Annotated in this window: 47 protein-coding genes, 1 pseudogene and 2 riboswitches; of the genes and pseudogenes, 25 read left to right on the top strand and 23 right to left on the bottom strand. The window is 72.9% G+C overall.

What is annotated here, in order from left to right; genetic code table 11:
* Positions 1-278: 278 nt before the first annotated feature.
* Positions 279-1313 (top strand): DUF2510 domain-containing protein, encoded by a 1035-nt coding sequence (locus ABZ495_RS04625; RefSeq protein ID WP_359834375.1) that lies wholly within the window; start codon positions 279-281, stop codon positions 1311-1313.
* Between the two features lie 145 nt (positions 1314-1458).
* Here the strand turns inward: ABZ495_RS04625 and ABZ495_RS04620 are convergent, their stop codons facing one another.
* The 7 genes and pseudogenes from ABZ495_RS04620 to cobU form a co-directional block, all read right to left on the bottom strand.
* Complete coding sequence (locus ABZ495_RS04620) at positions 1459-1974, bottom strand: DUF4240 domain-containing protein (protein ID WP_359834374.1); 516 nt, start codon at positions 1972-1974, stop codon at positions 1459-1461.
* Positions 1975-2157: 183 nt separating this feature from the next.
* Positions 2158-3924: a 2-oxoglutarate dehydrogenase, E2 component, dihydrolipoamide succinyltransferase gene (sucB, locus tag ABZ495_RS04615; RefSeq protein ID WP_359834372.1), complete on the bottom strand. Its 1767-nt coding sequence runs from the start codon at positions 3922-3924 to the stop codon at positions 2158-2160.
* Positions 3925-3980: 56 nt separating this feature from the next.
* Positions 3981-5369, bottom strand: coding sequence for a dihydrolipoyl dehydrogenase (gene lpdA, locus ABZ495_RS04610; RefSeq protein ID WP_329487334.1), 1389 nt, complete (start codon positions 5367-5369; stop codon positions 3981-3983).
* A 438-nt stretch (positions 5370-5807) separates the two neighbouring features.
* The gene (locus ABZ495_RS04605) at positions 5808-7313 is read right to left on the bottom strand and encodes a leucyl aminopeptidase (RefSeq protein WP_359834371.1); all 1506 of its coding nucleotides are present in this window, start codon (positions 7311-7313) and stop codon (positions 5808-5810) included.
* Between the two features lie 301 nt (positions 7314-7614).
* Positions 7615-8412, bottom strand: coding sequence for an adenosylcobinamide-GDP ribazoletransferase (locus tag ABZ495_RS04600; protein WP_359834370.1), 798 nt, complete (start codon positions 8410-8412; stop codon positions 7615-7617).
* A 78-nt stretch (positions 8413-8490) separates the two neighbouring features.
* Complete coding sequence (locus tag ABZ495_RS04595) at positions 8491-9606, bottom strand: nicotinate-nucleotide--dimethylbenzimidazole phosphoribosyltransferase (RefSeq protein WP_359802669.1); 1116 nt, start codon at positions 9604-9606, stop codon at positions 8491-8493.
* Positions 9607-9634: 28 nt separating this feature from the next.
* Positions 9635-10195 (bottom strand): annotated as a pseudogene (gene cobU / locus ABZ495_RS04590) (bifunctional adenosylcobinamide kinase/adenosylcobinamide-phosphate guanylyltransferase); the annotation flags it as partial.
* A 191-nt stretch (positions 10196-10386) separates the two neighbouring features.
* Here cobU and ABZ495_RS04585 point away from each other — a divergent pair.
* The gene (locus tag ABZ495_RS04585) at positions 10387-10590 is read left to right on the top strand and encodes a hypothetical protein (protein ID WP_359802666.1); all 204 of its coding nucleotides are present in this window, start codon (positions 10387-10389) and stop codon (positions 10588-10590) included.
* Positions 10591-10619: 29 nt separating this feature from the next.
* Here ABZ495_RS04585 and ABZ495_RS04580 read toward each other — a convergent pair whose 3' ends face one another.
* Positions 10620-11360: a methyltransferase domain-containing protein gene (locus tag ABZ495_RS04580; protein ID WP_352287237.1), complete on the bottom strand. Its 741-nt coding sequence runs from the start codon at positions 11358-11360 to the stop codon at positions 10620-10622.
* Positions 11361-11518: 158 nt separating this feature from the next.
* Positions 11519-12118: a DUF3043 domain-containing protein gene (locus ABZ495_RS04575; protein ID WP_329487329.1), complete on the bottom strand. Its 600-nt coding sequence runs from the start codon at positions 12116-12118 to the stop codon at positions 11519-11521.
* 301 nt (positions 12119-12419) lie between these two features.
* On the opposite strand from ABZ495_RS04575, the gene ABZ495_RS04570 reads away from it, so the two are divergent.
* Both ABZ495_RS04570 and ABZ495_RS04565 read left to right on the top strand, forming a co-directional pair.
* Positions 12420-13223 (top strand): PspA/IM30 family protein, encoded by an 804-nt coding sequence (locus ABZ495_RS04570; protein WP_352287024.1) that lies wholly within the window; start codon positions 12420-12422, stop codon positions 13221-13223.
* Between the two features lie 36 nt (positions 13224-13259).
* Positions 13260-13553: a hypothetical protein gene (locus tag ABZ495_RS04565; RefSeq protein ID WP_359834368.1), complete on the top strand. Its 294-nt coding sequence runs from the start codon at positions 13260-13262 to the stop codon at positions 13551-13553.
* 71 nt (positions 13554-13624) lie between these two features.
* Here the strand turns inward: ABZ495_RS04565 and nadA are convergent, their stop codons facing one another.
* A complete protein-coding gene (gene nadA / locus ABZ495_RS04560; RefSeq protein ID WP_352287028.1) occupies positions 13625-14809 on the bottom strand; it encodes a quinolinate synthase NadA in 1185 nt (394 codons plus the stop codon).
* Positions 14810-15031: 222 nt separating this feature from the next.
* On the opposite strand from nadA, the gene ABZ495_RS04555 reads away from it, so the two are divergent.
* The 3 genes from ABZ495_RS04555 to ABZ495_RS04545 all read left to right on the top strand — a co-directional run bounded on the left by ABZ495_RS04555 (position 15032) and on the right by ABZ495_RS04545 (position 18153).
* Positions 15032-15955 carry an NADP-dependent oxidoreductase gene (locus ABZ495_RS04555; protein ID WP_329487326.1) on the top strand — a complete coding sequence of 308 codons (924 nt, stop codon included), beginning with the start codon at positions 15032-15034 and terminating at the stop codon, positions 15953-15955.
* Between the two features lie 124 nt (positions 15956-16079).
* Positions 16080-16544: an Lrp/AsnC family transcriptional regulator gene (locus ABZ495_RS04550; protein WP_329487325.1), complete on the top strand. Its 465-nt coding sequence runs from the start codon at positions 16080-16082 to the stop codon at positions 16542-16544.
* A gap of 241 nt (positions 16545-16785) precedes the next feature.
* Entirely contained in the window at positions 16786-18153 is a 1368-nt protein-coding gene (locus tag ABZ495_RS04545) for a pyridoxal-dependent decarboxylase (protein ID WP_329487324.1), read from the top strand.
* A 68-nt stretch (positions 18154-18221) separates the two neighbouring features.
* On the opposite strand, the gene ABZ495_RS04540 is transcribed toward ABZ495_RS04545, so the two are convergent.
* Positions 18222-19091, bottom strand: coding sequence for a GNAT family N-acetyltransferase (locus ABZ495_RS04540; protein WP_359834366.1), 870 nt, complete (start codon positions 19089-19091; stop codon positions 18222-18224).
* Between the two features lie 244 nt (positions 19092-19335).
* Between ABZ495_RS04540 and erpA the strand changes: the two genes are divergently transcribed.
* Positions 19336-19689, top strand: a complete 354-nt coding sequence (erpA, locus tag ABZ495_RS04535) for an iron-sulfur cluster insertion protein ErpA (RefSeq protein WP_329487322.1) — start codon at positions 19336-19338, stop codon at positions 19687-19689.
* 73 nt (positions 19690-19762) lie between these two features.
* Here the strand turns inward: erpA and ABZ495_RS04530 are convergent, their stop codons facing one another.
* Positions 19763-20494 carry a hypothetical protein gene (locus tag ABZ495_RS04530; RefSeq protein WP_359834364.1) on the bottom strand — a complete coding sequence of 244 codons (732 nt, stop codon included), beginning with the start codon at positions 20492-20494 and terminating at the stop codon, positions 19763-19765.
* 103 nt (positions 20495-20597) lie between these two features.
* Entirely contained in the window at positions 20598-20816 is a 219-nt protein-coding gene (locus tag ABZ495_RS04525; protein ID WP_329487320.1) for a hypothetical protein, read from the bottom strand.
* Positions 20817-21067: 251 nt separating this feature from the next.
* Here ABZ495_RS04525 and ABZ495_RS04520 point away from each other — a divergent pair, with 251 nt between their 5' ends.
* On the top strand, positions 21068-22045 hold the full coding sequence (locus tag ABZ495_RS04520) for a carbohydrate kinase family protein (RefSeq protein WP_329487319.1): 978 nt from the start codon (positions 21068-21070) through the stop codon (positions 22043-22045).
* 22 nt (positions 22046-22067) lie between these two features.
* On the opposite strand, the gene ABZ495_RS04515 is transcribed toward ABZ495_RS04520, so the two are convergent.
* Positions 22068-23507, bottom strand: coding sequence for an aminotransferase class V-fold PLP-dependent enzyme (locus tag ABZ495_RS04515; RefSeq protein ID WP_359802650.1), 1440 nt, complete (start codon positions 23505-23507; stop codon positions 22068-22070).
* 367 nt (positions 23508-23874) lie between these two features.
* Here ABZ495_RS04515 and coxB point away from each other — a divergent pair, with 367 nt between their 5' ends.
* From coxB to ABZ495_RS04495, 4 genes are all read left to right on the top strand, one after another.
* The gene (gene coxB, locus ABZ495_RS04510; RefSeq protein WP_329487317.1) at positions 23875-24729 is read left to right on the top strand and encodes a cytochrome c oxidase subunit II; all 855 of its coding nucleotides are present in this window, start codon (positions 23875-23877) and stop codon (positions 24727-24729) included.
* 86 nt (positions 24730-24815) lie between these two features.
* The gene (gene ctaD / locus ABZ495_RS04505) at positions 24816-26501 is read left to right on the top strand and encodes a cytochrome c oxidase subunit I (RefSeq protein ID WP_329492083.1); all 1686 of its coding nucleotides are present in this window, start codon (positions 24816-24818) and stop codon (positions 26499-26501) included.
* Entirely contained in the window at positions 26501-26917 is a 417-nt protein-coding gene (locus ABZ495_RS04500) for a cytochrome c oxidase subunit 4 (protein WP_329487316.1), read from the top strand. Before ctaD ends, ABZ495_RS04500 begins: the two co-directional genes overlap by 1 nt.
* Before the next feature lie 165 nt (positions 26918-27082).
* Positions 27083-28342: an Ig-like domain-containing protein gene (locus ABZ495_RS04495; protein ID WP_359802647.1), complete on the top strand. Its 1260-nt coding sequence runs from the start codon at positions 27083-27085 to the stop codon at positions 28340-28342.
* Positions 28343-28370: 28 nt separating this feature from the next.
* Here ABZ495_RS04495 and ABZ495_RS04490 read toward each other — a convergent pair whose 3' ends face one another.
* From ABZ495_RS04490 to ABZ495_RS04470, 5 genes are all read right to left on the bottom strand, one after another.
* Positions 28371-28754 (bottom strand): GntR family transcriptional regulator, encoded by a 384-nt coding sequence (locus ABZ495_RS04490; RefSeq protein ID WP_329487314.1) that lies wholly within the window; start codon positions 28752-28754, stop codon positions 28371-28373.
* A 103-nt stretch (positions 28755-28857) separates the two neighbouring features.
* Positions 28858-30519: a ubiquinol-cytochrome c reductase cytochrome b subunit gene (locus ABZ495_RS04485; RefSeq protein WP_329487313.1), complete on the bottom strand. Its 1662-nt coding sequence runs from the start codon at positions 30517-30519 to the stop codon at positions 28858-28860.
* The gene (locus ABZ495_RS04480) at positions 30516-31574 is read right to left on the bottom strand and encodes a Rieske 2Fe-2S domain-containing protein (protein WP_329487312.1); all 1059 of its coding nucleotides are present in this window, start codon (positions 31572-31574) and stop codon (positions 30516-30518) included. Before ABZ495_RS04480 ends, ABZ495_RS04485 begins: the two co-directional genes overlap by 4 nt.
* Before the next feature lie 8 nt (positions 31575-31582).
* Positions 31583-32392, bottom strand: coding sequence for a c-type cytochrome (locus tag ABZ495_RS04475; RefSeq protein WP_359802645.1), 810 nt, complete (start codon positions 32390-32392; stop codon positions 31583-31585).
* 187 nt (positions 32393-32579) lie between these two features.
* Positions 32580-33200 (bottom strand): heme-copper oxidase subunit III, encoded by a 621-nt coding sequence (locus tag ABZ495_RS04470; RefSeq protein ID WP_073923280.1) that lies wholly within the window; start codon positions 33198-33200, stop codon positions 32580-32582.
* Between the two features lie 395 nt (positions 33201-33595).
* On the opposite strand from ABZ495_RS04470, the gene ABZ495_RS04465 reads away from it, so the two are divergent.
* From ABZ495_RS04465 to ABZ495_RS04455, 3 genes are all read left to right on the top strand, one after another.
* Positions 33596-34021 (top strand): hypothetical protein, encoded by a 426-nt coding sequence (locus tag ABZ495_RS04465; RefSeq protein WP_329487310.1) that lies wholly within the window; start codon positions 33596-33598, stop codon positions 34019-34021.
* A gap of 122 nt (positions 34022-34143) precedes the next feature.
* On the top strand, positions 34144-35220 hold the full coding sequence (trpD, locus tag ABZ495_RS04460) for an anthranilate phosphoribosyltransferase (protein WP_329487309.1): 1077 nt from the start codon (positions 34144-34146) through the stop codon (positions 35218-35220).
* 146 nt (positions 35221-35366) lie between these two features.
* Positions 35367-35484: riboswitch (SAM riboswitch) on the top strand.
* A gap of 51 nt (positions 35485-35535) precedes the next feature.
* Complete coding sequence (locus ABZ495_RS04455) at positions 35536-36900, top strand: aminotransferase class V-fold PLP-dependent enzyme (RefSeq protein WP_359802640.1); 1365 nt, start codon at positions 35536-35538, stop codon at positions 36898-36900.
* Positions 36901-36910: 10 nt separating this feature from the next.
* Here ABZ495_RS04455 and ABZ495_RS04450 read toward each other — a convergent pair whose 3' ends face one another.
* Positions 36911-37192, bottom strand: coding sequence for an Lrp/AsnC ligand binding domain-containing protein (locus ABZ495_RS04450; RefSeq protein ID WP_329487307.1), 282 nt, complete (start codon positions 37190-37192; stop codon positions 36911-36913).
* 41 nt (positions 37193-37233) lie between these two features.
* Positions 37234-38016 (bottom strand): rhomboid family intramembrane serine protease, encoded by a 783-nt coding sequence (locus ABZ495_RS04445; RefSeq protein ID WP_359834362.1) that lies wholly within the window; start codon positions 38014-38016, stop codon positions 37234-37236.
* A 202-nt stretch (positions 38017-38218) separates the two neighbouring features.
* On the opposite strand from ABZ495_RS04445, the gene ABZ495_RS04440 reads away from it, so the two are divergent.
* The 6 genes from ABZ495_RS04440 (at position 38219) to ABZ495_RS04415 (ending at position 45463) form a co-directional block, all read left to right on the top strand.
* Positions 38219-38470, top strand: a complete 252-nt coding sequence (locus ABZ495_RS04440) for a hypothetical protein (RefSeq protein ID WP_329487305.1) — start codon at positions 38219-38221, stop codon at positions 38468-38470.
* 76 nt (positions 38471-38546) lie between these two features.
* Positions 38547-40091 (top strand): NYN domain-containing protein, encoded by a 1545-nt coding sequence (locus ABZ495_RS04435; protein WP_352287055.1) that lies wholly within the window; start codon positions 38547-38549, stop codon positions 40089-40091.
* A 212-nt stretch (positions 40092-40303) separates the two neighbouring features.
* Complete coding sequence (locus ABZ495_RS04430; RefSeq protein WP_329487301.1) at positions 40304-41347, top strand: NlpC/P60 family protein; 1044 nt, start codon at positions 40304-40306, stop codon at positions 41345-41347.
* Positions 41348-41670: 323 nt separating this feature from the next.
* Positions 41671-41824, top strand: a riboswitch (cyclic di-AMP (ydaO/yuaA leader).
* Between the two features lie 10 nt (positions 41825-41834).
* Entirely contained in the window at positions 41835-42989 is a 1155-nt protein-coding gene (locus tag ABZ495_RS04425) for an NlpC/P60 family protein (protein ID WP_359802633.1), read from the top strand.
* Between the two features lie 225 nt (positions 42990-43214).
* On the top strand, positions 43215-44273 hold the full coding sequence (locus ABZ495_RS04420; RefSeq protein WP_359802630.1) for an NlpC/P60 family protein: 1059 nt from the start codon (positions 43215-43217) through the stop codon (positions 44271-44273).
* A gap of 32 nt (positions 44274-44305) precedes the next feature.
* The gene (locus ABZ495_RS04415; RefSeq protein ID WP_359834360.1) at positions 44306-45463 is read left to right on the top strand and encodes a hypothetical protein; all 1158 of its coding nucleotides are present in this window, start codon (positions 44306-44308) and stop codon (positions 45461-45463) included.
* Here ABZ495_RS04415 and ABZ495_RS04410 read toward each other — a convergent pair.
* Entirely contained in the window at positions 45460-46884 is a 1425-nt protein-coding gene (locus ABZ495_RS04410; RefSeq protein WP_359802625.1) for a glycosyltransferase 87 family protein, read from the bottom strand. The two genes, ABZ495_RS04415 and ABZ495_RS04410, sit on opposite strands and share 4 nt — an antisense overlap.
* A gap of 244 nt (positions 46885-47128) precedes the next feature.
* Between ABZ495_RS04410 and ABZ495_RS04405 the strand changes: the two genes are divergently transcribed.
* Positions 47129-48268 carry a glycosyltransferase family 4 protein gene (locus ABZ495_RS04405; RefSeq protein WP_359834358.1) on the top strand — a complete coding sequence of 380 codons (1140 nt, stop codon included), beginning with the start codon at positions 47129-47131 and terminating at the stop codon, positions 48266-48268.
* Between the two features lie 48 nt (positions 48269-48316).
* On the opposite strand, the gene ABZ495_RS04400 is transcribed toward ABZ495_RS04405, so the two are convergent.
* A complete protein-coding gene (locus tag ABZ495_RS04400) occupies positions 48317-50110 on the bottom strand; it encodes a long-chain fatty acid--CoA ligase (RefSeq protein WP_329487295.1) in 1794 nt (597 codons plus the stop codon).
* A gap of 323 nt (positions 50111-50433) precedes the next feature.
* Between ABZ495_RS04400 and ABZ495_RS04395 the strand changes: the two genes are divergently transcribed.
* Together ABZ495_RS04395 and ABZ495_RS04390 are read left to right on the top strand one after the other, a co-directional pair.
* A complete protein-coding gene (locus ABZ495_RS04395; RefSeq protein ID WP_329487294.1) occupies positions 50434-50868 on the top strand; it encodes an SRPBCC family protein in 435 nt (144 codons plus the stop codon).
* Between the two features lie 25 nt (positions 50869-50893).
* The gene (locus ABZ495_RS04390) at positions 50894-52066 is read left to right on the top strand and encodes an ArsA-related P-loop ATPase (RefSeq protein ID WP_359834356.1); all 1173 of its coding nucleotides are present in this window, start codon (positions 50894-50896) and stop codon (positions 52064-52066) included.
* Positions 52067-52101 lie beyond the last annotated feature (35 nt).

Genomic DNA, 52101 nt, shown 5'->3' with positions numbered 1-52101 from the left:
CCGCGAGGTCTACCGCGCACTGACCAGCACTCCAACCTCACGAATCACCCAACCCGACCTTGCTCCTGCGGCTTGACGTCTATAGGAGCATCCCCGCGCTCCGCCCTCCCGCGCCTGACGGGTCGCCCGTCGCCCCCTCCGGCGCGGCGGGTGGGTCGCGTGCCGCCTCCCGGGGCCCGAGTCGCTGACGGGGCGTCAGATCAGGATCCCCGGGGTGGTGCAGACTCGTGACAAACCCAACCTGTCTGGAGCAGTGCCGCGCCGGGTACCGTACGGCCGTGAGCAACTCGACGCCTCCCGGGTGGTACCCGGTACCGGGTGCGGACGGCACGCCCGGTCATGAGCGCTGGTGGGACGGCAACGCCTGGACCAGCGACGTCCGCCCCCTCCAGGCGGGCGGCGGCGGGCTCGCCGACGCCCCGACCCAGGTCTCCTGGCAGACCCCGCAGCAGCCCGCCCCCGTCTCCCCGCCGCCCGCGTACGGCTACGGCGCGCCTCAGCAGGGCACGCCCGGCTACGGCTACCCGACGCCGGACCAGCAGGCCTACGGCTATCCGCAGGGCGGCTATCCGCCGTCGCCCGGCCGGATGAAGCCGGGCGCGGTCGTGGGGATCGTGGTCGGCGTGCTGGCCGTGGTCGGCGTGGTCGCCGCGATCGCCCTCAACAGCGGCGGCGATCCCAAGGCCGACCCGGAGCCGGTGCCGACGGTCACCGTCACCGACACCCCGAGCCGGACGCCGAGCCCCGGCCCGACCACGCGCACACCCGCGCCCACGCCCACGCCGGCCCCCAGCCTGCCGCCGGTGCCGGTGGTCAAGGACACCGCCGCGGACGCCCAGCACTCCATCACGGTGCCGATCTTCCAGGGCTGGGACTCGCAGACCGACACCACGCACTCGACGGTCTTCCTGGGCAGCGGCCGCTACACCTGCCCGAGCGGCGGCTCCTGCATCAGGGGCCAGTTCTCGGTGGAGAAGGACACCATCGCGGGAGCCTCGGCCCGGGCGGCGGCGGAGGCGGCGATGCCCACCTACGCGGCGGCGATCTTCACCGGGATCACCTCGCACACCGACGCGGGCTCCGCCAACACCACCGTGGCGGGCGTCTCCGGCTACGCGGTGCGGTGGCACATCACCACCTCGGACGGCACCAAGGGCTACATCCTGCTGGCGGCCGTCCCGGCCAAGGGCGGTGGCTTCGTGGCCTTCGAGGGCGGGGTCGACGACGCCGCGGGCGCACCCGATCCCACCGTGCTCGACCAGATCCTCAAGGGCATTAAGCAGGACGGCAGCGGCTCCGGCTCCGGCACCTGAGCCCGGGCGTCCGACGCCACCGGCACCCCGAGCGGGTGTCCGAGCCACCCGCTCGGGCACCCGCTCCGGCGTTCCGGCCGCCACCGGGCCGGACCTCCCGCCGGGCCGGACCCTTCGCCGGGCCGCTCCCGGTACCGCTCCCGGGTCAGTCCCCGTACCGCTCCCAGAGCTTGGGGAACCGTTTCGCCATCGTGTCCGGGTCCTCGAAGTCCAGCGCGGTGCCGGCCGGCCGCGCGGGCTGCCGGTCGCCCACCTCGGGCAGCGGCAGCCCGGTCAACTGCTCGTACGCCTCGTCGGCCGCGTAGCCCAGGTCCTCGGCCTCGCCGTCCTCCTCCTCGTCGAACTCCGGGAGCAGGTCGGCAAGATCGTCCGGCTCGTGCAGGCCGCCCTCGAACACCTCCCGCCCCTGGCCGATCAGCCAGCAGCGGAAGTAGTCGAAGGTGTCCTCGGAGGCGCCGTCCAGCAGCAGGTGGGCCGCGCCCCACAGGTCGGTCCGGTAGGCGCGCTGGAACCGGGCCTCGAAGAGCCGCGCGAAGTCGATGACGTCGTCCGGGGTCAGTTGGACGAGCCGTTCCACCAGCCGTTCCGCCTGCTCGTCGGGGTCGCCGTCGGCGTCCTCCCGGGTGTCGTCGATGATCTGCCAGAAGTCGGTCTCGTCCATCACCGCTCCAGCATCCCTGTTCGCCCGCGCGATCGCATGCGATGGGCCCGGCGAAACGCGGGCCGCGCCGGGGGAGTACGGGTACCGAGGCCGGTGCCGGGCGGCCGGGCGCCAACGCGGAACCCCGCGCCGTCCGGGGACGACGCGGGGTTCCGTACTGCGTGGGCTGCCGTGGCGGCCGGCTCAGAGGCCGAGCTCGACCTCGAACTCGCCGGCCTCCAGGATCTCCTTGACGGCCACCAGGAAGCGGGCGGCGTCGGCGCCGTCCACCAGGCGGTGGTCGTAGGAGAGCGACAGGTAGGTCATGTCACGGATGCCGATGGCGGTGCCGCCGTCGGCCTCGATGACGACCGGGCGCTTGACCGTCGCGCCGATGCCCAGGATGGCGACCTGGTTCGGCGGCACGATGACGGTGTCGAACAGCGCACCGCGCGAACCGGTGTTGCTGATGGTGAAGGTCGCGCCGGACAGCTCGTCCGGAGTGATCTTGTTGCCGCGGACCTTGCCGGCCAGCTCCGCGGTCTTCTTCGAGATGCCGGCGATGTTGAGGTCGCCCGCACCCTTGATGACCGGGGTCATCAGACCCTTCTCGGAGTCCACCGCGATCCCGATGTTCTCGGAGTCGAAGTAGGTGACGGTGCCCTCGGCCTCGTTGATGCGGGCGTTGATCACCGGGTGGCTCTTCAGCGCCTGGGCGGCGGCCTTGACGAAGAACGGCATCGGGGACAGCTTCACGCCCTCGCGGGCGAGGAAGGCGTCCTTGGCCTTGCCGCGCAGCGAGATGACCTTGGTGACGTCCACCTCGACGACGCTGGTCAGCTGGGCCTGCTCGTGCAGGGCCTTCAGCATGTTGTCGCCGATGGCCTTGCGGATGCGGGTCATCTTGACCGTCTGGCCACGCAGCGGGGACGGCGCGGCGGCGGCCTTCGGCGCGGCGGCCGGGGCGGCAGCGGCGGGGGCCGGAACGGCCTTCGCGGCCTCGGCGGCGGCGATGACGTCCTGCTTGCGGATGCGGCCGCCGACACCGGTGCCGGTGACGGAGGCCAGGGCGACGCCCTGCTCGGCGGCGAGCTTGCGCACCAGCGGGGTGACGTAGGCGTCACCGCTGTCGGCGGCCGGCGCGGCGGCCGGAGCCGGGGCGGCGACCGGAGCGGCCGGAGCCGGCGCGACCGGGGCCGGAGCCGGAGCGGCGACGGGGGCCGGGGCCGCGGCGGGGGCCGGGGCCGGCGGGGCCACCGGGGCGGCCGGAGCCGGAGCCGGAGCCGGAGCCGGAGCCGGAGCCGGGGCGGGAGCGGGAGCGGCAGCCGGAGCCGGAGCGGCCGGGGCCGCGCCTGGGGCGCCGATCAGCGCGAGCTGGGCGCCGACCTCGGCGGTCTCGTCCTCGCCGACCAGGATCTTCACCACGACACCGGCGACCGGCGACGGGATCTCGGTGTCGACCTTGTCGGTGGAGACCTCGAGCAGCGGCTCGTCGACCTCGACCGTCTCACCCTCGGCCTTCAGCCAGCGGGTGACGGTGCCCTCGGTGACCGACTCGCCCAGCGCGGGGAGCAGCACCGGGGTGGCGTCGGCGGCCGGCGCGGCGGCCGGGGCGGCCGGAGCCGGAGCCTCGGCGGCCGGGGCGGGGGCGGCGGGCGCCTCTGCGACCGGGGCCGGGGCGGCGGCCGGAGCGGCCTCGGCGGCCGGGGCCGCGGCGGGGACCGGCGCGCCGGAGCCGTCGTCGATGACCGCCAGCTCGGCGCCGACCTCGACGGTCTCGTCCTCGCCGACCTTGATCGAGGCCAGGATGCCCGAGGCCGGGGCCGGGATCTCGGTGTCGACCTTGTCGGTGGAGACCTCGAGCAGCGGCTCGTCGACCTCCACACGCTCACCCTCGGCCTTCAGCCAACGGGTGACGGTGCCCTCGGAAACGCTCTCGCCCAGCGCGGGCAGTGTTACTGAGACCGCCATGGTTTCAGCGACTCCTATCAAGTCTTGCGTACTGGAATGGGGGGAGTGGGGCGTGATCAGTCGTGCGCGTGCAGCGGCTTGCCGGCCAGCGCCAGGTGCGCCTCGCCCAGGGCCTCGGACTGGGTCGGGTGAGCGTGGATGAGCTGCGCGACCTCGGCCGGCAGAGCCTCCCAGTTGTAGATCAGCTGCGCCTCGCCGACCTGCTCGCCCATCCGGGCGCCGACCATGTGGACGCCGACCACGGCGCCGTCCTTGACCTGGACGAGCTTGATCTCGCCGGCGGTCTTCAGGATCTTGCTCTTGCCGTTGCCGGCCAGGTTGTACTTGAGGGTGACGACCTTCTCCTTGCCGTACAGCTCGACGGCCTTGGCCTCGGAGATGCCGACGGAGGCCACCTCGGGGTTGGAGTAGGTCACGCGGGGGACGCCGTCGTAGTCGATCGGCACGGCCTTGAGGCCGGCCACGCGCTCGGCGACCAGGATGCCCTCGGCGAAGCCGACGTGGGCCAGCTGCAGGGTCGGGACGAGGTCGCCGACGGCGGAGATGGTGGGCACGTTGGTGCGCATGTACTCGTCGACGAGCACGTAGCCGCGGTCCATCGCGACGCCGTTCTCCTCGTAGCCGAGGCCGGCCGAGACCGGGCCGCGGCCGATGGCCACGAGCAGCAGGTCGGCGTCGATCTGCTTGCCGTTCTCGGTGGAGACGCGCACGCCGGTCTCGGTGTACTCGACACCGGAGAAGCGGGCCTTCAGCTCGAACTTGATGCCGCGCTTGCGGAACGCGCGCTCCAGCAGCTTGGAGGAGTTCTCGTCCTCCAGCGGGACCAGGTGCGGCAGCGCCTCGACGATGGTGACGTCGACGCCGAAGGACTTCCAGACCGAGGCGAACTCGACGCCGATCACGCCGCCGCCGAGGATCACGGCGGACTTCGGGATGCGGTCGAGCTTGAGCGCGTGGTCCGAGGAGATCACGCGGTCGCCGTCGATGGTCAGGCCCGGCAGCGACTTCGGCACGGAGCCGGTGGCGAGGACGATGTGGCGGCCCTCGACGCGCTGGCCGTTGACGTCCACCGAGGTCTGCGAGGAGAGCTTGCCCTCGCCCTGGATGAAGGTCACCTTGCGGGAGGCGACCAGGCCCTGCAGGCCCTTGTACAGGCCGGCGATGACGTCGTCCTTGTACTTGTGGACGCCGTTGATGTCGATGCCCTGGAAGGTGGCCAGAACGCCGAACTCGGCGGCCTCCTTCGTCTCGTCCGCGATCTCGGCGGCGTGCAGCAGTGCCTTGGTCGGGATGCAGCCGCGGTGCAGGCAGGTGCCGCCCAGCTCACCCTTCTCGACCAGGGCGACGCTCAGACCCAGCTGGGCGGCGCGGAGCGCCGCGGCGTAACCGCCGCTTCCGCCTCCGAGAATGACTACGTCGAAAACGGTGCTGGCGTCGTTCGCCACGTCACGTCCTCCATGCAATGGGGTGGGTCGCCGGGCCGGTCGCGGTCCGGTGGGTCGGAAGCCTTTGTGGGGCGCCCAGTCGTGCCGGAAATACATCTTCGCACTTGTTCACGGCAGCTGATGTCCGGGTCCACCCCAGGGGCGTCCCAAAGGGTGGTCACAGGGGCGGGAACAGCCCCGACCGAAGGGCATCATCGCAGCTCAATGCGGGCTTGACAGCGGCGGGAGCGCCCTTTGGCGCGACCCGGCCCGCCCCCGGTTCCGCACTGTGGAACAAAGTTTCGCCCGCAGCGAACAGAGGTGCGGACGGGCTTCCGCCTTCTACTCGCAGGTAACAGCGCCGCGGGCGGGCGAGCACCCGCCGGGGGCGGGCCGGCCCCGGGAACGCGGACGGGGTCCGGCGCGAGTGCACGGGACCCCGTCCGTCCGAACCCCGGATCAGGCCTTGTCGCCCGCCGCGGTCCGCTCGGCGAAGCGGACCAGGGTGCGCACCGCGCTCGCGGTACCGCCCTTGGGGGTGTAGCCGAACGGCGCGCCCTCGTGGAAGGCGGGGCCGGCGATGTCCAGGTGGGCCCAGTCGATGCCCTCGGCCACGAACTCCTTGAGGAACAGGCCGGCCACCAGGCCGCCGCCCATCCGCTCGCCCATGTTGGCCAGGTCGGCGATGGTCGACTCGGTCATGCCCTTGCGCAGCTCGGCCGGCAGCGGCATCGGCCAGGACTGCTCGCCGGCCTCGCCCGCGACGGTGTGCAGGGTCTCGCGCAGCTCGTCGTTGTTGGCCATCACGCCGAAGGTGCGGCTGCCCAGCGCCAGCATCATCGCGCCGGTCAGCGTCGCCACGTCGACGATCACGTCCGGGTTCTCCTCGCCGGCGCGCACGATGGCGTCGGCCAGCACCAGGCGGCCCTCGGCGTCGGTGTTCAGCACCTCGACGGTCTTGCCGCCGTACATGCGCAGCACGTCACCCGGGCGGGTGGCGGTGCCCGACGGCATGTTCTCGGCCAGCGCCAGCCAGGCGGTGACGTTGACGGCGAGGCCCAGGCGCTTGGCGGAGACGACGGCGGCGAACACCGCGGCCGCGCCGGCCATGTCGCACTTCATGGTCTCGTTGTGGCCGGCCGGCTTCAGCGAGATGCCGCCCGAGTCGTAGGTGATGCCCTTGCCGATGAACGCCAGGCTCGCCTTGGCCTTCGGGTGGGTGTAGGCCACCTTCACCAGCCGCGGCGGGTTGGCCGAGCCGTTGCCGACGCCGAGCAGGCCGCCGAAGCCGCCCTTGAGCAGCGCCTTCTCGTCCAGCACCTCGACCTTGAGGCCGTGCTCCTTGCCGGCCGCCTGGGCGATCGCGGCGAAGCCCTTGGGGTTCAGGTCGTTCGGCGCGGTGTTGACCAGGTCGCGGGCGCGGTTCATCTCCTCGCCGAGGACGACGGCGCGCTCGACGGCGGCCTTGGCGTCCTTGCTGCCCTTGCGGACGGTCAGCAGCACGAGCTCGCCGACCGGCTCCTTGGCGCTGCCGTTGCCCTTGTAGGTGCCGAAGGAGTAGGCGCCGAGCAGGCCGCCCAGCGCGACCGCCTCGACCTCGTCGGCGGACTCGGCCGGCAGGGCCAGCGCGGCCTTCTTGCTGCCGCCCAGGGTGCGGGCGGCGACACCGGCGGCGCGGCGCAGCGTCTCCAGGCCGTAGCCGGCGTCGGCGGCCTCGCCGAGGCCGACCGCGAGCACGAGCGCGGCCTTCAGGCCGGCGGGGGAGGGGACCTTGACGGCCTCGCCCTCGGCGCCGGTCGCGCCCAGGGTGGTGAGGACCTCGGCCAGCTTGCCCTCGAACGCCTCGCTCACGGCCTCGGCGCCCGGCGCCAGCACGATGCCCTTCGGGCCCTTCGCCACACCGATCACCACGGCGTCCGCGCGCAGCGAGGCGGCGGAGGAGGTGCTCACAGACAATGCAGTCACGTAATGCGTCCTGTTCTATCGCGGTCCACGGCACCGGTCACGGCACGGCTGCCGCACCGGCGCAGCCCGGGGCCGCCACTGCGGGCCGTCCCGCCGGAGCGGGCCGGGTCCGGGGCTCCTGGCGCGTGCGTCCACCGGTCACGGCGGCCGCACACACCAGAAGCCCCGGCTCCTCGACGCGCGTCGGCCGGGCCGGACCTGCGACGGTGCAGGGCTGCGGTGCTCCACGCATGGTAGTCCGCATGCTGGGATCACGCGCCGCCGGTGTCCCAACGCCGGGAGCGGGGGCCGGCGGCGGGTCTCAGCCCATCAGCGCGAGGGTGACCAGGGTGCCGGTCGCGGCGGTCTCCGCCATCGCGCCGAGGACGTCCCCGGTGATGCCGTCGAACCGGCGTACGCAGCGCCGCAGCAGCAGCCAGGAGCAGCCGAGGCCGACCGCAACGGCCAGCGGCAGCCGGAGGACTGACGAGCCGTCGAGCAGGCCGAGGGCGGCCAGCAGCAGCGCCGAGCCGGCCGTCGCCGCCACCGCCGCGGCCGGCGGCACGGTGCCGGCCACCATCGCGCCGAGCCCGCCCGGCCGGGCGGCCGGCACCGGGCGCAGGCAGCCCCAGCCGAGTGCGCACCGCGCGGCCGTCGCCGAGGCGAGCACCGCGAGCGCGCCGCCGGCCGGCGACGCGTCGAACCGGCCGGCCAGTGCGGCGATCTGGGCCAGCAGCACCAGCACCAGGGTCAGTACGCCGAACGGCCCGATGTCGGACTGCTTCATGATGCGCAGGGCGTCCTCGGCCGGTCTGCCGCTGCCCAGGCCGTCGGCGACGTCGGCCAGGCCGTCCAGATGCAGGCCCCGGGTCAGCGCGGCCAGCACGCCGACGGCGGTCACCGCGCCGAGCGGCCCGCCCGCGCGCCAGGCCACCAGCGCTCCCGCGCCCGCGGCCAGTGCCCCGAGCGTCAGGCCGACCACCGGCGCCGCCGTCATCGCCCGGCCCGCCGTGGGGCGGTCCCACCGCTCGACCCGCACCCTCAGCACGGAGAGCGTGCCGAACGCGAACCGCAGCCCCTCACCCCACCGGGCCGGCTCCCGTGCCGAAGCGTCCTGCATGGCCCGCCGCTCCTCGCATCCGTACCGTGGTGCGCCGCGCACCGCGACGACCCGCCCCCCGTCCGGGCCCCGGGGCGGTCAGACCCGGCCGAGCAGCTCCGCGGCCGAGGGCAGCTTCGGCTGCTCCTTGGGGGCCGCCGGGGTGCTCGGGGCGGGCGCGTGCTCGGCCAGGGCGTCCGCCGCGGCCTGCAGCAGCGGCAGCGCCATCAGCGCGCCGACGCCCTCGCCCATGGTGATCTCCTGCTCCTGCAGGGGCGTCAGGGTCAGCCGGTCGTAGGCCTTGGCCTGGGCCGGCTCGCCGGTGGACTGCCCGGCCCGCCACCACTCCGGCGCCCGGAACGCGATCCGCTGCGCGACCAGCGCGCAGGCGGCCGAGACCACACCGTCCAGCACCACCGGGAGCTTGCGGACCGCGGCCTGCAGCAGGAAGCCGGTGATCGCCGCGAAGTCGGCACCGCCGGTGGCGCCGAGCAGCGCCAACTGGTCACCCAGCACCGGCCGGGCCCGCCGCAGCGAGTCCCGGACGGTCGCGCACTTGACCATCCACACCCGGTCGTCGATGCCCGAGCCGCGCCCGGTCACCGCGGCCGCGTCGGTGCCGCAGAGCGCGCCGACCAGGACGGCCGCCACGGTGGTCGCGCCGACCCCGAGGTCGCCCAGGACGATCAGGTCGGTCCCGGCGTCGGCCTCCTCGTCGGCGACGGCCATCCCGGCCCGGAAGGCCTTGACCGTCTCCTCGGGGCTCAGCGCGTCCTCGACGTCGACCCGGCCGGAGCCGCGCCGCACCCGGTGGGCGACGACCTCGTCCGGGAAGTCGGAGGGGTCCGCGTCCACCGCGACGTCCACCACCCGCACCTCGGCGCCGAAGCGCCGGGCGAGCAGGGCGACCGGCGCGGTGCCGTCCAGCACCGCCCGTACCCGGGCGGCCGTGCCGCCCTGCGCGGGCAGCCGGGACACCCCGAGGGCCGCCACCCCGTGGTCGGCGGCGAACAGCAGCACCTTGGGCGCCGACAGTGGCCGCACCGGGGAGCGGCCCTGTACGGACGACAGCCAACTGCCCAGCTCCTCCAGCCGGCCGAGGCCGCCGCGCGGGCGGTCCAGCGCCTGCCAGCGCTCTTCGGCGGCCCGCCGGGCGCTCTCGTCGGGGCGCTCGACGAGCGAGGAGAACGTATCGAGATCCACGGTCGTGTCCATCGATCGGAAGGCTACACGCCGCGGGTGTTCAGCCCGCGGCGGGCTTGACCGTCAGAACCTGCCCCGCCACGACGAGCAGCACACGCTCCGAGGCGTCGGCCACCGCCATGTTCAGCCGGCCCAGGGTGTCGCGGAACCGGCGGCCCGAGGCGGTGGCCGGGACGACGCCCATGCCCACCTCGTTGCTCACCGCGACCACCGGGCGCCGGGTCGCCGCCCAGGCCCGGGCGAGCTCCTCGCAGCGCCGCTGGACGGCCGCCTCGCCGCCGTCCGCCCAGACCGCGTCGTCCCAGGCGCCGCACTCGTCCATCACCGCGGTCAGCCAGAGCGCCAGACAGTCGATCAGCACCGGCGCCGGGTCGGCGGGGTCGGCCAGGACCGCCGCCAGGTCGCAGGTCTCGGCGGTGCGCCAGCTCGCCGGCCGCCGGTCGCGGTGCAGCGCCACCCGCCGGGCCCACTCGGTGTCACCGTCGCGGGCGCCGCCGGTGGCCACGTACAGCACGTCCGGGTACCGGGCGAGCAACTGCTCGGCCCTGGTGGACTTTCCGGAGCGGGCGCCGCCGAGGAGCAGGGTGCGGGGGAGTGCGGGGTGGGCTGCCATGCCGTCCATCCTGCCAAGGCGGTGGCGCCCCGCCCCGCGCGGGCCCGGCCCGGCCGGGCGGGGAGCCGCGACCCGGCCGACAACGCGGCCCCGGTCAGGCATACGGAAGATCGGGCCGGGCAGGCTAAGGTGCGCGCAGCAGCAGGCAGCGCACAGGTCGTCAGTGGGAGGAACCGGGCATGGTCTGGACGTGGCGGTACGAGAAGGCGGACGGCACCGTGGTGGCCCCGGGCGGCGGCCAGGAGGAGGAGTTCGCCGGCCAGGGGGACGCCGAGACCTGGATCGGGGAGAGCTGGAAGCAGCTGGCCGAGGACGGCGTGGACACCGCGGTCCTGCTCGACGACGGCCGGGAGATCTACTCGATGAGCCTGCACGAGGCCTGAGCCCGCCCGCACGCCTTCGGGAGCGGCCGCTACTTGGCCCCGAAGACGTGCAGCAGCGCGGCGACCTGCCGGTACGGGTCGGTGCGGCCGGCCCGCTCCTCGGCCTCCAGCAGCTGGGCCAGCTGCCGGCCGTCCACCGGCGGCGCCGCGTCGTCGGGCGCGCTGTCGGTGAAGACCCGCACGCCGTACCAGTGCCGCAGCGGCACGGACACCTCGGAGAGGGTGACGGCGAGGTCGGCGAGCCGGTCGGCCCGGGCGGCCAGCCCGAGCCGGTTGTAGTAGCGGTCGCTCTCGAAGGCGTGCAGGGCGGCCCGCCAGTCCCCGGCGGCGGCGGGCCGCAGGGCCAGCGCGTCACGGTTGCGGACCAGCAGCGAGAGCAGTCCGCCCGGGGCCAGCAGCCGGGCCAGCGAGGCGATCATCGGATCCGGGTCCGGCAGGTACATCAGGACGCCGTGGCAGAGCACCACGTCGAAGCTGCGCGGCCCGAACCAGCGCCCGCACTGGTGGCCGTCGCCGCTGAGCAGCTGCATCCGGCCGCGGACCTCGGGCGGCTCCTCGGCGAGCGCCCCCTGGGCGACGCCGAGCGCGACCGGGTCGGAGTCGATCCCGGTGACGTAGTGGCCGTCCCGCGCCAGCCGCAGGGCCTGGGTGCCCTGGCCGCAGCCGATGTCGAGGACGCGCTGTTCGGCGCGGCCGGTCAGCTGCTCGGCGAGCTGCCGGGCGACCAGCTCCTGCCGGACGAGGTTGCGCAGGCTGCCGAGGCGGTCCAGCCACGGGCCGGTGCCGCCGGCGAAGGAACCGCTGCGCGAGGGCAGCCGGCGCTCCTGGGCGAGCCGGTCGTGGCCGCCGTCACCCTGGCCCGGAAGCGCGTACAGGCCGGGCCCCTCCCAGGAGGGAGGGGCCCAGCCGGAGTCCACCGGTTCGGCGGTCAGGGCTTCTCTCCGCGCCGCACCTGCGGCTTGGGCAGGCGCAGCCGGCGCATCTGCAGGATGCGCATCAGGCCGTAGGCGACCGCGCCGCGGGTGTTCTGGCCCGCGAACCGCTCGGTGAGCGACTTGCGCAGACCGAACCCGAGGCGGACGAAGTCCAGCACCACCAGCACGAAGAAGGCCAGGAAGAGCAGGGTGGAGAGCAGCTGGAGGGCGGGCACCTTGACGATGCTGAGCACCAGGATGACCACGGCGGCGGGCAGGAAGAACTCGGCCAGCGACCAGCGGGCGTCCACGTAGTCGCGGGTGAACTTGCGCACCGGGCCCTTGTCACGGGCCGGCAGGTGCCGCTCGTCGCCCTCCAGCAGCGCGGTGCGCTGCTTCTCGCGCTCGCTGCGCATGCGCTCGCGCGCCTGGCGGGAGGCCTCCTTGCGGTCCTTGGGCACGGTCACCCTGGTCCGCCGGTGGGCCTCGGCCTCACTGCGCTTGGGCGTCGGCCGGCCCTTCTTCGCCTGCGGATCGCGGGTCTGGGTCGTCTCGTCCTGCTTCTCCAGCACGGCGGCGGAGGCAGCGGCATCATCTGAACGGCGTCGGAACACACCCCCAGCGTACGGGGTGCGCGACCGCTTCCACGGGTGTCCTCGGACCCAAACGCATATCGATCGCGCCGGTCCGGGCCCTCGGCCGGGTTTCCGGGGGTCTTCCCGTAGGGGATCACCGCTTCGGACGATGGGTGGGATGAGGGGCGGATCCACCCCGGGGATGAGGCCCGGGAGGGGGACGCTGTAGCAGTCTTGTTGCAGGCAGGTGCACTGCGGCGAAGGGCTCGCTGCACATACACTCGTCGTGTCTGGTAACGAGATAAAGACCGCAGGCCGGAGAAGGGGGCACCCGAGGCCCATGAGCGACGGAATCATGAAGCGTATGGGGTTGATCTTCCGCTCCAAGGCGAACAAGGCCTTGGACCGGGCGGAGGATCCCCGTGAGACGCTCGACTATTCGTACCAGAAGCAGCTTGAGCTGCTGCAGAAGGTGCGTCGCGGTGTCGCGGACGTGGCCACCTCGCGCAAGCGCCTGGAGCTCCAGCTGACCCAGCTGCAGCAGCAGTCCGCCAAGTACGAGGACCAGGGCCGCAAGGCCCTCTCGCTCGGCCGGGAGGACCTCGCGCGCGAGGCCCTGACCCGCAAGTCGAACATGCAGTCCCAGATCACCGACCTGGAGACGCAGTACCAGCAGCTCCAGGCCGAGGAGGAGAAGCTCACGCTCGCCTCCCAGCGGCTGCAGGCCAAGGTCGACGCCTTCCGCACCAAGAAGGAGACGATCAAGGCCACCTACACCGCGGCCCAGGCGCAGACCCGGATCGCCGAGTCCTTCTCCGGCATCTCGGAGGAGATGGGCGACGTCGGTCTGGCGATCCAGCGGGCCGAGGACAAGACCGCCCAGATGCAGGCCCGGGCCGGTGCGATCGACGAGCTGCTGGCCTCCGGCGCGCTCGACGACGCCAGCGGTCTCGGCCGCAAGGACGACATCGAGGCCGAGCTGGAGCGGGTCGCCGGCGGTTCGGACGTCGAGCTGGAGCTGGCCCGGATGAAGGCAGAACTGACGGGCGGCTCGCCGGCCTCCGGTCCGCAGGCCATCGAGCCGGGCAAGGGACAGCCGCAGGACGCCCAGCCGGACTCCCCGCGGATCAACTACAACAAGTGACCTGAGCTTCACCCCACGAACCAGGAGACGCACGGCATGATCATGAGGGTCATGGGGGAGGGCCAGTTCGAGGTGGGCGACGCCCATCTGAACCGGCTGAACGAGCTGGACGACGAGCTCGTCACCGCACTGGACTCGGGGGACGAAGAGCATTTCCGCCGAGCGCTCGGGGAGCTGCTGGGCGCCGTCAAGGAGTTCGGCACCCCGCTGCCGGACGCCTCGCTGGAGCCCTCCGACCTGATCCTCCCGGCTGCTGACTCGACGATCGACCAGGTCAGGGAGCTGCTGCGGGCCGAGGGTGACGGCCTGATCCCCGGATTGCCCGAGTAGCGGCCGTCTCGCGCCAGACGAAAGGGCGGGCTCCTCCAGTGTGGAGGAGCCCGCCCTTCGGCGTGCGGTGGCTACGGCAGGGCGAGCATCCGGTCCAGCGCCGCCTTGGCGTGCTTCTCGGTCTCCGGGTCGACCCGGATCACGTTCGGCACCCGGCCCTCGACCAGCGACTCCAGTGCCCAGACCAGGTGCGGCAGGTCGATCCGGTTCATCGTGGAGCAGAAGCAGACCGCCCGGTCCAGGAAGACGATCTCCTTGTCCGGGTGCGCCTTGGCGAGCCGGCGGACCAGGTTCAGCTCGGTGCCGATGGCCCACTTGGAGCCGGGCTCGGCGGCGTCCAGCGCCTTGATGATGTACTCGGTCGAGCCCACCATGTCGGCGGCCGCGACGACCTCGTGCTTGCACTCGGGGTGCACCAGCACGGTGACGCCGGGGATGCGCTCGCGCACGTCGTTGACCGAGTCCAGCGAGAACCGGCCGTGCACCGAGCAGTGGCCGCGCCAGAGGATCATCTTGGCGTTCCGCAGCTGCTCGGCGGTCAGGCCGCCGTTGGGCTTGTGCGGGTTGTAGAGCACGCAGTCGTCCAGCGAGAAGCCCATCTCGCGCACCGCGGTGTTGCGGCCCAGGTGCTGGTCGGGCAGGAAGAGCACCTTCTGCCCCTGCTCGAAGGCCCACTCCAGGGCCCGCTTCGCGTTGGACGAGGTGCAGATGGTGCCGCCGTGCCTGCCGGTGAAGGCCTTGATGTCGGCGGAGGAGTTCATGTACGAGACCGGGACGGTGACGTCGGCTATGCCGGCGTCGGTCAGGACGTCCCAGCACTCGGCGACCTGCTCGGCGGTGGCCATGTCGGCCATCGAACAGCCGGCCGCGAGGTCCGGCAGGACGACCTGCTGGGCGTCGCCGGTGAGGATGTCCGCGGACTCGGCCATGAAGTGCACGCCGCAGAAGACGATGTACTCGGCCTCCGGGCGGGCGGCCGCGTCGCGCGCGAGCTTGAAGGAGTCGCCGGTGACATCGGCGAACTCGATCACCTCGTCGCGCTGGTAGTGGTGGCCCAGGATGAAGACGCGATCCCCGAGCGCCTCCTTCGCGGCCCGCGCACGGGCGACGAGGTCCGGGTCGGAGGCGGCGGGAAGGTCGCCGGGGCACTCGACGCCGCGCTCGCTGTTCGGGTCGGCCTCACGGCCGAGCAGCAGCAGAGCGAGCGGCGTCGGAGTGGGGTCGACGCCGTAGGTCTCGGTGATGGTGGTGGTCACGGGCGGGTGCCCTTCTGTGCGGCCGATCAGTCGGTGCAGCCTTCTCGTCTATCTGACGCTATCTATGATAACCGCTTAGCGTCAGACTGACGATGGCCATTCTGTCGATGTGACGAGAACCGCTTCCCGCTTCGGGCCCGTTCGGCGGCGCCGGAAGCACGATATGGGGCGGTTCGGCGTGGCCGAACCGGTATCCGGGCCCGGCCGGGTTTGGCTGGGTCCATGAAGGCAATCGCGATCCGCCGCTACGGCGGCCCCGAGGTGGTGGAGTACACCGACCTCCCGGACCCCAAGGTCGGGCCGGACTCGGTACTGGTGGAGGTCAGGGCGGCCGGGGTGAACCCGGTGGACTGGAGGGTCCGGGACGGCGCTCTGGACGGCCTGCTGGACGTCCACTTCCCCCTGGTGATGGGCTGGGACGCGGCCGGGGTGGTCCGGGCGGTCGGCGGCGGGGTGACCGAGTTCGCCCCCGGCGACGAGGTCTACGGCTACGTGCGCAAGGACTCCGTCGAGCACGGGACCTACGCCGAGCTGGTCGCCGCCCCCGTCCGCACGCTGGCCCGCCGGCCCGCGGCCCTGGACTGGGCGCAGAGCGGCGGCCTGCCGCTGGCCGGCCTGACCGCCCTCCAGGGCCTGCGGGCGCTGCGGGTGGCCGCGGGCGACACCGTGCTGGTGCACGCCGCGGCCGGCGGCGTCGGCCACCTGGCCGTGCAGATCGCCAAGGCGTTCGGGGCCCGGGTGATCGGCACCGCGGGCGAGCGCAACCACGACTACCTGCGCGGCCTCGGCGCCGAGCCGGTGGCCCACGGCGAGGGCCTGGCCGAGCGGGTCCGGGCCCTGGCGCCCGGCGGGGTGGACGCCGCCCTCGACCTGGTCGGTGGCGGGGCCGTCGAGGTCTCGGCCGCCCTGGTCGCGGACCCGTCCCGGATCGCCTCGGTGACGGACTACCGGGTGAAGGCGCTCGGCGGCCACTACGTCTGGGTCCGCCCCGACGCCGCCGGGCTGGCGGAGCTGGCCGCGCTCGCCGATGACGGGCGGCTCACCGTCACCGTCGCCTCCACCTTCCCGCTCGCGCAGGCCGGCTCCGCCCAGGCGCTCAGCGCGGAGGGCCGCACCCGGGGGAAGATCGTGCTCCTGGTGGACTGAGAACGGTCCGCGAGCCGTCATCTGCCAGCGGTGGACTCGGTCCTGTCATCCGCCAGAATGGTGCAGAACCGTTTCGGCGCCACCGTCCCGCCGACCCCCGTACGACCCGTGGAGCCCCGCACCGATGACCAGCAGTCGAGCACACGAGACGGTCGGGGCGACCCTCGACGAGACCGACCGTCTCCTGCTCGCCCGGCTGGGCAGCGACGGCCGGGCCTCCTACGCCGAGATCGGCGTGCAGGTGAACCTCTCCGCCACCGCCGTCCGCCGCCGGATCGACCGGCTGCGGGCGCGCGGGGTGGTCCGCGGCTTCACCGTCGTCCTCGACCCCTCGGTGCTCGGCTGGCAGACCGAGGCCTTCGTCGAGGTGTACTGCCGGGAGCGGACCGCCCCGGAGGAGATCCTGGCGAGCCTGCGCCAGTTCCCCGAAGTGGTCGCGGCCTGGACGGTCACCGGCGACCCGGACGCCCTGGTCCACCTGCGGGCCTCCGACACCCGGCACCTGGAGGCCGTGATCGAGCGGATCCGGCGGGAGCCCGGCGTCCAGCGCAGCCGCTCCTCGGTCGTGCTCTCCCAGCTCATCGGCTGAATCCGAACGGCCCAGTCCGCTCCCTCCGGGGGCCGGCGCGACCGCCCCCCGGGGCCGCCCGGCGGCGTGCGCAGGAATCCTGCGCGGGCCCCGGCCAAGACGCTCGAATCCTGCCTGACCAGCCGCGTTCGGACGCGCGGCGGGGGCGCGGTGCTGCCTAGGCTGATCACATCCGGCGGAGCGGTGAGACGTCCCGCGCCGCCGGACCTCCCCCGACACCCCACAGCCGAGAGGGACCCCCGTGTCCGCAGCACCCGACCGCATGCACCGGCCAGACAACGAGCTGGTCGACCTGGTTTTCGACTACATGCGGGAGCGGCTGCAGTACGACCCCGTTCCGCTCGACCACCCCGGTGACGGCGAGCACCTGCGCACCCAGCTGGCCGGTCTGCTCAACGCGGACGGCAACAACCCGGCCGACGTGCTGAAGCTCTACGACCACGAGCTCTCCCGCGCGGTGATCTCCGCCGACAGCCCGCGCTACCTCTCGTTCATCCCGTGCGCGCCGACCAAGGCCGCGCTGCTCTTCGACATGGTCGTCTCCTGCGCCTCGCTGCAGGGCATCTCCTGGCTGGAGGCGGCCGGCGCCATCGCCGCCGAGAACCAGGTGCTGCGCCTGATCGCGGACCGGGCCGGGATGCCCGAGTCGGCCGGCGGCACCTTCGTCTCCGGCGGTTCGGCCGGCAACCTCTCCGCGCTGGTCGTCGCCCGCGACACCGCCCGCCGCCGGCTCGGCGTCGGCCCGGAGGCCCGGCTGCGGATCGCCGTCGCCGACCAGGTGCACTCCTCGGTCAAGAACACCTTCAACATCATCGGCGTGGAGGCCTTCAAGGTCCCCACCGTCGACCGCCGCTTCACCGGCGAGGCGCTGCGCGCCGCCCTGGCCGCCGACCCGAACCCGGAGACGGTGATCGCCGTCGTCGGGACGGCCGGCACCACCAACGAGGGCATCATCGACGACCTCCAGGGCCTCTCCGAGGTGGCCCGCGAGCGCGGCCTCTGGTTCCACGTGGACGGCGCCTACGGCGGCGCGGGCCTCTTCGCCCCCTCCGTCCGGGCCCGCTACGACGGCATCGAGCACGCCGACTCCTTCGTGGTGGACCCGCACAAGTGGCTGTTCGCCCCGTTCGACTGCGCCGCGCTGATCTACCGCAACCCGCAGCTCGCCCGTGCCGTGCACACCCAGGACGCCTCCTACCTGGACGTGCTGCACACCGAGGGCGACGAGTGGAACCCCACCGACTACGCCTACCACCTGACCCGGCGCGCCCGCGGCCTGCCGCTCTGGTTCTCGCTGGCCGTGCACGGCACCCAGGCCTACACCGACGCCATCGAGACCGGCCTCACGCTGGCCCGGGACACCGCGCAGCTGATCCGCGACACCGAGCACCTGGAGCTGCTGTTCGACCCGCAGCTCTCGGCGGTCTGCTTCCGCCGCAAGGGCTGGACCAACGACGACTACTACCGCTGGTCGCAGCAGCTGCTGGCGGACCAGATCGGCTTCGTCACCCCGACCGGCTGGGACGGCGAGACGGTCGCCCGCTTCGCCTTCCTGCACCCGGGCACCACGATGGCGATGGTCCGGGAGATCCTGGACACCATGGTCTGAGCCCCCGCGGCCGACCGCGCGAACGCCCCGACCCCCCCCCGCCGGCCGACCGGCGGGGGGCCGTCGCGTCACAGCAGCGCGCCGTCGGGCAGGTACGGCGCCGGCGGGCGCATCCCGCGCAGGCCCAGGAAGCCCACGGTCCGCGGGCTCAGCCCGACCTCCAGGCCGACGTCCAGCGCCCACTCCTGCTCGGCGGTCAGGTGCCCCACATGGGCGTCCACGCCGTCCGGCACCCGCGCCAGCGCCTCGCGCAGCAGCCGGGCGGCGATCCGCTTCGAGGTCGCGGCCAGCAGCCGCACCTCGCCGCCGTCGCGGTAGCAGTAGCCGCTGCCGGCCAGCGCGTCGGCGATCAGCAGCTCCTCGCAGTGGCCCAGCATCAGCTCGTGGTCCGGCCCGTGCGCCGCGCCGCGCAGCCGGCGGTCCACCGAGTCCAGCAGGTGCCGGTGGCTGGCGTTGCCGGGGTGCACCGGGATGTCACCGGGGTCGAGCAGTCCGGCCCGGTCCACCCGGCCGGTCAGCGCCATCGCCGGGTGCAGGGTGAACCCGGCCAGCCGGTACCGGCGGGCCGCCGCCGGGGACGGCGGGACGCAGAGCATCCCGCGCAGGCAGCCGCGCCCGTACGCGGCGGCCCGCTCCAGCAGCAGCCGGCCGAGGCCGTGCCCCTGTGCCTCGGGCCGCACCACGAGCAGCGCCAGGATCCAGAGGCCCTCGCGGCGCAGCGACAGCACCGCGCCGACCGGTTCGCCGTCGCTCTCCGCCAGCCAGCAGCCCTGCGGGTCGGTCCGGACGAGGTGTCTGGTCCTGGCCAGCCGGCCCACCGGGGGCCCGTCCTGCGGGACCGGGCCGGGGGTGTCGGCGAGCGGCGCGAACGAGGCGCGGGCGATGTGCTGGACGGCCTCCGCGTCGGCGGCGGTGTCCTGGACCAGGCGCAGGATCATGCCCACCATCCTGGCCGTCGCACCGGTCGCCCGGGGCCGGTTCCGCCGGATCCGCAGTCGGGGCGGTGTCCGAGCCGCGCCGGTTGTGCGAGCATGGGGAGCGTAGGGGAGCGGGTGGTAGACCCGGCCCACGAAAATTCCGCCGCCGAAAGCCGCCGAAATTACACCGCCGTCCGGGAAATGAATCCGGACGGCCGTTGGTTGGCACTGGCGGCAGACCGTCGTCAAGACCGGGAGAAAGCAGATGACCGTCCAGGACGAGACCACCGTCGAGAGTGGCATCCTCCTTACCGATGCCGCCGCGGCCAAGGTCAAGGGCCTGCTGGAGCAGGAGGGCCGCGACGACCTTGCGCTTCGCGTCGCCGTCCAGCCCGGTGGTTGCTCCGGCCTGCGTTACCAGCTGTTCTTCGACGAGCGCTCGCTCGACGGCGACGTGCTCAAGGACTTCAACGGTGTCAAGGTCGTCACCGACCGGATGAGTGCCCCGTACCTCGGCGGCGCCACCGTCGACTTCGTGGACACCATCGAGAAGCAGGGCTTCACGATCGACAACCCGAACGCCACGGGCTCCTGCGCCTGCGGCGACTCGTTCAGCTAGTCGGCAGACGGCGAGGGCGGCCCCGGATTCTCCGGGGCCGCCCTCGCCGTTTTCCCGTACCGGGACACGGGCCCTACTTCCCGCCGATCTCCGGGCCGGGGCCGGCCGGGTCCGGGCCGACGTGCGGGTCGCTCTCCAGCGGCACCGGCTGACCGGTCGCGAGGTCCGTCACCGCCCGGCCCATCAGCGGCTGCTTCAGGTCGGCGGTCACCGTCTGCCGCTTGGCCAGCTCGGCGCAGGCCTGCCCGGCCGGCATCGGCGCCGCCACCGTGACGCGGACGTCCACCCGTCCGGGCTTGGACTCGTCCGCCTTCAGCGCGTACTTCTCGCAGATCCCGCCGTAGAACCAGACCGTCAGTTTGGTCCCGTCCACCCGGTAGGTGATCGCGGGGTGGGCCGGCCGGCCGTTCGGGTCGGGCTCACCGACCGCGATGCCCTCCCGCGGGGGAGTGGGCACCGGGGTGGGCGTCTGGCCCGGGCCGGTGCCCGGCGCGGGGCCGGTCGGCCGGGGGTCGGGGGTGCTCGCCGTCGGATCGGTCGGCGGGGTCGCCGCCGGCGGCGAGTCCGGGGCCGACGGCGCGGTGGTGGCGGTCGTCGGGGCGGGGGAGCCGGGCGAGGGCGTCGCGCTCGCCGACGGCGAGGCCGAACCGGTGGCCGAATCCGCGGCCGCCTTGCCGTCACCGTCCCCGCAGCCGGCCAGCGCGGCCGCCGCCAGCAGCAGACCCGCCAGGGCCGCCGCCCGCCGTCGGCCCGGCCGGGCGGGCCGTGCTCCACCGGTACGCCGGGGCATCGTCTCCAGGTCCATCTGACATCCTCCCGAGGGTTTCGGCGGCGCCGCCTCCACGGCCGCACCGCGCGGATGTGACGTGCCTCGGACGAATCCGGTTCCCGCCCGCCCCCGGTGAGGATCACATGCCGTACTCGGCCATCCCCGCGACCAGGCGCTGGGCCCCGGAGGAGACGCTGAATCCGACTGGGGCGGGAGCGCTGGGCTCCGGGCCGGTCGCCAGCAGCGGCCAGAAGCGGCGCAGCTGCCGGGAGGAGTCCACCAGCGCGTCCAGCGTCTCGCCGTCGGCGTCGCCCTTGAGGGCGGGCGGAACACGCAGCGGGTGGTGATTTGGCATCATCGGGCATCGCTCCGATCCACGGTGCCGCGGCCGCACTGCCACGGCTCGGTCAGGGCCGGACCGGCCCCTGCCAGCGACCCTAGGCCGCCCGTCCGGCCCCCACCAGAGCTACCCGGGGGTAGTACACGTTCGACGGCGACCGGTGCCAGGAGGGGCGCTCTTGCTGCCGCCCGCCCCCCGCCCGGTACCGTGGGTGGGTTCCGCCCCCTGCTTTTCCCGTGGCCCATGCCGCCCTCCTGAGGAGACCTCCCGTGCGTATCGCCGTCGCCGGTTCGATCGCGACCGACCACCTGATGACGTTCCCCGGTCGGTTCTCCGACCAGCTCGTGGCCGAGCAGCTGCACACCGTGTCGCTGTCCTTCCTGGTCGACACCCTCGACATCCGTCGCGGCGGTGTCGCGCCGAACATCGCGTTCGGCATGGGTGTCCTCGGGCTGAGCCCGATCCTGGTCGGCGCCGCCGGCGCGGACTTCGGGGAGTACCGCAGCTGGCTGGAGCGCAACAACGTGGACTGCCGCTCGGTCCACATCTCCGAGACCCGCCACACCGCCCGCTTCATGTGCACCACGGACGAGGACCACAACCAGATCGCCTCGTTCTACACCGGTGCCATGGCCGAGGCCCGCAACATCGAGCTCAAGCCGATCGCCGACCGGGTCGGCGGGCTGGACCTCGTGCTGATCGGTGCCGACGACCCGCAGGCCATGGTCCGCCACACCCAGGAGTGCCGGACCCGCGGCTACGCCTTCGCCGCCGACCCGTCGCAGCAGCTGGCCCGCCTGGACGGCGAGGACATCCGCGAGATCGTCGACGGCGCCGCGTACCTGTTCACCAACGAGTACGAGGCCGCGCTGATCGAGACCAAGACCGGCTGGGACGCCGAGGAGATCCTGACCCGGGTGGGCACCCGGATCACCACCCTCGGGAGCAAGGGCGTGCGGATCGACCGCAAGGGCGAGGCCCCGGTGGTCGTCGGCTGCGCGCCCGAGGAGGCCAAGGTCGACCCGACCGGCGTCGGCGACGCCTTCCGGGCCGGCTTCCTGGCCGGTCTCTCCTGGGAGCTGGACCTGGAGCGCTCCGCCCAGCTCGGCTGCATGCTCGCGACCCTGGTGATCGAGACCGTCGGCACCCAGGAGTACGAGCTGCGTCCGCTCGCCTTCCTGCAGCGCTTCGAGGCCGCGTACGGCGCCGCGGCCGCCGCCGAGGTCCGGGCGCACCTGGTCAAGTAGCCGAGCGGTCCGGCGTACCCGCTCAGGCGGTGCGCCGCACCAGGTAGGCCGAGCCCCGGTCGCCGCCGAAGTCGGCGGCCGGGGCCTCGCCCAGGTACTCCTGGCCGCGCATGCCGCACCAGGCCGGGACGTCCAGCCGGGCCGCCTCGTCGTCGGCCAGCACCGCGACCGTCCCGCCCGCCGGCACCTCGCCGATCCGCTTGGCGAGCTCGATCACCGGCAGCGGGCAGCGCTTGCCCAGCGCGTCGATCACCAGCGCGCCGGTCGCCGGCGCGCCGCTCTGCGGCCCGGGGGCGCCCGCCGGCTCCCCGGCCGGCCCGGGCAGCGCCAGGTCCAGCCCGAGCGGGGCGCGGACCCGGGCCACCAGCTCCGGCAGCACCGCGAGGAACCGCTCGACGTCGGCCTCGGCCGCGCCGAACGGCAGCGAGACCCGGACGTTCCCCTCGGTGAGCACGCCCATCGCCGCCAGCACATGGCTCGGCGTCAGGGTGGAGGAGGTGCAGGACGAGCCGGAGGAGACCGCGAAGCCGGCCCGGTCCAGCTCGGTCAGCAGCACCTCGCCGTCGACGTACAGGCAGGAGAAGGTGACGAGGTGCGGCAGCCGTCGCACCGGATCGCCGACCACCTCGACCTCGGGCACCGACCGCGGCACCCGGGCCCGGATCCGCTCGACCAGCGCGTGCAGCCGGGCGTTCTCCCGCTCGGCCTCGGCCCGCACCGCCCGGAGCGAGGCGGCCGCGGCCACGATCGCCGGGACGTTCACGAAGCCCGGCACCCGGCCGCCCTCGCGCTCGTCGGCCGGCAGCGGCGAGGCGTACCGGACCCCCTTGCGCACCGCCAGGACGCCGACCCCGGCCGGGCCGCCCCACTTGTGCGCACTGGCCGTCAGCAGCGACCAGCCGCCCGGGACGTCCACCCGCCCGGCGCTCTGCGCGGCGTCCACCAGCAGCGGGACGTCACCGCAGACCTCGGCCACCTCGGCCACCGGCTGCACCGTGCCCACCTCGTGGTTGGCCGACTGGAGCACGGCCAGCGCGGTGTCCGGCCGCAGCGCCGCCGCGAACCCTTCCGGCGACACCCGCCCGTACCGGTCGACCGGTACCACGCCCACCTCGCCGCCGGCCCCGGGCCGGGAGTGCTCCCAGCGCTCGGCGGTGTGCAGCACGCTGGAGTGCTCCACCGCGGAGTGCACCAGGTGCGCGCCCCGGCGCCGGTGGCCCGCCAGCGCGCCGAGCATGCCCGTCTGGACGGCCTGGGTCCCACTGGTGGTGAAGGAGATCTCGTCGGCCCGGGCGCCGAGCGCCTCGGCGACCGTCTCGCGGGCGGCGTCCAGCAGCATTCGGGCCTGCCGCCCGGAGCGGTAGAGCCGGGCCGGATCGGCCCACCCCTCGTCCAGCGCGGCGGTCAGCGCCTGCCGCGCGACGGGGTGGAGCGGGGCCGTGGACGCCACATCGAAGTACACGGTCACATTTAACGACACTCCCGGTCGCATTCCGGCCGTCGGCCACGCTCACCGACCGTCAGACGATCAACCCGAATGTCCGATTCGTCCTCGTCCGACGGGCCGTCACCCACGTTGTTCGAGGTCATCCCCCGATCGGGCGTACGGACCTCTAATGCCTACGATGACCTGCGGCGCAGCCCTTGCGGGGCCTGATCGGGCGACCGGGCGGCGCGTTACCGGGACCTGCCCGTCAGCAGCGCATAAGGCTGGAGTAGGGTTTGGCCCGCATAAGCATTCAAACCGTGCCCGTGGACGGGTCGCCGGGGAGGCTCACAAACCTCCGCGGGGCGACGCGAAGGCGGGCGAGACTTCGGGAAGGCGCTACGTGAGTCCCAACGGCTCCGACCGCTCGCCGCGGCGCACGATGCGGCGGAAGCTGCCTCAGGCGCTGGCACTGGGCCTCGTCATCGCGACCGCCACCGGCTGCTCGGCCAACGACCTCCCCAGGCTTGGCCTCCCGAGCCCCGTCACCGAGGAAGGGCCGCTGGTCCTCCACATGTGGCAGGGGTCCTGGATCGCGGCGCTGGTGGTCGGCGTACTGATGTGGGGTCTGATCATCTGGAGCGTGATCTTCCACCGGCGCAGCCGCACCGGTGTGCAGGTCCCTCCGCAGACCCGGTACAACGTGCCCATCGAGGCGCTCTACACCGCGGTCCCCATCATCATCGTGTCGGTTCTCTTCTACTTCGTCGCCCGCGACGAGTCGAGGCTGATCTCCGTCTCCGAGAAGCCGCAGCACACGGTCAACGTGGTCGGCTTCCAGTGGAGCTGGGCGTTCAACTACGAGAACACCGAGAACCCCGACCCGGCCAACAAGGACGCCGCGTACGACGTGGGCACCCCCAAGGAGGTGCCGACCCTGTACCTGCCGGTCAACGAGTCGGTCCAGTTCCGGCTGACCTCTCGTGACGTCATCCACGACTTCTGGCCCGTCAACTTCATGATGAAGATGGACGTCGTCCCGGGTGTGGTGAACAAGTTCGAGGTCACCCCGACCGTCAAGGGCACGTACATGGGCAAGTGCGCCGAGCTCTGCGGCGTCGACCACTCGCGCATGCTCTTCAACGTGAAGGTCGTCGACCGCGCGGAGTACGACAAGCACCTGGCGGACCTCCGGGCCAAGGGCCAGACCGGCGCGGTGCCCTCCGGCATCACGACCATGGGAAGTGAAGAGAAGTGACCATCCTCAACGAGCCCGCCGCGGCCGGCGGGGGCGCCGGGGCCGTCACGGTCGGGGCGCAGCGGACCCGGAAGCCGGGTTCGACCATCATCAAGTGGCTGACCACCACTGACCACAAGACGATCGGCACGCTCTACCTGGGCACGTCGTTCGCCTTCTTCCTGATCGGTGGCATCCTCGCCCTGGTCATGCGCGCCGAGCTGGCTCGTCCCGGGACCCAGATCCTGTCGAACGAGCAGTTCAACCAGGCGTTCACGATGCACGGCACGATCATGCTGCTGATGTTCGCGACGCCGCTCTTCGCCGGCTTCGCGAACTGGATCATGCCGCTCCAGATCGGCGCCCCGGACGTGGCGTTCCCGCGTCTGAACATGTTCGCGTACTGGCTGTACCTGTTCGGCTCGACCATCGCGGTGGCCGGCTTCGTCACCCCGCAGGGTGCGGCCGACTTCGGCTGGTTCGCCTACTCCCCGCTGTCGGACGCCGTCCGCTCGCCGGGCATCGGCGCCGACATGTGGATCATGGGCCTGGCCTTCTCCGGCTTCGGCACCATCCTCGGTGCGGTCAACTTCATCACCACGATCATCTGCATGCGCGCGCCCGGCATGACGATGTTCCGGATGTCGATCTTCGTCTGGAACGTCCTGCTGACCGCCGTGCTGGTCCTGCTGGCCTTCCCGGTCCTGGCCGCCGCGCTGTTCGCCCTGGAGGCGGACCGCAAATTCGGGGCACACGTCTTCGACCCGGCCAACGGCGGGGCGCTGCTCTGGCAGCACCTCTTCTGGTTCTTCGGCCACCCCGAGGTGTACATCATCGCGCTGCCGTTCTTCGGCATCGTGTCGGAGATCATCCCGGTCTTCAGCCGCAAGCCGATGTTCGGCTACTCCGGCCTGATCGCGGCCACCATCGCGATCGCCGGTCTGTCCGTGACGGTGTGGGCCCACCACATGTACGTCACCGGCCAAGTGCTGCTGCCGTTCTTCTCCTTCATGACCTTCCTGATCGCGGTCCCGACCGGTGTGAAGTTCTTCAACTGGGTCGGCACCATGTGGAAGGGCTCGCTGAGCTTCGAGACCCCGATGCTCTGGACGGTCGGCTTCCTGGTCACCTTCCTCTTCGGTGGTCTGACGGGTGTCCTGCTCGCCTCCCCGCCGATCGACTTCCACGTCTCGGACTCGTACTTCGTCGTCGCCCACTTCCACTACGTGGTCTTCGGCACCGTCGTCTTCGCGATGTTCGCCGGCTTCCACTTCTGGTGGCCGAAGATGACCGGCAAGATGCTGGACGAGCGCCTCGGCAAGATGACCTTCTGGACGCTCTTCATCGGCTTCCACACCACCTTCCTGGTGCAGCACTGGCTCGGCGCGGAGGGCATGCCCCGCCGCTACGCCGACTACCTGGCCGCGGACGGCTTCACCACGCTGAACACCGTCTCGACCATCGGCTCGTTCCTGCTCGGCCTGTCGATCCTGCCGTTCCTGTACAACGTCTGGAAGACGGCCAAGTACGGCGAGAAGGTCGAGGTGGACGACCCGTGGGGCTACGGCCGCTCGCTGGAGTGGGCGACCTCGTGCCCGCCGCCGCGGCACAACTTCCTCACGCTGCCCCGGATCCGCTCCGAATCGCCGGCCTTCGACCTCCACTACCCGGAGATCGCCGCGCTGGACTACCTGGAGAACCACGGTGAGCCGGCCAAGCACCTCGCCGGTGTGACCCCGGCCAAGTACGACGTCCCGCAGCTGGGCAAGGGCAAGAAGGAAGGCGACGCCTGATGAAGGAACAGGGCAAGATCTTCCTGGGCCTCGCGGTCTTCACGCTCGCGATGGCGATCACCTACGGCGTCTGGACCAACCACTCCGACCTCGGGGTGGAGGCCGCCGGTACCACCGCGCTGTTCCTCGCCTTCGCCCTCTGCGCCTTCATCGGGTACTACCTCGCCTTCACCGCCCGCCGGGTGGACAGCGGCGCCGGTGACAACCCCGAGGCCGAGGTCGCGGACGACGCCGGCGAGCTGGGCTTCTTCGCCCCGCACAGCTGGCAGCCGCTCTCGCTGGCGATCGGTGGCGCGCTCGCGTTCATGGGCGTGATCTTCGGTTGGTGGCTGCTGTACTGGTCGATCCCGATCATCCTGATCGGCCTGTTCGGCTGGGTCTTCGAGTTCTACCGGGGCGAGAACCAGAACCAGTAGGTCTCCCTCGCACAGGGCCGGGCATTCCGCAAAGGATGCCCGGCCCTTTTGCGTCCCCGGAGTGACGGCCTCACCCCCCTGGGCGAACGGGGGGTCGCTCGGATGTCGCTCCGCCGCTTCACGTTCCTACGATCTGATCAATCGTGCGAACCCTCGGAGGCGGTCATGGCCGACAGGCGCGGAACCGCAGGTATCGGCAGCATCTCGCTGGCTCTCGTCGTACTGGCCCCACTGGCCGCCTGCTCGTCCGGTGAGGACGACGCCCCGGGCGCCGTCCACCGGGTCGACGCGGCCCCGCTGGTGCACCTCTCGGCGACCGGGACGGTGGATCCGTCCCAGCCGGTGACGGTGACGGCGGTACCCGGCAGCCGGCTCACCGACGTCACGGTGGTCGGTCCGGACGGCCGGGTGGTGGCCGGACAGCTCTCGGCGGACCAGCTCAGCTGGCAGACCACCGGGCGCCTCAAGGCGGCCACCGCCTACACCGTCAGGATCGCCGCCGACGACGGCAAGGGCGGTCGCGGCGAGACCACCGCCGGCTTCAGCACGGTGGCGGGCCAGCGCCTGCTCACCGCCAAGCTCGGCCCGGACTCCTCCGGCACCGGCCTCTACGGCGTCGGCCAGCCGCTCACCGTCCAGCTCTCGGAGGCGGTGAAGGACCCGCAGGCCCGCCAGGAGGTCGAGCGCGCCCTGACCGTCACCTCGCAGCCCGCCGTCACCGGCGGCTGGTACTGGGTGGACGACAAGAACCTGCACTTCCGGCCGGAGGAGTACTGGCCGACCGGCACCACCGTCAGCCTGGTCTACGACGGCACCGGCAGCCGGATCGCGGACGGCCTCTACGGCGGCGACCGCGCCGCGCTGGCCCTGCGGATCGGCGAGCGGGTGGAGTCGGTGGTGGACGCCGCCACCCACGAGCTCACCCTGACGCGCGGCGGCGAGGTGGTCCGGACGATACCCGTGACCACCGGCAAGCCCGGCTTCGACACCCGCAACGGCGTCAAGGTGGTGCTCGGACAGGAGCGCCAGGTGCGGATGAGCGGCGAGACGATCGGCATAGCCGCCGGCAGCTCGGAGGCCTACGACCTCAACGTCGAGTGGGCCACCCGGGTGACCTGGAGCGGCGAGTACGTGCACGCCGCGCCCTGGTCGGTGGGCTCGCAGGGGGTGGCGAACGTCAGCCACGGCTGTACCGGCATGAGCACCGAGAACGCGAAGTGGTTCTACCAGAACACCCGGATCGGGGACCTGGTCACGGTGGTCAACAGCCAGGGTCCGAGCATGGAGTCCTTCGGCAACGGCTTCGGGGACTGGAACATCGCCTGGACCGACTGGGTCAAGCACAGCGCCCTCGGACAGCCCGTCAACACCACGCCGCCGGCCTCCCGGGCCCCCGCCACCGGGATGATCCGCCCGGAGCTCTGACGCCCCTCCCGGCCCCGGCCCGGGCCGCTCAGCCCTCCCGGCCGGGCTCCCGGTGGGCCAGCCGCAGCGCCGTCGCCACGGCCGCCAGGGCGTCCGCCTCCGGCACGCCGAGCCGCCGGACCCGCTCGGCGTACTCGGTGGCCGCGGCGGCGGCCAGCCGGTGCGCGGTGTCCCCGGTGGCGGCGATCAGGGTGCCGCGCCGGCCGTGCGTCTCCACCACCCCGTCGGTCTCCAGCTCGCGGTAGGCCCGCGCCACCGTCCCGGCCGCCAGCCCGAGCTGCTCGGCCAGGGCCCGGACGGTGGGCAGCCGCAGCCCGGTCGGCAGGTCACCGGTGCGGGCGCGCTCGGCGATCTGCTCCCGGATCTGCTCGTACGGGGGCGTGGCGGCGGCGGGGTCGACGGACAGCTCCACGGGGGCTCCTGACGGTGGGGCGGACGGGAAAGCCCGAGGGCCGCCGACCAGGAAGAACTCTGGTCGGCGGCCCTCGGGGGTGACGCGGGGGATGCGTACGGGATCAGTGGTGGCCGTGGCCGCTGGTGATCTCGTGGTGCTCCTCGGCGGTCGGCTTCGGGATCCGGCTGCCCTCGCCGTAGAAGCCGCGGGAGAGCTTCGCCCGGGTACGGGGGATCAGCCCGGCCTTGGCGGCCACGCCGTTCTCGTCCGTCTCGGCCGGCAGCTCGAACACGGGCGGCTGCTCGTGCGAGGTGAGCTTGTGCAGGTCGGCCTGCGGCAGCTGGGCGTGCACCTCGATGAACTCGCCGTGCGGCAGGCGCTTGATGACGCCCGTCTCGCGGCCGTGCAGCACCTTCTCCTTGTCCCGGCGCTGGAGGCCGAGGCACCAGCGCTTGGTGGCGATGAAGGTCAGCACCGGCACCACGAAGAAGCCCACGCGGACGAAGTACGTGATGTCGTTGATCGACAGGTGCAGGTGGGTGGCGAACAGGTCGTTGCCACCACCGACCAGCAGCACCAGGTACAGGCTGATCCAGGCGGCGCCCAGCGCGGTGCGGACCGGCGCGTTGCGCGGGCGGTCCAGGATGTGGTGCTCGCGCTTGTCGCCGGTGACCCAGGACTCGATGAACGGGTAGACCGCGATCGCGACCAGGACCAGCGGGAAGATCATCAGCGGGACGAAGACACCCAGGTTCAGGGTGTGGCCCCACAGGCCGATCTCCCAGCCCGGCATGACGCGGATCAGGCCCTCGGAGAAGCCCATGTACCAGTCCGGCTGGGCGTCCGTGGACACCTGGTCGGGGCGGTACGGGCCGTACGCCCAGATCGGGTTGATCGTGGCGATCGCCGAGACGGCGGCGATGAGACCGAAGACCAGGAAGAAGAAGCCACCGGCCTTGGCCATGTAGACCGGCATCAGCGGCATGCCGACGACGTTCTTCTCGGTCTTGCCCGGGCCCGCCCACTGGGTGTGCTTGTGGTAGAAGACCAGGATCAGGTGCGCGACCAGCAGGCCGAGCATGATGCCGGGGATCAGCAGCACGTGGATGGTGAAGAACCGCGGCACGATGTCGTGGCCGGGGAACTCGCCGCCGAACAGGAACATCTGGATGTAGGTGCCCACCAGCGGGACGGCGAGGATCGCGCCTTCCATGAAGCGGATACCGGTGCCCGAGAGCAGGTCGTCGGGCAGCGAGTAGCCGAAGAAGCCGTCGAACATGCCCAGGACCAGCAGCAGGAAGCCGAAGACCCAGTTGATCTCACGCGGCTTGCGGAACGCGCCGGTGAAGAACACGCGCATCATGTGCACGAGCATCGCGGCCACGAAGACCAGCGCGGCCCAGTGGTGGATCTGGCGGACCAGCAGGCCGCCGCGGACCTCGAAGCTGATGTCCACCGTCGACGCGTACGCCTCGGACATCGGGATGCCCTTGAGCGGGATGTACGAGCCGTCGTAGATGACCTCGCCCATGCTGGGCTTGAAGAACAGCGTCAGGTACACGCCCGTCAGGATGATGATGACGAAGGTGTAGAGGCAGATCTCGCCCAGCATGAAGGACCAGTGGTCCGGGAAGATCTTCCGCAGGTTGGCCTTGGCGAGGGAGTAGATCCCCAGCCGGCCGTCCGTCCAGTCAGCAGCCTGCTCCCACTTGTTGGCGGGCTTGGCACGCGTGCTGCCGGCGGGCTTGGCGGCACCGGAGGTGGTGCTGCTCGCGCTACTCATCGAGCACGCTCCCAGTAGCTCGGGCCGACGGGCTCGTCGAAGTCGCCGGTGGCGACCAGGAAGCCCTTCTCGTCAGTGGTGATCTTCAGCTGCGGCAGCGGGTGGCCGGCCGGGCCGAAGATGACGCGCGCGCCGTCCGCCAGGTCGAAGGTCGACTGGTGGCAGGGGCAGAGCGCGTGGTGGGTCTGCTGCTCGTACAGGCTGATCGGGCAGCCGACGTGGGTGCAGATCTTGGAGTAGGCGAGGATGCCCTCGAAGCCCTTCTCCCGGGACTCGGTGTCCTTGATGTCCTCCGGTGCGATGCGCACCAGCATCAGGGCGTCCTTGGCGATCTGCTGCTGGAAGTCCTCGTCGTGCGTGCTGAGACCCTCCGGCATGGCGAAGGTCAGCGAGCCGACGATGACGTCCTCGGCCTTCATCGGCTGGTTGGTGTTCATGTTGATCAGCTGCAGCGGCTTCACATCGGTGGCCTCGCGCCAGCCGGTGTGCTCCAGCTTGTCCTCGGGCAGCGGGCCCAGGTCGCGCAGCAGCACGACGCCGGACAGCGGCACCAGGGCCATCGAACCGATGAGGGTGTTGCGGATCATCTTGCGGCGGCCGAAGCCGGACTCGGCGGCGCCGGTCCTGAACTGCTCGATGACGTCCGCGCGGACCTCGTCGTCGGCCTCGATCGGGTGACGCTCGGCCGGGATCTCGTGGTCCGACATCAGGGTGCGGGCCCAGTGGACCGCACCCGCGCCGATGCAGAACAGCGCGACGCCCAGGGTCATGCCCAGCGCGAAGTTCAGCGCGCTGACGTGGCCCAGCGGGAAGATGTAGACGATCTTGTCCGGGTCGATGGCCACGTAGGAGGCGATGAAGCCCACGGTGGCGAGCATCGAGACCACGAACATCAGCGAGACCTGGCGCTCGGCCCGCTGGGCGGCCCGCTCGTCGATGTCGGTGCGACGCGGTTGGTGGGCCGGCAGGCCCGGGTCGGCGAACGGATCGCCGTGGGCGGCCACCTCGTGGTGTCCGGCGGAGCCGTGGGACTCCGGGAGCTTCTCTTCTGACATGTCGTGGCTCATGACTTCTTGGCCTTGGTGGTGTGGGCGGCGACCCAGATCGCGACCGCGATGAGCGTGCCGAGACCGAAGATCCAGCCGAACAGGCCCTCGGTCACCGGACCGAGGCTGCCGAGCGTGAGACCGCCGGGGTTCGGCTCATCGTTGGTGGTGTGGCGGACGAAGGCCACGATCTGCTTCTTCTGCTCCTCGGGCATGGTGGTGTCCGGGAACGACGGCATGTTCTGCGGGCCGGTCTGCATGGCCTCGTAGATGTGCTTGGCGTCCACTCCCTCCAGCGACGGGGCGTACTTGCCCTGGGTCAGGGCACCGCCCTGGCCGGCGAAGTTGTGGCACTGGGCGCAGTTGGTGCGGAACAGCTCGCCACCCTTGGAGAGGTCCTCGGGGTTGGTCGAGGTGTACTGCTCCTCGGTCGGGATGACCGGGCCGGGGCCGAGCGAAGCCACGAAGGCGGCGAGCTGGTCGATCTCCGCCTGCGAGTAGATGTTCTTCTTGCGCGGCACCTGGGCGCCGGGCTGCTGGGCCGGCATGCGGCCGGTGCCGACCTGGAAGTCGACCGCGGCTGAGCCGACGCCGACCAGGCTCGGACCGTCGCTGCTGCCCTGGCCGTTCAGGCCGTGGCAGGAGGAGCAGCCCACGGCGAAGAGCTTCTTGCCCTCATCGATCGCGAGCGACTGCGCGGCGACGTCGGCCTGCGCCTTGTCGGCGGGCGCGAACGCGGCGTACAGCCCCCCGGTTGCCGCCAGGGCGAGAAGTAGGACGACCAGCGCCGCCAATGGGTGGCGCCGTCGTGCGGAGAGCTTTTTCACGGAATAACCCCGGTGTCAGGATCTGGTCGACTGGTGGGTGCACCCGGCGGCCGGTCTGGCCGGCACGAGGCTGCCTGTCTAGGGCTGCGCGCGCGGTCGGTCGGTTGGGAGCGTAGGCACCGGCAAATCGGGCCGTCGCCGGTGAGGGCGGGACCCGGAGCCGGTGGCCAGCGACCTGATCAGCTGGTTACTTGATCAGGTAGATGGTCGCGAACAGGCCGATCCACACGACGTCGACGAAGTGCCAGTAGTACGACACCACGATGGCGGCGGTGGCCTGCTCGTGCGTGAAGCGCTTGGCTGCGTACGTCCGTCCGAGGACCAGCAGGAAGGCGATCAGACCACCCGTCACGTGCATACCGTGGAAGCCGGTGGTCAGGTAGAACACCGTGCCGTACGGGTCGGAGGACAGCGAGAGGCCGTCCTTCTTGACCAGCTCGGTGTACTCGAAGATCTGGCCGCCGATGAAGATCGCGCCCATCACGAAGGTGATGACGAACCACGAGCGGAGCTTCTTCACGTCCCCGCGCTCGGCAGCGAACACGCCGAGCTGGCAGGTGAGAGAGGAGAGCACCAGGATCGTGGTGTTGACCGAGGAGAAGGGCACGTTGAGGGCGTGCGCCTTCTCGCTCCAGAACTCGGCTCCCTTGACGGAGCGGAGCGTGAAGTACATCGCGAAGAGGGCCGCGAAGAACATCAACTCGGAACTGAGCCAGACGATCGTTCCGACGCTGACCATGTTCGGCCGGTTGACCGATCCGTGCGCGTGCCCGGTTTCTACTGCTGTTGCTGTCGCCACGACGGACATTATGTCGGTCCCTTATTCCGTCTTCACGCCGGGGGGTGTCCCTCGGAGTGTCCGGTGCGTGCGGTATGCCCCGGTGGGGCCCGCCGGGACGCCCGGATGGCGGCTGAGCAGGGGCGTGTCCCTTTTCTGACGGTTCTTCGAAGGCATCTTCGACCCTGATGCCCAGCGTGTCGCTCCACTCCTTCGGGGTCCGCCGGGAGTAAGGGAAAGGCTCTCGGGTCGGCCGTACGGGTGGACCGCGACCGCGGGGGTGACGGCCTGTCCTCCGGGCGGGTGAGTCGTGGGCGCGGCGGCTTGAGACGGATCGCGCGGGAGTGGCTCGGCGGGCGGTGATCGGGAGTAGCATCCGGGTTGAGACGAACGTGGTCCGGATCACACTTGAGGGAGCAGGGCCCATGGCGTACACCACCGACGAGACGCTGACCGTTCTCGTCTACAGCCACGACCGCAACACCCGCGAGCAGGTGCTGACGGCCCTCGGCCGCCGGCCCGCGGAGGATCTGCCGGAGCTGACCTACCTGGAGTGCGCGACGACCCCCGCGGTGCTGAAGGCACTGGAGAAGGGGGGCGTGGACCTCTGCGTGCTGGACGGCGAGGCGGTCCCGGCCGGCGGCCTCGGGCTCGCCCGGCAGTTGAAGGACGAGATCTACGGCTGCCCGCCGGTGCTGGTGGTGATCGGCCGGCCGCAGGACTCCTGGCTGGCCGCCTGGAGCCGGGCCGACGCGGCCATCTCCCACCCGGTGGACCCGGTGGCGCTGGCCGAGGCGGCCGCCACGCTGCTCCGGGCCCGGCTGGCGAAGCGGGCGCCGGCCGCCCGGTAGGACCGCGTCTCAGTGGGAGAGAAGTGAAGGCGACGGCGGGGCGGAGGCGTCCCGCCGCTCGATAGGCTGGCTCCATCCTTACGGAGAACCCCTCGGGGAACCGACAAGAGCTGGAGTCAGCCATGGTGAACGTGAACCCTGCGAACGGCGGCAAGGACCCCGTGCAGGTGGTCCGCACCTGGCCGGACATCCTGTCGGCGCTGCTGCGGGGCGAGGACCTCGACCGGGCGGACACCGCCTGGGCGATGGACCGGATCATGAGCGGCGAGGCCTCCGCCGTGCAGATGGCCGGCTTCATGGTCGCCCTGCGGGCCAAGGGCGAGACGGTGGACGAGATCGTCGGCCTGGTGGACTCGATGTACGCGCACGCCGAACCGCTCTCCATCCCCGGCCCGGCGGTCGACATCGTGGGCACCGGCGGCGACCGGGCGAAGACCGTCAACATCTCGACCATGTCGGCGATCGTCGCCGCGGCGGCCGGTGCCAAGGTGGTCAAGCACGGCAACCGGGCGGCCTCCTCGGCGAGCGGCTCCTCGGACGTGCTGGAGAAGCTCGGCGTCAATCTGGACCTCTCGGCCCGGCGGGTCGCCGAGGTGGCCGAGGAGGTCGGGCTGACCTTCTGCTTCGCGGCCAGGTTCCACCCCGCGATGCGGCACACCGCCCCGGCCCGCAGCGGCCTCGGGGTGCCGACCGCCTTCAACACCCTCGGCCCGCTGACCAACCCGGCCAAGGTCACCGCGCACGCGATCGGCTGCTTCGACACCCGGCTGGCCTCGCTGATCGCCGGGGTGCTGGCCCGCCGGGGGTCCACCGCGCTGGTCTTCCGCGGCGACGACGGCCTGGACGAGCTGACCGTCACCACCACCTCCCGGGTCTGGATCGTGCGCGACGGCGAGGTCACCGAGACCTCCTTCGACCCGCGCGACGTCGGCGTCCAGCTGGTGGGCATCGAGGCGCTGCGCGGCGGGGACCCGGCGTTCAACGCGGATGTCGCGCGCCGGCTGCTGGCCGGGGAGCGCGGGGCGGTGCGGGACGCCGTCCTGATGAACACGGCGACGGCGCTGGTGGCGCTGGACCTCACCGACGCGCCGCTCGCCGAGCAGCTGGCGGCCGGAATGGAGCGGGCCGCGGCGGCCATCGACTCGGGCGCCGCGCAGGATCTGCTGCGGCGCTGGTCGGAGGCCACCACCCGGGTGTGAAGCGGCGGTCGGGCCCGCGGGGGGACGCCTCCCGCGGGCCCTTCGCGCGTCCGGCGGGGGCGTCGCCGGGCCCCGGCGGTGGACCGCTGTCCGGATGGCGGACCCCTGTTTGACCACTCGGCGGACGCGACCTAGAGTCTTCGCCAGGTCATGAGTGACAGCGTCAAGCCCCAGCTGGCTGTCCGGCAACCCTCCGTCCGTGGCGGGGTGCCCTGGGTGAGGACCGGGTCTCGCGGCGAACCGTCCGCGTGACAAGCGCGGACGCCGGCCGACACGCACCTCCGGGGTCCTTACCCGTCGAAGGAGTGCACCCCCATGTCCGTCGCCACCGAGATCTGCGCCCCGCTCCCCGTCCTCGGCCACGACGTCGAGGTCCCGCTGGTCAACGGTGACAAGGTCACCTACGCCGCGCTCGACTACGCCGCCAGCTCCCCGGCGCTGCAGCGGGTCTGGGACGACGTCGCCGCCTACGCCCCCTACTACGGCAGCGTGCACCGGGGCGCCGGCTACCTCTCCCAGCTCTCCACCGACCTCTTCGAGCAGAGCCGCCGGACCGTCGCGGACTTCCTCGACCTGCGCGAGGGCGACCAGGTGGTCTTCACCCGGGCCACCACCGACTCGCTGAACCTGCTGGCGGGCGCCGTCCCGGCCGGCACCCGGGTCTTCGCCTTCGAGACCGAGCACCACGCCTCGCTGCTGCCCTGGCGCCACGCCGGGCTGAGCGTCACCTACCTGCGCGCCCCGCGCTCGCACGCCGAGGCGGTCGCCGCGCTGGACGCCGCGCTGGCCGAGGCCCCCGAGGGCCCCAAGCTGCTCTGCGTCACCGGCGCCTCGAACGTCACCGGCGAGCTCTGGCCGGTCGCCGAGCTCACCGAGACCGCCCACCGGCACGGCGCCCGGGTGGTGCTGGACGCCGCGCAGCTCGCCCCGCACCACCGGGTCTCGGTGCGCGAGCTGGGCGTGGACTGGATCGCCTTCTCGGGCCACAAGATCTACGCGCCGTTCGGCGCCGGGGTGCTGGCCGGCCGGGCCGACTGGCTGGACGCGGCCGAGCCGTACCTGGCCGGCGGCGGCGCCACCCGCACGGTCGCCCGGGAGGCCGACGGCTCGGTGGCCGTGCAGTGGCACACCGGCCCGGCCCGGCACGAGGCCGGCTCGCCGAACGTGATCGGCGTCTACTCCATCGCCTCGGCCTGCCGGGCCCTGACCGAGGCCGGCTTCGACGCGCTGGAGGCCCGCGAGCAGCAGCTGATCGCCCGGCTGAAGGCCGGGCTGGCGGAGGTCCCGCAGGTGCGGGTGCTGAACCTGTTCGGCGCGGACTCGGCCCGGGTGGGCGTGCTCTCCTTCGTCGTCCAGGGCTGGAACAGCTCGCACTTCTCGGCCGCGCTCTCCGCCGAGTACGGCATCGGGGTGCGCGACGGCCTGTTCTGCGCGCACCCGCTGGTGCGTACCCTGCTCGGCGACGAGGACGTGGCGCCGTCCGAGTGCGGTGCGCCGGAGGCGTCGCTGCCGGGGGAGCGCAGCCTGAACGCGATCCGGGTCAGCTTCGGCGCGGGCACCCCGGACGAGCACATCGACCGGTTCCTGACCGCCGTCCGCGAGCTGGTCACGGACGGCGCGGCCTGGAACTACCGCAACGAGGGCGGCCGCTGCGTCGCGGACACCCGGCGCGAGGGCTGAACGGGGGAGGCTACTCGCCCAGGCCGAGCGCGAAGGCGGTCTCCAGGTCGTGCTGGGAGTAGGTGCGGAAGGCGATCTGGGTCTCGGTGTGGGCCACGCCCGGGACCTTGTTCAGCCGGCCGGGGATCACCTCGGCCAGGTCGTCGTGCCGGCGCACCCGCACCATCGCCACCAGGTCGTAGCCGCCGGTGACCGAGTAGACCTCGCTGACGCCCTCGATGGCCGCGATCGCCTCGGCGATCTCCGGGATGCGGTCGACGCTGGTCTTGATCAGGACGATGGCGGTGATCACTGTTCGGGCTCCTTTGTGAGGTGCCGCCAGGGTATCGGGCGTCAGCGGGGCCGTCGCGAGGGGCGGGTGGCCAGCGTGCAGGCGTACAGGAACCCCGCCGAGAAGCCGATCACGTGGACCAGGTAGGCGACGCCCGGCCCCGCCGAGTGCACCGACCACGACTGGAGCGCGAACCAGAGGCCGAGCACCAGCCAGGCCGGGAACCGCAGGGGCAGGAAGAGCAGCAGCGGGACGAGCGTGGTCACCCGGGCCCGCGGGTGCAGCCTCAGGTAGGCGCCGAGCACGCCGGCGATCGCCCCCGAGGCGCCGATCAGGACCCGGGTGTAGTCCGCCGAGTGCGCCTCGGCCAGCGCGAAGCCGTAGGTGGCCAGCGAGCCTGCCGCCAGGTAGAAGAGCGCGAACCGGGCCCGGCCGAAGCGGGCCTCCACGGTGGGGCCGAAGACCTGGAGGAAGAGCAGGTTGCCCAGCAGGTGCAGCCAGCCGGCGTGGACGAAGAGCCCGCTGAGGACGGACATCGCCGGGTGCTTGCCGGGGGTCGGGGCGGCCGGGCAGCCCGGCACCGGGTCGGGGGCCTCGGCCACCTGTTCGGCGCTCAGCGGCCGTCCGGCCAGCAGCTCGGCCGGGACGGCGCCCCAGCGCTGCTCGTACCGCTGCTCCGCGCAGACCCGGTCCTGCCCGCGGCCGTACAGCGGGTTGAGCCCGGCCGCCGGGCCGAGCAGGAAGACCAGCACGTTCAGCGCGATCAGTGCGTAGCTGACGGCCGGGACGGGCGCGGCCGGAGGGCCGTCCCGCGCGCCGGTGTGGTCGAGGACCGGGATCGCCATGCGACCAAGCATCCCTCCGTCCGGCCCGGGCGACACCGCGCTGTACGGCAGGTGGACCACCCCCGCGATCGCCGTGACCGGTGGCCGGGGTGGTTGCCCCAGGCAATAGGCTTGGGGCGGGCAATCCCGCCTCCCGCCGCCGATGCCGGGGCTCCGGGGGGAGCGCCTGAGCCCACCCAGGGACCACCCGAGAGGACCCCCGATGACCGTCCCCGCCCTGACCGCAGAGACGCGTTGGCGCTGCACCCTGTGCGGCAACCTGACCCGCTTCGACGTCACCCGTACCGCCCGGGTGACCGAGTTCCTGCACTTCGACCTGGCCGGCGAGTCCAAGGTGGAGGAGACCGAGGTGCACAGCGAGACCATCGAGTCGGTGCGCTGCCGCTGGTGCAACGCGGTGGACCAGGTCGAACTGGTGGCCCGTCCGGGCGCCGAGGCCGCCGAGCAGGCTTGATGCCCGCCCCGCGCGGTGGACGGTGCGCGGCACGGCCGTCCGCCGCGCGGGACAATACAGACAGAGCGCACGGAGCGTGACGACCAGGGGTACGGCCGACGGCCGTACCCCGCTGGCGAGGATCGGAGCCGAGGACGTGGTGGACGCAGCGCAGGAGCCCGCCGGGCCGCAGGGGCGGCAGCCCGCTGTGGACGCGCAGGCGCCGGACGCGGTCGAGGCCGCCGCGCCCGGCACCGGCGCCCCCGCCGAGGAGGTCGACGGCGAGGAGGCCGGCGGCTCCGGCGGTGAGGAGCCGGCGGCAGCCCGCGCGGCCGAGAAGCTCGACCGGCCGCTGCCCGAGGGGGTGCGCCGGCGTGTGGTGGGCCTCGCCGCCGACGCGCTCGGCGGGCTGCCGGTCGCGGAGCTGCCGCAGACGCTGCGCCCGTACGCCAAGTTCACCCCGGCACGCCGGGCCAAGTACGCCGCCACCGCGCTCGCCGCGGCGCTGGAGTCCGAGCCGGCGTTCCGGGTGCGGATAGCGGAGCGGCTGCGGCTCGGGCAGCCGGACCTGGTCCGGGCGCTGGAGTCGGGCAGCGTGCCGGGCGCGGCCGATCCGATGGACGTGGCGGCCGCCGCCTACCTGGTCCGGTCGGCGGGCTGGAGCCGCCTGGTCGTCGAGGCCGGCGAGGAGGCCGAGCGGGCCGGCGCCGAGGGCGCGGCGGCCGAGGCGGCCCGGCTGGCCGAGAAGCTGCAGGCGGAGCTGGCCGAGGTGCGCGCGGCCGCCCGGGCGGACCTGGACCGGCAGCGGGCCGAGTCGGAGGACGTCCGCAAGGAGGTGGAGTCGCTGCGCAAGAAGGTGCGTTCGCTGGAGAGCGACACCCGGCGGGCCCAGGCCGAGACGCGCCGGGTCACCGGGGAGCTGGAGGCCCTGAAGGCGCAGACGGGCGTCGAGCGCGGCGCCGCCGAGAGCGAGGCGCGGCGGCTGCGGCACCGGATCTCCGAGCTGGAGAACGCCGCCGAGCAGGGCCGCCGTTCGGCCCGCGAGGGGCGCAGCGTCGAGGACATGCGGCTGCGGCTGCTGCTGGACACCGTGCTGCAGTCGGCGCAGGGGCTCCAGCGGGAGCTGGCCCTGCCGGTCTCCCAGATCCGCCCGGCCGACCTGGTCGAGGCGGTGGTGCCGGGTTCGGCCTCGCCGCACGACGTGGCGCGGCGCGGGCTGGCCGAGGACGACCCGGCGCTGCTGGACCAGCTGCTGGCGATCCCGCAGGTCCACCTGGTGGTGGACGGCTACAACGTGACCAAGACCGGCTACCCGGCGCTCCCGCTGGAGCAGCAGCGGATCCGGCTGCTGGGCGGGCTGGCGATGCTGGCCCAACGCACGCAGGCGGAGGTGACCTGCGTGTTCGACGGCCAGGACCTCGACGTGCCGGTGATCCTGGCGCCGCCGCGCGGGGTCCGGGTGCGGTTCAGCCGGACCGGGGAGACCGCCGACGAACTGATCCGCCGCCTGGTGCGGGCCGAGCCGCAGGGCCGGCCGGTGGTGGTGGTCTCCACCGACCGGGAGGTCGCGGAGGGCGTGCGGAAGGCGGGCGCGCGCCCTGTAGCCTCGGTGCTGCTGCTGAACCGACTGGCCCGGCCCTGACCTCGGCCGGGGGTCGGCCGGCAGGGGATGACGCCTGGTCAGCGCCCGGTTTGCGGGGATGTGTGGATCCCGTGAAGTCATGGCGGGGGGCGGGAGTTCACGCCATCGGGGGAGTGGCGCAAAGCGTGGATCTTCACTAGGGTCTGGCGTCAAACCTATTTTCCGGATTCTCACTCGTTCGGGTGAGTCCGTTGGAAGAAGGAGCCGGTCACTTGGCCACCCACCGCCGTCCCAAGCAGTCGAGCCGTGCACGGGTCACCGTGCTGACCGCTGCCGCTGCGACCGCGGTCGCCCTCTCGGCCCAGGTCAGCGCCCACGCCGCGCCCAGCCCGTCCCCCAAGAAGGAGGACGTGAAGGCGCAGGTCGACCAGCTGCAGGAGGAGGCCGAGCAGGCCACCGAGAAGTTCAACGGTGCCAAGGAGCGGGCGGACCAGCTGCGCAAGCAGGCGGACCAGCTCCAGGACCAGGTGGCTCGCGGCCAGGACCAGATGACCCAGCTTCAGGGCGGGCTGGCCGAGGTCGCGGCCGAGCAGTACCGGACCGGCGGCATCGACCCGTCCGTCCAGCTGATGCTCGCCTCCGACCCGTCCGGCTACCTGGACAAGGCCGCCAGCGTCCAGCAGGCCAGCTCCAGCCAGACCGAGGCGCTCAAGGGCCTGCAGGACCAGCAGCGCCGGCTGGACCAGCAGAAGGCCGAGGCGGCCGCCGTCCTCGCCTCGCTGGACAGCACGACCAAGGACCTGAACCAGTCCAAGGCCGAGGTCAACAAGAAGCTCAAGGAAGCCCAGGACCTGCTGAACTCGCTCAGCGCCGCCGACCGGGCCGCGCTGAAGGCCGCCCAGCAGCAGGCCGACCGGGCCTCGCGCGGCAGCGAGCGCACCGACCTGAGCAGCCTCCCGCAGGGCAGCGGCTTCGCCGGGCAGGCCGTCGCCAACGCGATGAGCAAGCAGGGTTCGCCGTACGTCTGGAGCGCGGTCGGCCCGAACTCCTTCGACTGCTCCGGTCTGATGGTCTGGTCGTACGCGAAGGCCGGCGTCTCGCTGCCGCGCACCTCGCAGGCGCAGGCCAACTACGGCTCGAAGGTGGCCTCGCTGGCCGACGCCCAGCCGGGCGACCTCATCATCTACCGCCCGGACCGCAGCCACGTCGGGATGTACATCGGCAACGGGATGGTGGTCCACGCGCCGCACACCGGTGACGTGGTGAAGGTGATGAAGGCCGACGCGATGCCGATCAACGCGATCCGCCGGGTCTGACGGACCGACATGCCCACGGGCCGGGATCCGGCCCTGTGATCCGCGCCACCCCCGGAACCGGGGGTGGCGTCGGTGTCTGCGGCCGCATCATGACAAACGATCAGCTCCATGTGGGCGCGTGATCACACCCGGTCATATTCACAAATGAACTTGGATATTCTTCCGGCATTTTTCTGACAAGGATTTGAACGGATCACGGTTCTGTTACTAGGGTCGTGCCTCGAACCACCGCACAGTCGATCACCCAGCAGGGGTGGCGGCGGAGGTTTACCGCCGAGTTCGTGAAGCAGCGGGGCAGAGCATCTGCCCGTCGGGGAGTCCAGTGGTCGGGGGCGCTGTGGAGCGGAGCCGGGGAACCATGTTCCTCCGGGGTGAATCGGCGCCAGGTCGACCGTCGTGCGGTCGGTGAGGCGTCGTAGGGCACGCTTCCGGCCCGAACCCGTCAGCTCACCCGGTAGGCGGACGTAGGAAGAAGGAGTCCGCCTTCGTGGCGTCCCATCGTCGTCCCAAGCCCGCCGGCCGCGCCCGGGTCTCGATTCTGACCGGTGTCGCCGCCGCGGCGGTCGCGCTCTCCGCGCAGTCCGGCGCCCACGCCGACCCGACGCCGACCAAGGATCAGGTCAAGGAGCAGATCGACCAGCTCAACGAGCAGGCCGAGCAGGCCACCGAGAAGCTCAACGGTGCCCAGGCCAAGCAGCAGGAGCTGCAGAAGCAGGTCGGTGAGCTGCAGGACAAGGTGGCCCGTCAGCAGGCCGCGGTGACCGAGGCCCAGGGCGGTCTCGCCGAGATCGCCGGCGAGCAGTACCGCAACGGCGGCATATCGCCGACCGTGCAGCTGATGCTCTCGTCCAGCCCGGACAGCTTCCTCAGCCAGGCCGGCGCCATCAACCAGGCCGGCAGCACGCAGTCCGGTGCGCTGAAGGACCTCCAGGAGCAGCAGCGCAGGCTCGACCAGGACCGCAACGAGGCCCAGGGCAAGCTCGGCGAGCTCGAAGCCACCACCCAGCAGCTGAAGGCCTCCAAGGAGGAGGTCCAGGGCAAGCTGGCCAAGGCCCAGGACCTGTACAACTCGCTGTCCGAGCAGGAGCGCCAGGCGATGCGCGCGGCCGAGGAGAAGGCCGCCGCCGAGGCGAAGGCCAAGGCGGACGCCGCCAAGGCCGAGGCCAAGGCCAAGGCGGACGCCGACCGCGCCTCCCGCGACAACACCCGCGACCAGCTGCCCACCCCGTCGGCGCCGGCCGCCAAGCCCGCCGCCGCGGCCGCCGCGCCGTCCGCGCCCGCCGCCAACGGCTCGCGCGCCGCCGCCGCGATCGCCGCCGCGGAGAGCAAGCTGGGCGCCCCGTACGTTTACGGCGCGGCCGGTCCGAGCTCCTTCGACTGCTCCGGCCTGACCAGCTGGGCCTACGCCCAGGCGGACGTGTCGCTGCCGCGTACCTCGCAGTCCCAGGCCACCGCCGGTACCAACGTGGGCACCAACATCGCCAACGCCCAGCCCGGCGACCTGATCATCTACCGTGCCGACCGCAGCCACGTCGCGCTCTACGTCGGCGGCGGCCAGGTCATCCACGCGCCGAAGCCCGGCGCGAACGTCCGGTACGAGACCGCCAGCATGCTGCCGATCTCGGCCATCGTGCGCGTCTGATCCGACGTCTGCTCCCGCAGGCCCGGTCTCCCCTCGCGGGAGGCCGGGCCTGCGGCTTTCGTGCTGGACCGTGCTGATGTCCGATTGCGGGTCAAATATTCGGGTTGGGAGGGGTTTGGACTCGCTCGCCCGGACTCGCTAACGTCTGCCACCGGACTCCCGCTCGACAGCCGCCCGCACCGGTGCGGCGGCGGGGCCGGGTCGCAGGATCGGAGTTACCGTCGTATGGCCGTGCACCGCCGTTCCCCCCTGCCGGGCGCGTTCGCCCGTGCGCTGGTGCTGACCGCCGCGGCCACCACCGCGCTGGGGGTGGCCACGGGGGGTGCCGCCCAGGCCGCCCCGGGCACGCCGGACGGGCCGTCGAACCGCAAGGACGTCAAGGCGCAGGTGGAACAGCTGTACGACGAGGCCGAGCAGGCCTCGGAGAAGTACAACGCCGCACTGGACGTCCAGCAGCGCCTCCAGCACGAGACCGGCACGCTCCAGCAGCAGGTCGCCGTCGCCCAGGGCGAGCTCAACGAGCTCCGCGGCGACCTCGCCACCGTGGCCGGCGCCGAGTACCGGGGCGGCGGGATGGCGCAGACCGTCCAGCTGATGCTCTCCACCGACCCGGAGGGCTACCTCTCCAAGGCCCGCAGCCTGGACCAGGCCGCCGAGCGGCAGAACGAGACGCTGCACGAGGTGGTGGCCCGTCAGCGCCGGCTCGACCAGCGCCGGTCGGAGGCCTCGATGAAGCTCTCCGAGCTGGAGGAGACCCGCCGGGCCCTGGCCGAGAGCAAGCAGCAGATCCAGCAGCGGCTGGCCAAGGCGCAGCGGCTGCTCAACAGCCTGGGGGCGGGCGAGCGGGCCCGGATGGTGGCCCAGGACGCCCGCGAGGCCGAGCAGCGGGCCACCCGGGGCACCGACCGCCTCGACCTGGGCACGGCCCCGCCCGCCTCCGAACGCGGCGCGGCCGCGCTGGCCGCCGCCGTGCGGATGATCGGTTCGCCCTATGTGTACGGATCCGCCGGGCCCCGCGCGTTCGACTGTTCCGGTCTGATGTACTGGAGCTGGCGGCAGGCCGGAGTGACCCTGCCGCGCACCTCGCAGGCCCAGGCGTACGCCGGCCGGCGGGTCAGCATCTCCGACGCGCGACCGGGAGACCTGGTGATCTTCTACCGGGACAGGCACCACGTCGGCATGTACGCCGGCGGCGGGGTGATCGTGCACGCCCCCTACCCGGGTGCCAAGGTCCGCTACGAGAGCGTCAACGCGATGCCCGTCGCGGAGGTGATCCGGCTCTGAGCCGGTCCGTCCCGACCCCTCCCGCCGACGCCGTGACACGCCGCCGCGCACTGTCCCGGCGCGGGGCCCTGCTGCTCGCGGCGGGCGGACTGGCCCAGCTGTCGCTGCCCCGGGCGGCTCCGGCGGCCTCCGTGGCCGCGGTGGCGGACCAGCGGGCCGAGGTGGTCGCGCTGCTGGCCGAGCGGGCCCGGACGCTGACCGCCCCACCGTCCGCGCCCCCGGTGGAGGCGGCCTACCGCAACCTCGTGCTCGGTCCGGCCGGTCGGCCGGACCGGCTCACCGCCACCGCCGAACTGACCGTCCGGGTGACCGGCTACGACGCCTACCCGGTGGTCCACCCGCGCCGGCTGGAGCTGTGGCGGACCGGCGGGGGCTGGCGGGTCGAACGCGAGGACGGCCCGGACGGGCCGGCGCCGCTCTGGGACTTCGGGACCGTCCGGGCGGCGGCCGGCGCGCACTGCCTGGTGCTCGGCCTGGCCGACGGCCCGGACCCGGCGCAGCTCACGGCCGTGGCCGACCGGGCAGTCCCGGCCGTCACCGCGCTCTGGGGCACCGCCTGGCCGGGCCGGCTGCTCCTGGAGCTGCCCGCCACCGAGGAGCAGTTCGGCCGGTTGCTGGACGCCGACCCGGCGGGCTGGACCGGCATGGTGGCGGTCACCACCGCCGCGCCCGGCGCCCCCCGGCACACCCCGGCCGACCGGGTGCTGGTCAACCCCGGAGCCTACCGGGGGCTCAGCGACTTCGGCCGCCAGGTGGTGATCACCCACGAGGCCGTGCATGTGGCGACCCGGGCCGACACCCGGGCCTGGACGCCGCTCTGGCTCTCCGAGGGCGTCGCCGACTGGACCGGCTACCGGGACTCCGGCCGCTCGACCCAGCAGATCGCCCCCGAGCTGGCCCGGGACGTCGCCGCCGGCCGGGTGCCCTCGGCGCTCCCCGCCGACCGGGACTTCACCGCCGGGGCCGACGGCATCGCCCAGGCCTACGAGCAGGCCTGGCTGGCCTGCGACCTGATCGCCCGCCGCTTCGGGCCGGACCGGCTGGTCGGCTACTACCGGGCGGTCGGCGCGGCGGGCGCGGGCGCGGGCCGGGAGGAGCAGTCGGACCGCGTCCTGCGGGACGAGCTGGGCCTCGGACTGGCCGAGTTCACCGCGCTCTGGGTCGCCGAGGTCCGCCGTCTGGCGGCCTAGCGCCGCCGCTGGGCCGGCGGCCGGTCGATGCCGTCCAGCAGGTCCTGCTCGTACGCGATCCCCGGGCGCACCGGGTAGCCGTTCGCCGACACCGGCTCCGGCTCCGCGCGGTCCAGCACGACGGTCGGCGGGAGCTGGGCGGCCCCGCGGGTCGAGCGCCAGAGCCGGACGCAGGAGAGCCCGGTGGCGGCCAGCAGCAGCAGGTTGCGCAGGGTCAGCGCGGTGACGGCCCAGGGCTCGCTGCCCACCAGCTCGCTGAAGAGCAGCGGGAACTCCACCACGGTCAGCGGCGTCGCGGCCAGGACCAGCAGCGCCACCGGGCGCTGGCTGGTGCCGCGCACGGTCAGGCAGACCGCCGCCACGCCGACCAGCCAGACCAGGTACTGCGGGCTGATCACCCGGCTGGTCACGGTGAAGATCAGCAGCGCGGCCAGCGCCGCGTCGTACATGGTCGCCGCGTTGCGGCGCTTGGCGGTGAAGCGCCAGAGCAGCAGCCAGGCGAAGCCCAGCAGGCTGCCGGCCAGCATCACCTTGCCGACCACGTTCACCCACGGCCCGAGCATCTCGACCGAGCCGTAGTTCATCGTCACCCTGCCGTCCCAGGCGCCGGCCATCCGGGCGAAGTGCAGCGGCAGCGCGCCGACCGACTCCACCTCGACGCCGCGGTCCTTCTGGAAGGTCAGGAACTCGAAGGCGCCGTTCATCCCGGCCGCCAGCAGGAAGCCCACCGAGACGGCGGTGGCCGCGGCGGCGGTCCAGGAGCGGCGGGTGCGGCGGCCGGACGGGGTGCCGATCAGGCCGATCAGCGGCCAGATCTTGATGATCCCGCCCAGCCCCAGCAGGATGCCGCCGATCGCCGGGCGCCGGATCAGCGCCAGCAGGCCGGCCACCGCGACGGCGGTGACGATGACGTCGTACCGGTTGTAGATCATCGGACCGAGCAGCGGCACGCCGGCCACCCAGACCCAGGCGCCGGTCAGGGCCCGGCCCCTGCGCAGGCCGGTACGCACCAGCAGGGCCATCGCGACCGCGTCGGCCAGCCCGCAGATCACCCAGAAGGAGACCAGGTACGACCAGGGCAGCAGCCCGGGCAACATGATCACCAGGGCGGCGCCGGGCGGGTACTGCCAGGTCACGTCGTCCAGCGGGAAGGTGCCGGTCTGCAGGACGCCGTACCAGCCGTGGTAGATCAGCCAGACGTCCGTGGTGATGTCCCCGCCGGCCATCCGCAGCACGCCGGTCACCAGCAGCAGCAGCAGTGCCCGGGAGGCCAGCCACGTCCCGCCGAGCGCGCAGAGCGCCCCGGTACGCCGGGAGGGGCCGGTGGGGGCCGGTACGGGCTCCTGGCGGACGGCCAGCGCCGTGCCGGGGCCGTCGGCGCCGCTGGGTGAACCGGACTTGGTGGCCGGGGCCAACTCCACTGCGCTCCCTCGTTCGTCTCGGACGTCCCACCGGAGGCGTCGCGCGACGGACGCCCGGGCGGCCGGTGCCGGGCGCGGCGCCACGTTCGGCGGGGCCGCACCGGCTGCCTAGGTTCTAGGACAGACCCGGGGGAGAAACGGTTGCCGTGCGCGGATCCGTTCCCGGCGGGTCGTGGTGTTGACCTATCGTACGGATCACCCAGCGGTACACCGAGCACCCCCCGACCGAGCGAGCCGTGGCCAGATGCACAAGACCTTGATCGTCACCAATGACTTCCCGCCGCGACCCGGCGGCATCCAGGCCTTCGTCCACAACATGGCTGTCCGTCAGCCCGCCGGGAGCATCGTGGTCTACGCGTCGACCTGGCGCGACGGCGCCGAGGTCGCCCGCTTCGACGCCGAACAGCCGTTCCCGGTGATCCGCGACCGGACGAAGGTGATGGTTCCCACACCGCGCGTCACCCGCCGGGCCGCCGAGATCCTCCGCGCCGAGAAGTGCGACTCGGTCTGGTTCGGCGCGGCCGCCCCGCTCGGGCTGATGGCGCCCGCGCTGCGACGGGCCGGAGCCGGCGGGCGGCTGCTCGGCATGACGCACGGCCACGAGGCCGCCTGGGCCCAGCTCCCGGTGGCCCGGCAGCTGCTGCGCCGGATCGGCGCCGGTACCGACACCCTCACCTACCTCGGCGAGTACACCCGCTCCCGGATCGCCGACGCGGTCGGCCCGGAGGCGGCCGCCCGGATGGTGCAGCTGCCGCCGGGGGTCGACGAGCAGACCTTCCACCCCGACTCGGGCGGCGCCGAGCTGCGCCGCCGGCTCGGGCTGGCCGACCGGCCGGTGGTGGTCTGCGTCTCCCGGCTGGTGCCGCGCAAGGGCCAGGACACCCTGATCGAGGCGATGCCGCAGATCCTCGCCGAGGTGCCGGACGCCGTGCTGCTGATCGTCGGCGACGGACCCTACCGGGCGGACCTGGAGAAGCTCGCCGACGCCCGGGGCGTGCGCCACGCGGTGCGGTTCACCGGCGCGGTGCCGTGGTCGGAGCTGCCCGCGCACTACGGCGCCGGGGACGTCTTCGCGATGCCCTGCCGGACCCGGCGGGGCGGGCTGGACGTCGAGGGCCTGGGCATCGTCTACCTGGAGGCCTCGGCGACCGGTCTGCCGGTGGTGGCCGGGGACTCCGGCGGCGCGCCGGACGCGGTGCTGGAGGGCGAGACCGGCTACGTGGTGCCCGGCGGCTCGCCGGCCGCCGCGGCCGAGCGGATCGTCCGGCTGCTGAACGACGAGGACCTGCGCCGGCGGCTCGGCGAGGCCGGGCGGCGCTGGGTGGACCGCTCGTGGCGGTGGGACCTGCTGGCCGGGCGGCTGACCTCGCTGCTGGCGGGCTGACGAAGCTGTGCGGGCCCCGCCACCGCGGCGGGGGCCCGCACCGTGCGGTCAGCGCTGGTAGATCGCCTCGACGTCGGCCGCGAAGTCCTTCAGCACCAGGTTGCGCTTGAGCTTGAGCGACGGCGTGAGGTGGCCGCTCTCCTCGGAGAAGACGGTGTCCAGCAGCCGGAACTTCTTCACCGCCTCGGCGTGCGAGACGGCGGCGTTGCCGTCGTCCACGGCGGCCTGGACGGCGGCCAGCAGGTCCGCGTCCTCGCGTAGCTCGGCCACCGTGGCGGTGGCGGGCTTGCCGTTCAGCTCCTTCCACTTGGGGAAGAAGTCCTCGTCCACGGTGACCAGGCAGCCGATGAACGGCCTGCGGTCGCCGACCACCATCACCTCGCCGATCAGCGCGTGCGCCCGGATCCGGTCCTCGATCACCGCCGGGGCGACGTTCTTGCCGCCCGCGGTGACGATGATCTCCTTCTTGCGGCCGGTGATGGTGAGGTAGCCCTCGGAGTCCAGCGAGCCGATGTCGCCGGTGGAGATCCAGCCGTCCTTCAGCGCCTCGGCGGTGGCCTGCGGGTTGTTCCAGTAGCCGGTGAACACCTGCGGGCCCTTGAACAGGACCTCGCCGTCCTCGGCGATCCGGACGGCGGCGCCGGGCAGCGGCTGGCCGACCGTACCGATCTTCGGCTTGTCCCACGGGTTGAAGGCGGTGGCCGCGCAGGTCTCGGTCAGGCCGTAGCCCTCCAGGACGGTGAAGCCGATGCCCCGGTAGAAGTGGCCGAGCCGCTCGCCGAGCGGGGCGCCGCCGGAGATCGCGTGGGTGGCCCGGCCGCCGAGCGCGGCGCGCAGCTTGCTGTAGACCAGCTTGTCGAAGATCTTGTGCTTGATCCGCAGGCCCAGGCCCGCGCCGCCGGCGTCCAGCGCCCGGCTGTACGCGATCGCGGTGTCGGCGGCCTTGTCGAAGATCTTGCCCTTGCCGTCGGCCTGGGCCTTCGTGCGGGCGGTGTTGTAGACCTTCTCGAACACTCTCGGCACGCCCAGGATCAGGGTGGGCCGGAACGCCGCCAGCTCGGCGGTGACGTCCTTGATGTCCGAGACGTGGCCGAGCTTGATCGGGGCCATCGCGGGGGCGATCTCGGCGATCCGGCCGAGCACGTGGGCCAGCGGCAGGAAGAGCAGCACCGAGCTCTCGCCGGTGCGGAACAGCGGGGCCAGCCGCTCCACGATGTTGCCGCACTCGGCCATGAAGTTGGCGTGGGTCAGCTGGCAGCCCTTGGGGCGGCCGGTGGTGCCCGAGGTGTAGACGACGGTGGCGATCGAGTCGGCCGTCGCCAGCGACCGGCGCTCGGCCACGGTCGCGTCGGTGACGTCCCGGCCCGCCCCGGCCAGCGTCGCCAGGGCGCCGCCCTCGATCTGCCAGGTCTGCCGCAGCAGCGGCAGGCGCCCCCGGACCTCCTCGACCACCGCGGCGTGCTGGGCGGTCTCGGTGAGGACGGCCACCGCCCCGGAGTCGCCGAGGATCCACTCCACCTGTTCGGCGGAGGAGGTCTCGTACACCGGCACGGTGATCGCGCCGGCCGTCCAGATCGCGAAGTCCAGCAGCGTCCACTCGTAGCGGGTGCGGGACATGATGCCCACCCGGTCGCCGGGCTCGATGCCCGCGGCGATCAGACCCTTGGCGGCGGCGTGCACCTCGACCAGGAACTGGGCGGCGGTCAACTCCTGCCACCGGCCGTCCACCTTGCGACTGAGCACCACGACGTCCGGGTGCCGCTCGGCGTTCTGGTGCACGAGGTCGGAGAGGTTACCGCCGCTCGGTACCTGGTAGAGGGCCGGAAGGCTGAAGTCGAGCAAGACTGCTCCTCGTTCGCGACGCTGCGGGACGGCAGGACGTTACTGCCCGGTAGGCAGCTTCGACCAGGGGGGTCGGCTCCGGTGTTCGAAGTGTCACACCTTTACCCGGTCCGACCAGGCCGTGACCGGGTCGTTCGAATGGCACCCTACGGCAGCCCGGACGTGACCGGCGGGTAGCCTGCGAGCGCCCCCGAGCCCGGGGCCGCGCACCCTCCGAGCCCCGGACCTGAGGGATCGCCGGGCGCGATAGCCTGCTCCGGGCGCACCCGACCGAGCAGGCTCGGCCGGGCCGGCAGCAAGGGACGACGCGGAGGGCCATACCCATGGCGGAGCACACCAGGTCGAGCATCACCATCGACGCGACCCCGGCGAAGGTCATGGCCGTGATCGCCGACTTCGCCGCCTACCCGGCCTGGACCGGCGAGGTCAAGGAGGTCGAGGTGCTGGAGACCGCCGAGAACGGCCGCGCCGCCCAGGTGCGCCTGCTGCTCGACGCCGGCGCCATCCGCGACGAGCACGTGCTGGCCTACACCTGGGACGGCGACCGCGAGGTCGGCTGGACGCTGGTGCGCAGCCAGATGCTCCGCTCGCTGGACGGCTCCTACTCGCTCGCCCCGCTGGACGGCGGCCGGACCGAGGTCACCTACCAGCTGGCCGTCGACGTCAAGATCCCGATGCTCGGGATGATCAAGCGCAAGGCCGAGAAGGTCATCATCGACCGGGCGCTGGCCGGACTGAAGAAGCGCGTCGAGGGCTGACGCCGGGAAAGCGGGGCTGGACGGCATGACGGCGACACGCACCATCCTGGTCAGCGGCGACGCGGCGGCGCCCATGGTGGCCGCCGCCACCGCCCTGCACGCCGCCCGGCAGGGGCGGCGCACCCTGCTGCTGGCCGCCGACGACCCGCACCGCACCCTGGACGCCGTCCTCGGCGCCCGGCTGGAGCCCGAACCGGCCCCGTACGCCCCCGGCCTGACCGTGGCCCGGATCGACGAGCAGGCCGCGTTCCGGCACGCCCTCGGCGAGATCGGCGGCCGGATCAAGCCCGCGCTCGACCTGCTCGGCGCCGACCCGCTCGACCCCGAGGAGCTCACCGCCCTTCCCGGCACCGCCCGGCTCGCCCTGCTCCGGGCCCTGCCCGCCGCCGAGGCCGACGTCCTGGTGGTGCTCGCCCCGCCGCCCGCCGAGCTGATCGCCGCGCTCGCGCTGCCCGAGCAGCTGGAGCGCTACCTGGCCCGGCTGGTGCCCGAGCAGCGGCAGGCCGCCCGGGCGCTGCGCCCGCTGCTGGCCGGCCTGGCCGGGGTGCCGATGCCCGCCGACTGGCTCTACGAGGGCCGGACCAAGGCGGCCGCCGCGCTCGCCGAGGCCCGTGCGGCGCTCGCCGCCCCCGGCACCAGCGTCCGCCTGGTCACCGCCGCCGACGCCCACCCGTACGGGGAGCTGCGCCGGATCCGGGCCGGGCTGGCGCTGCACGGCCACCGGCCGGACGCCGTGGTGGTGCACGGCGCGCTGCCGGACGCCGCCGCCGACTCGGCCGACCCCTGGCTGGCCGGGCTGGCCCGGCGCCGGCAGGAGGAGCTGGCCGCGCTGACCGCCGCGAGCGACGTCCCGGTGCTGGTCACCGGGTTCGCCGAAGTCACCCTGGAGGCCGTCGCGGACCGCCTCTACGGCGCGGGCGCCGGCCCGGCCCCGCTCGCCCCGAAGCCGTGGAGCGTCGAGGACCGGCTGGCCGAAGACGGACTGCTGGTCTGGCACCTCGCGCTGCCCGGCGCCGAGCGGGCCGACCTGGACCTGGTGCGGCGCGGCGACGAACTCGTGGTCGGCCTCGGTGCCCACCGGCGGGTGCTCACGCTGCCCTCGGCGCTGCGCCGCTGCACGGTGGCGGGCGCGGGCCTGCACGACGGGGCGCTCGCCGTCCGCTTCGCGCCCGATCCGGCGCTCTGGCCGCGCGGCTGAGCACCCTGCGCGGACGCGGCCGGGCCTCCCGCGCC

The organism is Kitasatospora sp. NPDC005748 (assembly GCF_040630735.1).
Classification (GTDB): domain Bacteria; phylum Actinomycetota; class Actinomycetes; order Streptomycetales; family Streptomycetaceae; genus Kitasatospora.
Note: the sequence above shows the minus strand (reverse complement) of the source record. Positions and strands in the feature narration are given on the sequence as shown.

Excerpts from the sequence above, each read along its gene's own strand:
- ABZ495_RS04620 (WP_359834374.1), bottom strand. The coding sequence starts at position 1,974 with ATGGACGAGACCGACTTCTGGCAGATCATCGACGACACCCGGGAGGAC.
- sucB (WP_359834372.1), bottom strand. The coding sequence starts at position 3,924 with ATGGCGGTCTCAGTAACACTGCCCGCGCTGGGCGAGAGCGTTTCCGAG.
- ABZ495_RS04600 (WP_359834370.1), bottom strand. The coding sequence starts at position 8,412 with ATGCAGGACGCTTCGGCACGGGAGCCGGCCCGGTGGGGTGAGGGGCTG.
- ABZ495_RS04595 (WP_359802669.1), bottom strand. The coding sequence starts at position 9,606 with ATGGACACGACCGTGGATCTCGATACGTTCTCCTCGCTCGTCGAGCGC.
- ABZ495_RS04585 (WP_359802666.1), top strand. The coding sequence starts at position 10,387 with ATGGTCTGGACGTGGCGGTACGAGAAGGCGGACGGCACCGTGGTGGCC.
- ABZ495_RS04570 (WP_352287024.1), top strand. The coding sequence starts at position 12,420 with ATGAGCGACGGAATCATGAAGCGTATGGGGTTGATCTTCCGCTCCAAG.
- ABZ495_RS04565 (WP_359834368.1), top strand. The coding sequence starts at position 13,260 with ATGATCATGAGGGTCATGGGGGAGGGCCAGTTCGAGGTGGGCGACGCC.
- ABZ495_RS04555 (WP_329487326.1), top strand. The coding sequence starts at position 15,032 with ATGAAGGCAATCGCGATCCGCCGCTACGGCGGCCCCGAGGTGGTGGAG.
- ABZ495_RS04550 (WP_329487325.1), top strand. The coding sequence starts at position 16,080 with ATGACCAGCAGTCGAGCACACGAGACGGTCGGGGCGACCCTCGACGAG.
- ABZ495_RS04540 (WP_359834366.1), bottom strand. The coding sequence starts at position 19,091 with ATGATCCTGCGCCTGGTCCAGGACACCGCCGCCGACGCGGAGGCCGTC.
- erpA (WP_329487322.1), top strand. The coding sequence starts at position 19,336 with ATGACCGTCCAGGACGAGACCACCGTCGAGAGTGGCATCCTCCTTACC.
- ABZ495_RS04530 (WP_359834364.1), bottom strand. The coding sequence starts at position 20,494 with ATGGACCTGGAGACGATGCCCCGGCGTACCGGTGGAGCACGGCCCGCC.
- ABZ495_RS04525 (WP_329487320.1), bottom strand. The coding sequence starts at position 20,816 with ATGATGCCAAATCACCACCCGCTGCGTGTTCCGCCCGCCCTCAAGGGC.
- ABZ495_RS04500 (WP_329487316.1), top strand. The coding sequence starts at position 26,501 with ATGAAGGAACAGGGCAAGATCTTCCTGGGCCTCGCGGTCTTCACGCTC.
- ABZ495_RS04495 (WP_359802647.1), top strand. The coding sequence starts at position 27,083 with ATGGCCGACAGGCGCGGAACCGCAGGTATCGGCAGCATCTCGCTGGCT.
- ABZ495_RS04485 (WP_329487313.1), bottom strand. The coding sequence starts at position 30,519 with ATGAGTAGCGCGAGCAGCACCACCTCCGGTGCCGCCAAGCCCGCCGGC.
- ABZ495_RS04480 (WP_329487312.1), bottom strand. The coding sequence starts at position 31,574 with ATGTCAGAAGAGAAGCTCCCGGAGTCCCACGGCTCCGCCGGACACCAC.
- ABZ495_RS04470 (WP_073923280.1), bottom strand. The coding sequence starts at position 33,200 with ATGTCCGTCGTGGCGACAGCAACAGCAGTAGAAACCGGGCACGCGCAC.
- ABZ495_RS04465 (WP_329487310.1), top strand. The coding sequence starts at position 33,596 with ATGGCGTACACCACCGACGAGACGCTGACCGTTCTCGTCTACAGCCAC.
- trpD (WP_329487309.1), top strand. The coding sequence starts at position 34,144 with ATGGTGAACGTGAACCCTGCGAACGGCGGCAAGGACCCCGTGCAGGTG.
- ABZ495_RS04455 (WP_359802640.1), top strand. The coding sequence starts at position 35,536 with ATGTCCGTCGCCACCGAGATCTGCGCCCCGCTCCCCGTCCTCGGCCAC.
- ABZ495_RS04445 (WP_359834362.1), bottom strand. The coding sequence starts at position 38,016 with ATGGCGATCCCGGTCCTCGACCACACCGGCGCGCGGGACGGCCCTCCG.
- ABZ495_RS04440 (WP_329487305.1), top strand. The coding sequence starts at position 38,219 with ATGACCGTCCCCGCCCTGACCGCAGAGACGCGTTGGCGCTGCACCCTG.
- ABZ495_RS04420 (WP_359802630.1), top strand. The coding sequence starts at position 43,215 with ATGGCCGTGCACCGCCGTTCCCCCCTGCCGGGCGCGTTCGCCCGTGCG.
- ABZ495_RS04405 (WP_359834358.1), top strand. The coding sequence starts at position 47,129 with ATGCACAAGACCTTGATCGTCACCAATGACTTCCCGCCGCGACCCGGC.
- ABZ495_RS04395 (WP_329487294.1), top strand. The coding sequence starts at position 50,434 with ATGGCGGAGCACACCAGGTCGAGCATCACCATCGACGCGACCCCGGCG.
- ABZ495_RS04390 (WP_359834356.1), top strand. The coding sequence starts at position 50,894 with ATGACGGCGACACGCACCATCCTGGTCAGCGGCGACGCGGCGGCGCCC.